Genomic DNA, 56,360 nt, shown 5'->3' on the forward strand with positions numbered 1-56,360 from the left:
AGCTTACGACCTGCGCCACCCACTTGCCGTTGACATCCTTGACCTCGGAGGGCCATTTGGCGGCAGACTCGGGTATGTAGTCGGCCACCTGACCGGCGGCGATCAGCATCGCCACGGTACCGCCGCCGTGATGTACGTCGGCCTGCAGCTTGTTGACCTTCAACTCATCATTGATCTTGAGCAGCAGATCGGCAACCTTGCCGGTTACGGCCTCGACCTTGATGTTGGGATATTTCGCCTGGAAAGCCTTGGCGATCGGCCGCACCGCTTGGTCCTCCACCAGCGATGTGTACCAGACGACCTTGCCTTCCTTGTTGGCCGCATCGATCAGTGCCTGATCCGCCGCGAACGCTGGAACGGCCGATAGCAGCAATCCCAACGCACCGAATGCGAGTTTCGCGGTCTTGAAACTTCTCATCATGTCCTCCTCCTTCAATTGTTACTTGTTTTATTCGCCGACGTAATTCGGTTTTCGCTTCTCCGCGAAGGCCAGACGCCCTTCGATCCGATCCTTGGTGTCGCGCATGATACCAAAGGTGATGCGCTCCATTTCAAGCCCCTCCGACAAGGGCAGGTTGACGCCCTGATAAACAAGCGCCTTGACCGCCCGCACCGCAAGCGGCGCATTGGCCGCAATGCCTTCGGCGATCGCAAGCGCCTCTTCCATCAAATCCGCCGGCTCCACCAATTTCGAGACAAGTCCGATGCGCAGCGCCTCCGCCGCGTCGATTCGGCCGCCGCCGAGCAAAAGCGGCATGGCATTGGTGAGTCCTACCAGACGCGGCAGGCGTTGCGTGCCGCCACCGCCGGGAATGCTGCCGACCCGCACTTCAGACAGGCCGAAGCTCGCGGTCGAAACCGCGATGCGGATGTCGCAGGCCATCGCAAGTTCGAGCCCGCCGGCCACGGCGATGCCGTTGATGGCGCAGATCACCGGCTGGGGGATTTCAAGCACTTTGGTAATGGACTCGGTGTCGCGTTTTGTGCCGGCGCCGAAAGCCTGCTGGGCAAAGCTCGTCTTGGGCGGCATGGTCTTTTTCAGATCGGAGCCGGTGCAAAAAGCCTTCTCTCCGGTCCCGGTCAAAAGAACGACGCGGATGTCATTGTTCGTTCCGATGCGGCCGAACACGTCCCGGAGGTCGCTTCTGGTTTCCGGATCGATCGAGTTCAGGGCTTCAGGACGGTTCAACGTCACGATCGCGATGTGACCTTTGATCTCAATTCCGACAGGCATTCATTCCTCCCGCAGTGACGCCGCTTGATCGGGGGCACGCAGGCAGAACCTGCTTGACCGTAGCGAACGCGTCAAACGACGAATTCTTCGTGGCGGGTTGAGTTTCAGTCGAAAGCCTTGCGAAAACAGCGCCCCCGTCCAGACTAGATCAATGCTCTTGCCTGCGCCAACCCATTGAAGAAAAAGTATATTTAGCAACAATGAGAAAAATGCCTGTGTCAAACCGTCAGAGAGTTGGAGGAATAGAACTCCTTCAAGGAAGCCGCCACCAGCGCAGGGGTCAGCGCCTGCATCACGTGCCCGCTGGGGATCACCGCAAACCGGGAATTCAAGGCGGTTTCGGCCAGTGCCTTCACCATCTCCGGTGGCCGTGTCTGATCGAAACTTCCGGCCAGGAACAGTGACGGACAGCGGAGCTTGGACAGATCCGGAGCAACATCCATGCCCGCCACCATTCGATAAAGTGCAGCAAAACTTTCCGGATCATTAGCCAGCTTCCGGCACCATACGGCATTGACGCGGGCCGCATCATCCCGAAGTTCGGGCGGAAACGACCTCTCCCAGCTTTTCTCGCTCACCGCCCGCACCCCAAGCTCCAGCAATCGTTCGGCCGCTGCCAATGTCTCCCGGCGCTTTTCCGGCGCGACACCCAAGGCGGGTGACAGTGCCGCCAAGGCCTCGAACATGGCTGGCCGGCGGACGATGGCGCGGATGGCGGTCGCAGCCCCGATTGCACAGCCCGCAATCGAAAGCCTCTTGCCCCAACCGACATGATCGAGCAGCGCCAGAAGATCCGATGCAAGCTCGTCTATAGTCACCTCGCCGCGGATCTTTTCGGAAAGCCCCGCTCCCCGCATGTCGTAGGAGAGGATGCGGTAATCCGGTGACAATCGCTCGACGACCTCCGACCAGCTCTCCAGGCTTCCCCCCATCTCATGCACGAGAACCAGGGGCCGGCTCCCACCGCCCGACAGCGAATACCGCAGCGCCACGCCGTTGACTTCGGCGAAGTGGATCATGGATTTGCCCTCTCGTCCTGAAATGCGGTATCCCGCATGGAGGCGCGCGCGCCGACCAACTCGTACCATGCAGCCAATGCCGGGTGGCCGTCGCGCCATGCGTCGCTTTCAAAGCGGAAATCCATATAGGCGAGCGCGCAAGCCGTCGCGATCTGGGCAATCTCCAGCGGCCGCTGCATCCACCCACCGCCATTGGCCTCGAGATGATCGAGCCCCCATCCGAGCTTGGTGCGATAGGCGACGAGAAAATCATTCTCCATGCCGCCGGAACGATTTCGCTCGGACAGCCGCCTGAGCAGTATATCGAGCATGCCCTGGGCCGTCGCATGCCGGGTCAAGAGTTCGATGCGGCACTGCGGCGGCCCGAACATCCAGGCAGCACCTGCCTTCAGGGCCAGGTACTCGCAGATGACCAGAGAATCATGCACCGCCGACCCGTCATCCAGCACAAGCGTCGGGATCTGGCCGAACGGGTTCGGGTTACCCTGATCCCGGTCCAGATTGCGGATCGAAACGACGACATTTCGCCGTTCGATCTCTTTGAGAAGATCCAGTTCATGCGCGGCGACGAGCACTTTCCGGGCGTAGGGAGACCTGTCGGAGGCGATCAACAGCATTGCGCGACTTTCTTGCATATTGAATTTTGACTTGAGTTTTTATCACTCGGTGCTAGTGCTCTTCCCAAGCGATCAAGGAGAATCGTGAATTTATCGTGAGACGATTTCTCACGGGGAGGAAAATCGACATGGCTTGGAGGCTTCCGCCTTTGAACGCGATCCGTTCCTTTGAGGTCGCGGCGCGTCACTCCAGTTTCACCAAGGCGGCCGACGAACTTTTCGTCACGCCCGGCGCCGTAAGTCGCCAGATCCGGTCTCTCGAAGACCATCTCGGTCGCCCGCTTTTCGACCGCAACTACCGCGAGGTAAACCTGACCGCGGCAAGCCAGGCCTATGCGCAGGAATTGTTCGACGCCTTCGCCCAGATCGACAAGGCGACCCGCACATTCGCCGCCCACACGGAACAGCGCAAGCTGAAGGTCTATGCGCCGGTGACCTTTGCGATGCGCTGGCTGCTTCCGCGCCTCGGCTCCTATCATGCACTGTTTCCCGATCAAGGCGTCAGCATCGCCAGCGTCGGCAAGGCACCGGTCGATCTCGACATGCTCGACCTCGACGTGGTGATCCGTCTGACGGGCAGCAGCCCGAGCACAATCGCCGAAAGACTGTTCGATGTGCGGCTGGTGCCTATCTGCAGCCCCAGCTTCATGGCGCAACACGGCCTCTCCCGCATCGAGGATCTCAGGAGCCTGCCGCTGCTGCATTCCACCCAGCGGCGCGACGACTGGCCGAAATGGCTGCAGATGGTCGGCATCGACCGGGATGTTTCGGCCCAAAGCGTGGTTTTCGAAAGTTCGTCGCTGGCTTATGAAGCGGCCCTCGGCGGACTTGGCGTCGCCATGGCGATGCAGACGCTGGTGGAAGACGATATTGCCGCCGGCAAGTTCGTCACCCCCTTCTCCCAGACCTATTCCGACGGCACGGCTTTCCACGTGGTCTATCCCTCCACCGCGCAAACGGATGAAGCAGTTCTAGGCTTTTCCAGCTGGATCAGGGAAGAGGCCGCCAAATCCATCATGCACGCACCGCACCCCCGCACTTGATATCGGTCAGAGCACTACTTCGATGAGGTAGGGACCGTTCATGGCGAGCCCTTCCCTCACCGCCTCGATAAACCCCTCAATATCGGTCACCTGCCTCCCCTCGACGCCCATGCCCTTGGCAAGGCTTACCCAATCGAGCGCCGGATTGCCGATATCGAGCATGCTCAGCGCCGTCGGGCCCGGATTGGGAAGACCGACATTGGACAGTTCGTCGCGCAGGATCTTGTAGGACCGGTTGGCCCAGACCAGCGTCAGCACGTTGAGTTTTTCGCGCGCCTGAGTCCACAGCGCCTGCAGCGTGTACATGCCGCTGCCGTCGGCCTGGAGGTTGATCACCTTGCGGTTCGGGCAGGCGACGGCGGCGCCTGTCGCCAGCGGAATGCCGATGCCGATCGCGCCGCCGGGCAGATGCAGCCAGTCATGCGCCGGCGCGCCGACCGTGAACTTGTAGAGGCTGCGGCCGACCGTGATCGATTCGTCGGCGACGATCGCATTTTCCGGCAGCAGCGCACCGAGCGCGGCGCCGATCGAATCGGGCGTCAGCGCACCGGTCGGCAGGGCCGGCCGAGACAGGTCCTGCAACTTCAGCGTTTCCAGCGAAGCACCGGTTTCCGCCATCAGCATATCTAGGCAGTTTTCAATGTCGTCATGGACGCTCGCCAGTGGGATGATTTCGCAGTCCTGATGGCTGGTCACGCTCGGTTCGTTGGGATGCGCGAAAAAGGCGACTGGCGCCTCTTCTCCAATCAGAATGATCTGCCGGATATCGGCCAGTGCCTTGATCTGCTGTCGCGCCGGGTTGGGCAGACGCTCGACGATGGCGGTCCCGACACCGCGCTGGACACGAGGATTGCGACCGATTGTGGCAATCCGGGCACCGGTTTTCTGCGCGACCGCCGCAGCCATCACCAATGTCCTGCGGTGGGTCGCGTCGTTGCCGGCGAGGATCATCGCATTGCCCTTGAGGAGAGCCGCGGCGGCCTGCTTGATCCGTTCGGATGAAACCTTGGCCCGTGGTGGCGGCTCGACCGTTGCCGCAACCACACCGCCCTCGCCCCATGCCGCATCAGCGGGCACGATCAGCGTCGAGACCTGGCCCATGCCGGTCTTGGCTGCGGCAAGCGCCTTGGCGCCATCGGCAGCAAGCGTCCCCGAGGATGTTGCGGTCAGCGTAGAGGCGGAGATGGCGCTGGAGATCGCCTGAATATCGGAGGTCAGCGGCGCATCGTATTTCAGATGATAAGTCGCGTGTTCGCCCACGATATTGAGGACAGGGCTATGCGCCCGCTTGGCATTGTGCAGGTTGGCAAGGCCGTTTCCGAGGCCGGGGCCGAGATGCAAGAGCGTTGCCGCCGGCTTGCCGCTCATGCGGGCATAGCCATCGGCGGCACCAGTGACACCGCCCTCGAACAGGCAGAGCACGCAGCGCATGCCGGGCACCCTGTCGAGCGCGGCCACCAGATGCAGTTCCGAGGTCCCGGGGTTGGCAAAACAGACCTCGACACCACTTTTCACCAACGTCTCGATCAAACTTTCGGCACCGTTCATATTGGACCTCCCTCGAACATTCATGCGAAAACTGACCCGACTCGACCGGGCCGACTGCTTCTGGGCATCAGCGCCAGACCTCCCCTTTTCCACACAGTTAAGACGAGGAGGTCAAACGAGTAATTCGCAAAAGCGGGTTGCGTTTAATTCCGTTGACCCCAAGCGGCCGACGACCGCCTTATGCGGCCCATCAACCGGCTGTAGAAGGAGGCTCGCGGGTGGAGAAAATCGACATTCTGTTCGCTGAACGGGACATTCACAAACAACTGATCCGTTTTTATACGGGGCTGGACGAGTGCCAGTTTGACATGATGGCATCGATCCTCACGCCGGACGGGCTCTGGCGTCGCGGCGGCGTCGACATCAAGGGACGCGAGATGTTCCTGGAGGCGATGAACAAGCGGGGTGCCGACAGGCATACGCGGCATATCCTGACGAACGTGCAGATCGACCTACAGGACGAGACGTCGGGGGTCGCGAAGTTCTACTCCACGGCCTTCGTCCATGTCGGCCCGACCGACGACAAGGGCGTCTCCCCGATGGCCCTGCCAAGCAGCATCGGCATCTACACGGCAACCTTCAAACGCACGGAAGAAGGCTGGCAGATCGCCGACCTGCGCTCCAAGCCGTCGTTCAAGAAGCAAGGGTGAGCCGGCCATGAAATTCATAAGCTTCGTGGTCGACGGTCGACCGTCCTGGGGACAAGTGGACGGCGATGTCATTACCGATTTCGGCGCAAGCCTGACCGATTGCCCGACAATGGTCGATGCGATCCGCAAGGGACTTGGCGCCGGGCTGTCTCTTCCCGGCGACGCGCCAAAGCTGCCTCTGAGCAGGGTGGCGCTGACCGTACCGATCCCCAATCCGCCAAAAATCCTCTGCGTCGGCCGCAACTATGTCGATCATGTCGCCGAAGGCAGTAACAAGGAACTGCCCAAACATCCGGGCCTGTTCGCCCGCACGGTCAAATCGCTGACGCCGCATGGCGGCCCGATCATGCGCCCGAAAGCCTCCGACAACCTCGATTTCGAAGGCGAGCTGGCGGTCATCATCGGCAAGTCGGGCCGTGCGGTGCCGAAGGAAACCGCGCTTTCCCACGTCTTCGGTTACGCCTGCTTCAACGATGCGACCTTGCGCGATTTTCAGGAGAAATATTCGGCACTGGTCGGCAAGAATTTTCCCTTCACCGGCGGTTTTGGCCCGTGGGTGGTCACCGCTGACGAAATTCCGGACCCAAATGCCGACCTGTCGCTGACCACCCGCCTCAACGGCGAGGTCATGCAGCACAGCCAGACCGGCAAGATGATCTTCGACGTCGCGACCATCATCGCCTTCGTCTCGGTTTTCACCGAGCTGGAACCGGGCGATATTCTTTTGACGGGTACGCCGGAAGGCATCGGCCGGGCGCGCAATCCGCCGGTCTGGATGAAGCCGGGGGATACGGTGGAGGTAGAGATCGACCGCATCGGCACGCTTCGCAACGTCATCACCCAGGAAGCCTGATAAAAACCGACCTGACAGCAAAAAGCGCCGGACCCAAATCCGGCGCTTTCCTTGTGGGCTCGGCGGCTTCAGAAGGCAGCGTGCGACACGAACTTGATCGTCTGGTAGGCCTCGACCGCCTCGATCCCGCCTTCGGATCCGTAACCGGAATCCTTCACGCCGCCGAACGGCGTTTCCGGCAGGCCGAGGCCATGGTGGTTGATCGACAGCATTCCCGTTTCCACGTCGTTGGAAATTCGCCGCGCCTTTTCGGCCGAGGACGTATAGGCGTAGGCCGCCAGCCCGTATTCGAGCCGGTTCGCCTCCGCGATCGCATCGTCGAGGCGGCGGAAACTCTGCATTAGCGCCATCGGCCCGAACGGTTCCTCGTTCATCGCCGCGACGTCGGAAGAGACATCTTTCAGTACCGTCGGCTCGAAGAAATTGCCCTTGTTGGCGATCCGGCGACCACCTGCCTGCACCGATGCACCATTGGCATTCGCATCCGCCACCAGCCGGTCCATGGCCTCGATGCGGCGCGGATTGGCGAGCGGGCCCATCCGCGTCTCGGCGGCCATGCCGTCGCCGACGGTGATCGCTTTCGCCTTTTCGGTGAAGCGATCGACGAAATTGTCGTAGATATCCTCCTCGATCAGAAACCGCGTCGGCGAAATGCAGACCTGGCCGGCATTGCGGTATTTTGCACCGGAAACGCGCTCCAAGGTGAGGTCGAGATTGGCATCGGCACAGATGATCACCGGCGCATGGCCGCCGAGTTCGAATGTGCCGCGCTTCATATGCTGGCCAGCCAAAGCCGCGAGCGCCTTGCCGACCGGCGTCGACCCGGTGAAGGAGACCTTACGGATCAGCGGATGCGGAATGAGATGCGCCGAGATCTGCGCCGGATTGCCGAACACCAGCGAGACGACACCGGGCGGAACGCCGGCCTCCTCGAAACATTTCACCAGTTCGACGACGGAAAGCGGCGTCTCCTCGGCCCCCTTGAGCACGAGCGTGCATCCGGCAGCCAGCGCCGCCCCGATCTTTCGCGTGCTCTGCGCCACCGGGAAATTCCACGGCGTGAACGCTGCCGTCGGCCCGACGGGTTCCTTCCGCACAGTCTGGATCACACCCGGCGCACGGCCGGGGATATCGCGGCCATAGGAGCGCCGTGCCTCTTCTCCGAACCACTCCAGGAGCCCCACGGAGTTTCCAATCTCGAGCTTGGCCTCAGACAGCGGCTTGCCCTGCTCCCGTGTCAGTACTTCCGCAATCGCATCGGCGCGTTCCGCCAACAGACGGCCCGCAGCCTTGATCAGCCGACCGCGCTCATAGGCAGACACATTGCGCCAGCTTTCAAAGGCTCGGGCAGCGGCCTGCGCCGCACGATCGAGGTCCGCCACCTGCGCCACCGCAATGGCTGCAAAATTGTCGTTGGTCGCCGGGTTCTGCAGGTCGAGAAACTGGCGTCCCTCCCCATCGCTCCAGTGCCCGTCGATGAATAGCTGTGCCGTCGTCGACATCCGCATGCCTCCCTATCTGTCTGGTTGTAGTTCAGGCCTGGGCGGATTTCGCTCCAAGCTCAGGTGTGTTTTCACTGGGCGCCTCAACGACGCCCTTGAGCAGCAGTTCGACAATCTCCGGCTCCGTGTAACCCGCGACTTCGCGCAGGATGGCGAGGCTGTGCTCGCCGAAATCTGGCGCCTCAAAAAACGGCGGCAGGCTACCGGCCAGATTAAACGGGGTTCCCTTCAGTGGCAGCCCGTCCGGCGAACGTTCGATCGAATCCGACCAAGCCTCTGCCGCCAGAACCTCCTCGCCGCGAAGCGAGACGGCCGACGCGATACCCACACGCTGAAGCCCGATCACGGCCTGCGCCGCGCTGCGCTGCCGGATCCAGACAGACAATGAAGCCGCCGGATCGGTTGTCGTTTCACCGATCAGCGACGCAAGCCTGTCGAGATCATCGAAACCGACCGAAACCGCGACCCATTTCCCGTCTGACGATTTCAGGCAATCCTGAAACGCCATGAGCGGATCGGCATTCCCTGCGCGGTGCGAAACATCGGCCGCCGCAAAATTTTCGCCGATCATGAAACTCGTCAGTTCCCGTTGCGACAGATCGAGATGCACCCCGCCGCCTTGGGCGCGGCTGGCAAGTGCGGTGCAGATCATGCCCGCTGCAAAGATCGCCACCACCTGGTCCGGATAATTGAGATCGACACCACTGACCATCGGATCGCCGCCTTCGTAACCCGTGACCCAGGCCATTCCGGCAACGCTCTCCAGCGTCGAGCCATAGGACACATCCATCGCATCGGGGCCGGTTTCGCCCTGGCTGGAGATCGAGGCCAGAACGATGTCCCGGTTGGCGGTAGAAAGGGCGCGATATCCGATACCCAGCTTGTCCAGCACGCCGCGGCGGAAATTCTCGACCACGACGTCGCTCCGTTGAACGAGCCGCAGGAAGCAGGCCCTGCCTTCCGCCATCTTCAGGTTGATGGCGAGCGCCCGCTTGCGCCGGTTGGTCGCCTTGTAATGCGGAGAAAGTTCGCTGCTGTCTTCCGGCCGCATCGACACCCAGATGCGGAACGGATCGCGATAGGTCGGCGATTCGATCTTGATCACCTCCGCACCCAGGTCCGCCAGCATCGCGGACGTCGCCGCACCGGCTGTGATGATCCCGAGATCGAGAACCCGAATACCCGAAAGCGGCCTCATGGTTCCGCTCCGATCTGTTCCGGAACAGGGCCGGGCGGAAACACCCGATCGCCCCAGCGCACCGGCACGCGTGGCATGGTGAGGGGACCATCCGCCGTCTCCACGGAATGGAAAAACGCCCGCTGGGTATATTGCGGGCTCTCGACGATCTCCTCCAAAGTCAGGACCGGGCCCAGCGGCACGCGGTTCCTCTTGGCGAAATCGACGATATCGGCCCGCGACATGGTCAGGAATTTCTGTTCGACGATATCGGCAATAAAGGCCCCGCGGCGTCGCCTGTTGGCGCGGATATCGAGTTCCGGTTCGTCCAGCCGCGGATCGTCCACGAGCCTTTTGAGGGCCGCCCAATCGCCCTCGCGATAAACCATGGCGATCCAGCCGTCGCGGCAACGCAGCACCTGCCATTCGGAATTGCGCCCCTTGCGCGATGGCGGCACCCCGCCGCCATGCGCCACGACAAGGCTCTTCCAGTTCAGCCAGATGCCGACATCGAGAAGCGACACATAAGCGCTCCCGCCGCGACCGCCGGCGAGCAGTCCGGCCATGGCCGTATAGGCGGAAAGGCCCGCCGCATAATCGAGCTGAGATCCGGCCAACTTCAGGGGCTGCCTCTTATCGTCACCGACGATATCCAGCATGCCCGATGCTGCCATGAGGGTAAAACCATTCGCCCGCTGTGGCTCCGCGCCCTCCGGCAGAAGTCCGATGCGGATAACCGCCGGACCTTTTGCAAGATCATCCGGCTCGCAGCACGCGACCACCGCATCCGCCGCCCCGATCTCCGTCTCCAGATCGACGATACTGCCAGTCCTGACACGTTTGCCAGCCATCAGGAACGCGTGGGATGCCGCATCCAGATCCTGCCTTGCGGGACCAATACACGTCACCCGCGCGCCAAGGTCGGCAGCAATCCGGCAGCAAAAATACACAGATCTAACGACGGAGATCGAGCAATCTTCGCATACGATCTGCATGATTTTTCGACCATCAAGCGGTTTTCTGGAATTAACGGGTTCCATAATTCTTTAACTCGCCTGAAACCGATGTATATCGGAAATTTTCCAAATTCGTTCTTTAATCACCATTGACATATACTTTTATTCTGCATCTATTTCCGCACAACAAACCTATCCCTGGTTATGTCTCAATCATTTCTTCTGCACAGGCGAAGTGTCAAACGACGAAAATTCACGTCGAGATTGACATCTCCGCTCGTGCGGTTGGCGTCAGGGAAAAACAGTATGCGATTGCGAGGTTTTGGCGCAGCCCGCCGGGTATTGGGCAAAGGACCATTCCGCACTTACACCACCGGAAATTTCATTTCGCTGGTCGGTACGTGGATGCAGCGGATCTCCGTCGGGTACCTCACCTGGGAACTGACCCACTCGACCGTGTGGCTCGGCCTGATGGCCCTGGCGGATCTCTGCCCGACGCTGATCATCGGCCCGTTTGCCGGCGTCATGGCCGATCGCTGGAGCAAGTACCGGCTGCTGATCTCCACCCAGGCACTGGGCCTGCTGCAGGCCTCGCTGCTGGCCCTGTTCCACCAGATCGGCATGCTCGAGGTGATCCTGCTGTTTTCGATCACGCTGATACTCGGCGTCATCAATGCGCTCGCCCAGCCGGCGCGGCTGGCGCTTATATCCAGCATGGTCAGCCGCGATCTGCTGGCCTCGGCCGTCGCCGTCAACGCCATATCCTTCAACCTGGCACGGTTTCTCGGGCCTGCCGGCGCCGGCCTCCTGATCGCCACAGCCGGCATCACCTGGAGTTTCATCGCCAACGCCCTAAGTTACGGCGTGATGATCCTCAGCTTACTTGCTATGCCGCGCGAGACACGCGACACGCCCGCGCCCACCACCCGCAAATTCGGCCATGATCTGGCCGAAGGTCTGCTTTACGTGTTTCGCGACCGGGCAACGGCAGCGGTAATGGCCGTGCTGGTTGTGACCGGCATCTGCTCGCGACCTCTGATCGAAATGTTGCCGGCCTTTTCCGGCGCGGTGTTCCATGGCGGCGGCCCGGCGCTGGCGGCATTGACCTCCTCGATCGGCATCGGCGCGGTGCTTGGCGGAAGCTGGATCAGCAGCCGGCAGAAACCCGGATCGATGACCCGCGCCATGCTCGTCACCTCGCTCATCGCGGCCCTTGGCGTCATTGCCTTTACCGCAGTCGATACGCTCTATCTCGCCCTGCCGGTTATCGTCTGCATCGGTTTCTGCTGGGTCTCCACCAGCATCTGTTCGCAGACCCTGCTGCAACTCGGCGCACCGGATGCCATGCGCGGCCGGGTGCTGGCACTTTACGGCCTGATCATCAAGGCGGCACCGGCGATCGGCGCGGTACTGGCTGGAACGCTGGCGGACTATTTCGGGCTCCGCAGCACCGTGGCCGCCGGCGCCGTGATCGTCACGCTCCACATGATCGTCCAGTTGCGGTTCGCGCACGTAATTTCAGACGGCCTCGAACCGAAACCGGCCGACGGCTGATCACGCCGGCGCCTTGTTCAGCCTGAGAAAATTCGCTGTCACCGTACGCACCTCGGCCGCATGAGCCGAGGCCTGTTCCATGATCCAGGCATGGAACTCCTCCACTTTGCGCGTCCGTTCCTTCGGCCCCCAGATGAAATTGAAGTTCTCGTTGTCCGCCACCAGGATCTTGAACGGCGTCACCAGCCGCCCTGCCTTCAGATCGTCGAGCACGAAGGCCACCTGCCCCATAGCGGCCCCCAGCCCCTGCAGCGCCGCCTGATAGGCGAGCGCCGACGTACCGTGGAAATGACCGGCCGTTGCATCGACATTCTCGACACCCGCCGTCGCCAGCCAGTCCGGCCAATGAGACGGCCGCAGCAGCGAATGCAGCAGCGGAAGCCGCGCCAAATCGGCTGGCGATCGGAGCGGCGCATGCGCCTCCAGCAGCCCCGGACTGCAGACCGGCACCAGTTCATTGGTAATCAGGTGTTCGTATTCCAGATCCGTCTGAGAGCCATCGTTGAGCTGAATGAACACATCGACGTCACCGCCGTCGATCAGCCGCGGCGGCGGAACGGCGGCCGTCATTCGCATCATCCACTCGGGATGTTTGGCATGAAAACTCGTCAACCGCGGCACCATCCAGCGCAAGGCGAATGTCATCGAGCAGGACAGGTTCAACTCACGCTCCCGGTCGAAATTGAGGAGTTTTCCGGTGGCATTCTCGACCCGCTGAAAAGCATCGGAAAGCGCCCGGGTATATTCGACGCATTTGTTGGTGGCGACCAGTGCGCCCGCTCTGCGCTCAAAAAGCGTCAGCCCGAACGTCTCCTCTATATATTTGATCTGGCGGCTAATTGCGCCAGGCGTGACATGCAGTTCCTCGGCGGCACGGGTAAAGCTCCCATGACGGCCCGCGGCCTCCAGGGCACGTAGCGCATTGAGCGGCGGCAAACGTCTCAATTTTTCCTCCTGCCTCCCTCGGCAATCCCCAAGATCTAGAGCAAAATCGGATAGTGCGAAACGCCATTTCCGTGAGAAAAACTCAAGCGACATACGAGAAACCCGCATTTGAAGATTGCGCGGCGGGAAATTACAGTGTCGGCAAACTTGGGATCACATCAAGTTTGCTCGTCTGGTCAGGAAACACTTAAATGTCGCGACATGCTGCAGCCTATATCGTCGGTGCATACGAGCACCCCTTGCGAAATGCGCCGGATACATCCGTCGCCCAGCTTCACGCCGAAGTCGCAGCCGGCGCGCTTGCGGATGCGGGGTTGACGAAGGAGGATATCGACGGCTTCTTCTGCGGCCCGGACGCGCCGGGAACAGGCCCGCTGTCGCTTGCCGACTACATGAACCTCAACCTCCGGCATGTCGACACCACCAACACCTCCGGCTCGTCCTACCTCATCCACGTTGCCCATGCCGCCCAGGCGATCGCCGCCGGCAAATGTAATGTCGCGCTGATCACCCTTGCCGGCCGGCCGCGTCAGGAAGGCAAAAGCAAGGGCGCACTTAAACGCCAGGACAATCCCAACCAGCCGGATTTCGAATGGGAAAACCCGTTCGGCATCCAGATCCTCGGCGTCTATGGCATGGTGGCGCAACGTCATATGCATCGCTACGGAACGACGGCAGAACAGATGGCCTGGGTCAAGGTCGCGGCTTCCCACCACGCCCAGTTCAACCCGCATGCCATGTTACGTGATCCGGTCACCGTGGAGGACGTCGTCAACTCGCCGCTGGTCGCCGATCCCCTCCACCGGCTCGACTGCTGCATCGTCACCGACGGCGGCGGCGCCCTGATCGTTACACGCCCCGAGATCGCCAAAAGCCTGAAACGGCCGCGGGTCAAGGTCGTCGGCTGCGGCGAGGCGCCGATGGGCCAGGCCGGCGGCTATTTCGAGATCACCGATACGGCGGCGCAGAAATCCGGTGCGGCGGCCTACGCCGAGGCCAATGTAAAACCTTCGGATATCAAATATGTCTCGCTCTACGACAGTTTCACCATCACCGCGATGCTGCAGATCGAGGATCTCGGCTTTTGCGAAAAGGGCGCGGTCGGGCGTTTCGTCGAAGACGGCAATCTGATTTCTGGACGCGGCCGCCTTCCCTTCAACACCGATGGTGGCGGACTTTGCAACAACCACCCGGTCAATCGCGGCGGCATGACAAAGGCGCTGGAGGCCGTACGCCAGATCCGCGGCGAGGCGCACCCGTCCGTGCAGGTGCCGAACTGCGACCTCGCGCTTGCCAATGCGATCGGCGGCCAGCTCGGGGTGCGGCATGCAAGTTCCACCCTGATCCTCGAAAGGGGCTGACATGAGCGATTATCTTAACCCGGAGCCGGTTCCGGCACCCGATACGACAATATTCTGGGAGGCCGCGAAACAAGGCCGGCTGCTACTCAAGCAATGCCGTAACTGCGGCAAGCCGCACTGGTATCCGCGTCAATTGTGTCCCTTCTGCTTCTCTGTCGATACCGATTGGATCGAGGCATCGGGAAAGGGCGAGATCTATTCGTTCTGCTACATGCGCAAGGCCGCCGCTCCGTATGTGCTGGCCTATGTCACCCTTGCCGAGGGGCCGACGATGATGACCAATATCGTCGATGCGGACATCGGTTCCCTCTATACCGGACAAAAGGTCGAGGTGGACTTCCGCAAGAGCGTCGGCGAATGGTCGGTGCCATTGTTTCGACCTTCCGGCCCCGGATCCCTTTGACGTTTGAGGCTGTCTCAACTGCACGGCGAGTTTTTCTACGTTGACGGTCGTGGCGGGAGATACGCCAATTCCCGAAGGGAAAAGACCGGAATGAGGAATGGCATCTGGATATGCCGGCCGGTTTTTGGCCAAGGGAGGAAATCATGTTCAACCGAATCCTGCCGGCTACAGCGCTGGCCATGGCATATCTGTGCCTGTTGCCTCAGGCTCGCGCCGCTGACGCCGATCTTGTCGCCAAGGCCGAGAGGGAAGGCAAAGTCCTGTGGTACAGCAGCCTTCTCGAGAAGGAGGCCGTCAAACCGCTGATTGACGCCTTCAGCGCCGAGTATCCGAAGATCAAGGCCGAATATATCCGCTCCACCGGTGCCGACATGGCCAAACGCATCATCGCCGACCATCAGTCCGGCAGCGCGGTCGCTGACGTCTACGACGGCTCGACCACCGTCGCCGAGATTGCCCCGGCCGGCCTGATCCAGCCCTATCTGCCGGCTGCCGCCAGGAACATTCCCCAGACCTATTGGGACCCGCAGAACCTGTGGACCGCACAGGTCGTCTATTTCACTACCGTCGGCTACAATACGGATCTCGTCAGCAAGGAAGAGGCGCCGAGTAACTATGCGGACCTGCTCGATCCGAAGTGGAAGGGCAAGATCGGCTGGGCCACCAATGGCACCGCCAGCGGGGTCGGCTTCGTCGGAAACGTGCTCGACCAGATGGGTTCGGAGGAAGGCATGGCCTACCTCAAGAAGCTCGCCACCCAGAACATTCAGTTCATCAAGGGCGGCGGCAACGAAACGCTGCAGGCCGTGGCAGATCGCCAGATCCTGATCGGCCTGTCGATCTTCAATCACCATACCCTGATCCAGAAGAAGAAGGGGGGCCGCGTGGAATGGGTGAAAATGGAACCGCTCTTGAGCTTTCCCAACCCGATTGGTCTTTTGAAGGACGCGCCCCACCCCAATGCAGGCAAACTTCTGATCGAATTCATCCTCTCGGAGGAAGGCCAGAAGATCCTGCGCGACTCCGACCACATTCCGTCAAGCGATCTCGTCGATGCGACCGACCCGAGCGTCAAGCATGGCTTCAAGGTGAACTTTCTCGGCCCACAGCGCCTGGAAAAGGAACAGGACGGTTGGAAGAAGATTGTCGTGGACGTGTTCCGTTAAAGTTTTTTGACAGACCGCGTTGCTGAACAACACTAAACGGCCGTAGCGCTTGGCGAATCAGCGCTAGGGCAGCATTCATGTATTGGTTGGGCGTCGAATGCCAAACAAGCATGTGCGACATCTTTTGAACTCGGACCTCTCTTGATGGAGCGACTTTCAACCACGGGGGGTCGTCTGGATCAGCAGCGCGGATAACCGCCATCAAGATGGAGCCGCTGCTCACTTACCCAGTGATCAGCTATCGTAAGGACGCCCTACACCCCAACGCGGGCAGATGGTTCATCGGTTTCCATCGGGAAATGACCGGCGACGCTTGCAATCTCGAGCAGGCGGCTGGAAGGACATCGTCAGCCACCTCGTAAGGCCGCGGTCCGGGAAAAAATAGAGGAGCGTGAAACTCTGCCGAAAGCAAGATATTGTCCCTCTTCGGTCAAAAGTCCGGATGGTAAGCACGATAGTCTGCGAAGGGATCAGGAGGACCATCAAATGACGAGCAGTCTGGCAACCAACCTTTCCGAAGCCCTCGGAATTTCCCACCCCACCTTGTCGATCGTCGCAGAGATGGACCCTCCGCTGGCGCGCGAATTCCTGGCCATGGCCCGGGCAGTCGGCGCGAGCAACGCGCTTTCGCCAAAGGACCAGTCGCTGATCCAGATCGCCCTGAATGCTTCGGTCGTACATCTGAATGCCGAAATGGTGCGTGCCCATATCGCATCTGCATTGAAGCAAGGCGCTACGGCGGGGGAAATTCGCGAGGTTCTCCAACTTACCTCCGTGTTGGGCATCCACGGCACAATCCCGGGCGTCCTCATCCTGACAGATGCGGAAGGCGGCCTAGACAATCTCAGGCGAACCGCCTCGCCCGAGCGTCAGGCTCGCGCCGAAGCCGCCCATCAGGCGTTCGAAAGCAAACGGGGGGCGCTGACCCCGGCCTGGCAGGCCTGCACCTATCAGGTGCCCGCGCTGGTCGAGGCCTATGCCGGCTTCTCGGGCGTGCCGTGGAGCACGTCTCGCCTGACGCCCAAGATGAAGGAACTGGTCTATATCGCGATCGACCTCATGCCGCAGCATACCCACCTGGAAGGCACCAGGGTGCATATGGCGAAAGCCCGCGCCAACGGAGCATCGGATGCCGAGATCGTATCCATCCTGCAGATGATCGCGCTTCTCGGCATCCAGACCCACATGCTGGCGCTGCCCATACTCAAGGAAGAACTTGAAAAGGCTGGCCTTCCTGCCTGATCACGGCGTCAGGGCACCCCCGTCCAGCACGCGGATCGGCGCACCGTCCATCCACGCCAGAATGTTCTCGATGCACTGGCCGTAGAACATTCCCATGCATTCGTGCGTGGCATAACCAAGATGCGGTGTGAGCAACACGTTCGGCAGGTGGCGCAGGGGATGATCGACGGGAAGCGGCTCGATGTCGAACACATCGAGAGCAGCGCGAATACGTCCTTCCCGCAGGGCTTCGATCAAGGCTACCTCATCCACAAGCGTGCCGCGGGCCGTATTCAGCAGTAGGGCGCCCGGCTTCATCAGAGCCAGCTCCCTTCGACCAACGCTTCCCTTGGTTTCCGGCGACAGAACCATGTGGATCGAGAGGACGTCCGATTTTGCAAGAACCTCGTCGAAACCGGCCCAGATCACGCCATGCGCCTCAGCGGCTTCGCGCGTCAACGACCGCCCCCAGGCAATCACCGTCATGTCCATGGCCCGCGCCATCCGGGCCAGCCGGGCACCGATCCTGCCAAAGCCCAGAATGCCCAGCGTCCGCCCGCTCAGGCGCCGGCAGAGCCCCGTTCCCTCCATGAAGCCACCGGAGGCGATGGCCGCCACGCCTTCTGCGACGCGCTTTTCGGCTGCAAGCATTAGTGCGAACGCGAATTCGGCGGTATCTTCCGGATGGTAGGCACCCGACCAGCAAAGCGTGATCTCCCGTTTGCGAACCGCGTCCATATCGAGATGCCTAGTTGTGGCTCCGGTCAGCGCGATCAAACGAAGATTCGGTAAAGACTCAAGCACGGCGGCGTCGAGATGCGTTCGCTCGCGCATCGGCAACACGACCTGGGAGCCCTTCAAGGCCTCGACGAGAGCAGGTCCCCGAAGCGCTTCGCGCTGGAAGACCACTTCCGCACGTTTTTTAAGAACGGACCAGTCGGCGCAGGCTTCCGCGATCCCGGGCCAATCGTCAAGTACAGTAGTGCGCATCACATTCTCCGTCATTTTCCGGATCTTAGGCACAAGCGATATGCGCCGGCTTGACCGGTCGTCGCCGATCTTTTGGCCTGCGCTCGAAACGGAAACATCGCCGCTGGACAGCATGCATTTCGCCGCGGAAGGGTTCGTTCAAAGATCCATCAGGAGGAAAATTTCATGCGATTTGCAGGTAAAACCGCCATCATCACCGCCGCGGCATCGGGCATCTGCCGGGCCACAGCCGTTCGAATCGCGGCGGAGGGCGCTACGGTTGCCTGCATCGACGTCTCGACTGCCGTATCGGAAACCGTCGAAGCGATCCGGGCGGCTGGCGGCAAAGCGACTTCGCGCGTTCTGGACGTCACCGACCGCGCGGCGGTCGTAGCGACGCTTGCGGAAATCGAAGCCAAGCAAGGCCCGACTTCTGTCCTGATCAATGGCGTCGGCCGGTCTTCTGCCGGAAAGGGCGGTGGTGAATTCTGCGACAGTGACCCAGCCAACTGGATGGAGGTCCTCGACATCTCGCTCGTCTCGACGATGGTGATATGCCGTCAGATCGTGCCCGGAATGCGTGAGCGCGGCACCGGAGCGGTCGTCAATATTTCTTCCGTCAGCTGGCTGATGCCCACGCCGACATTCGCCGACTATGCGGCGGCCAAGGCCGGCGTGGTCGGGTTTACCCGCGTTCTCGCCATCGAGACGGCTAAACACGGCGTGCGAGTCAACGCCGTGTCGCCCGGCCCGATCGAAACGCCCGCGACCCGCCGTCATCCGCCGGAAACCCGGGCGCGCGTGATGTCCACGATCCCCATGGGCCGCTACGGCGAACCGGAGGACGTCGCTGCAGCAATCCTTTTCCTGGCCTCGGACGAAGCGCGCTTCATCACCGCTCAAAACCTTGTGGTCGGTGGCGGCAGAGGCATCGTCTGAGATGGTGCGGCAAGCGCCAAGCCGCGGATGGGCAAGCGGCTTCGGCCTGCTGGCGCCTCGCGCCCGCCGCCCGCTCACTGCCTCGGACACTCTCATCATCATGGAGGTCACCGATGTCTTTGCCCGTTATGGCATCGCTCACGATGAGGCGGATATGGCGACGATGGAAGATCTTTTCACTGCCGACGCGACACTCGAGGTGTCGCTTGGCGGCCCGCCGTTCCAGCGGATCAGCGGCAGGCCGGAAATCCTCAAGAACTTTCTGACAGTGCTGGAAACCCAGGCCGACCAACGGCGGCACTGCATCACCAATCTCATCGTCACATCGAACGAACCCGATGCGGCGGATGCCCATGCCTATGGACTGGTTTCGGCCGCGGCGGGGCGTGAACTCCAGCTTGCGGCAGCCTGCGCCTACCAGGCGCGCCTGGCCAGAGAAAACGACGGACTTTGGCGGTTCAAGCGCCTGTGGATCGGAATGGACAATTACTGCGGTCATGCGCCGGGTACGGAGGAATAGCCATGAAACAATTCGAAGATTATCGGAGCGCCTACAAGACGCTGAAGATGGAGCGGGACGAGCAAGGTATCCTGCTGTTGACTGCCCATACCGAAGGAGGTCCGCTTCGCTGGGGAGCACTTCCGCACGAGGAGTGGCCGCACGCGTTTCACGATATCGCCATGGATCGCGCCAACCGGGTCGTCATCCTGACCGGTACCGGCGATGAATTTTCCGGCCCACGGCCTCCAGCGGCAACGCGTTATGCACGCCCCGTGGCGGATATGGACCGCATCGTCTTCGATGGGCGCCATCTTCTCGCAAACCTCCTCGAGATACAGGCCCCAGTCATCGCAGCGATCAACGGTCCGGCGATCAGGCACTCGGAAATCCCGCTGTTATCCGACATCGTGCTGGCATCGGAGACCTGTGAGATCGAAGATGCAGGCCATTTCGACAGCGGCCTTGTACCCGGCGACGGAGTGAACCTTATCTATCCGCTGCTGATGGGTTTCAACCGGGCCCGTTATTTCCTGTTCACCTCGCAACGCCTCTCGGCGCAGGAGGCTTTGAACCTCGGCCTTGTCAACGAAGTGCTTCCGAAGGACCGCCTCATGGATCGGGCATGGGAACTCGCCCGTCAACTGGCGCGTCACAACGATATGCACCTTCGTAATACCCGCCAGATCCTGACGCTAGAATTGCGACGTAAGATCCAGGAGCATCTGGGGTACACGCTGGCGCTGGAGGCGATGGCCAACCTCGGCCGAGAAAAACCGCCGGCATGAGCGTAAGGAAGGGAAGCGAGATGGCTGAAACAATTGGTATCGACGAATTCAGGCGCGCGATGCGCGCTCTGCCTGCGCAAGTATGCATTATTGCGTCTCGTTCGGACGATTTGCGTATCGCGATGACAGCGACCGCCGTCACATCGCTATCGGCCGAACCGCCGCAGCTTCTGATATGCGTGCATCACCAGTCTCGTACTGCCGCAGTCATCCGCGAGGCGCGGGCGTTCTCGGTGAATTTGGTGCCTGCCTCATTGGTCGACGCAGCGACGCAATGCGCGCTCGTAGGGCTGGAACCGGAAGAGCGGTTTCGCGTCGGTCGTTGGCAGCCATCGACCAGCCTTGAGCAGCCGCTGCTGGAAGACGCATTGGTCGGATTTGAATGCAGCCTGACCTCCGACGCCCGGCACGGCACCCACCACGTCCTGACTGGCCTTATTCATCAAGTACGGTTCAGCGAAGGTCGCCCCCTTCTTTACCACGACGCAAGCTATCGGGAGATCGGGGCGCGACTGGACGCAATTCATCTTGGATGGGACACTGCCATACAAGGGTTTTGACGGATTCGTCCAGAATCGAACTCTGGCGACTCTCAGACAGGTTTGTGGAGTGCGAAAGGCGCATCGGACGGCTTCACAATGATCAAATCTCTTGCTCCGGGTACAGCGATGAAGATAACCTGCTGTTACTGCACTCAGGGAGGAGAGCATGCATATTCTGCGTAACGGGCCAGCCCACTTGCCTGGGTGTGATAGCGCTTTCGTGGCCGAGCGGATGTTGAATACGGTGGACACTAACAGTGTGTCTCCCGGCAGCCGCCTGAGCTATTGGCGGCGCCACGTTGATGTCACGAATGGATTGAACATCGTGTGTTCCACCGAGAATTTTTTGGGGCGTATGGAGAACCGCGTGCTGGGTTCCTGTTCGATCCATGGGGTTCGTATCTCGACACCTCATCGCGCGATCCGAACGCGTACGCAGCAAGATTTGGTGTTTGCCAATATTCAGCTATGCAACGACGGGGCCCGCTTTTCCGGCAACCGGGAATTCGCGATGAATCGAGGCTCGTTGCTGCTCTATGAAGCGTCTGAAGCCTATCAACTGGATTTTGACGGTGAATCCGACAGCTTGGTCCTTGCCATGCCGAAATCTGAGCTTCAGAAACGTGTGGCGGACCTGCCAGTTCATTTAGGAGAGGCCTTCGAATATGACAGCCACAAGGTGGCCATGTTAGCTCAGATGATGCGTGGCGTTCTGGAAATGCCGACCCAGGTCCGGCAGTCGGTGACCGACTCCATTGCCGAGTCCGTCATCAACATGCTGGTGGCGACACTTTATGATTGCGAAGCCGCGTCCAATCGGACGCCGACCTATGGGACCGCTGCGATGCTGCAGCGGATCAAGGCTTATGTGAATAGCAATATCGCCGATCCGGATCTCAGTCCTGTCGTGGTGGCCGACGCGGTGGGGATCACGGTAAGCTACCTCCACAAGATTTTCTTGCTCAACAACACCACGCTCATGCAGGCGATTCTTGCTGAGCGGCTGGAGCGGTGCCGCAAGGACATTGCCAAACTTGATCGCGCGGGCGGGATAAGTCAGGTCGCTTACGCCTGGGGCTTCAATGATGCATCACACTTTTCCAGGTCATTCCGCAAGCGGTTTAGGGTAAGCCCGCGGGAGTACCGGATGCAGATCGAGCAACGCGATGCGACCTGGCGCAAGAAGCGCGACTAGCCGGCGGTGTCTCAGTCCAAATAGATCGGCATGCATCTGCGAGGTTGCCTCGCAGATGCAGCAACTATAGCAGACGCCAGAATGACAACTGTGTTTGCAACTCGCCAACATCCGGCTGACGAGCTCGCATGTCCTGAGACTTGAAGGTTCGACCAGCTAGGCACCTTCGGGAACGAAGTCGTATCCCGTCCCCGCGCGAACTACCGTACCGCAATGCGGCGCGCCGAAATGGCAGGGCATGATTAGCGTGCCGGAATCGGCAACCTCATCGAGGAATGCGGCCCTTGTGCTTCTTGCCGTCTCCTGTTCGACGCAGAACGGCGTATTGAGGTGTGGATGCAGGATCTGCAGAGGGGAATGGAAAATGTCCGCACAGAAGCTCCCTCGTTTGCCGTCGCTGGTCAGATCCACGCGCATCTGCCCTGGCGTGTGGCCATAGGCCGCCCGAGCAGTCAGTCCTGGCACGAACTCCTGCCCTTCATCATAAAACTGAAAATGCCCGGTGTCGATCAGTGGCTCGACGGCATCAACGAAAGCCTCGGTTTCGCCGACACCCTTAGCCTCGTGGTATCGGGGCAGCCACCAGTCGTAATCTTTTCGGGGCATCCAATAGGTGGCGTTGGGAAAAGTTCGCGCCCAGCCGTCACCGTCTCGAACGGTGTTCCAGCCGACATGGTCCCCATGTAGATGCGTCATGATGACCTGCGTCACCTGCGCGGGTGCGGCGCCTGCTGCGGCAAGCCACAAGGGCACTAAGGTATTCAGGCGGTCGAAGCGCGGCAGGCCGCGTGGCTTGTGATTTCCGACCCCGGTGTCGACGATCACCACGTCGGAACCGATCCGCACCACCCAGATCTGGATACCGACGATCAGCCTGTCTATCACTGCGGCATATTGCGTCGGCCCGAGCCTTGCGACAGCCGCTGCGAAAGCAGGACGAGGAAGATCCGCAAAAACGCGGGAGGGATCATGGGTGGGACCGATCAATTCGACGATGTTATAGACATCGGCCTCGCCGATGCGACGGTGATGCATCATTCCGGAAATCTCCTTTTCCCGACCATGTCCTTCCCGCGGCATCCAGTCTTGATCGCCAATGCAGGCAAACTTGCCTACTGCTCTATTTCGGCATGACGGCTGTTCCGAAGCGAAAAATTGACGTTTAAGAACAAGAAACAGTTTGAGGTTAAGCCGCATGTCCTGGATACTCTATAGCTCCCCCCGCTCCCCCTTTGTTCGCAAGGTCATGATCGCCGCACATGAGGTCGGTTTCTCCGGTCGCATCCAGCGGCAGGATGTCATGACGAACCCGATGCGTCCTTCGCTGGAAGTGCTGGAATTCAACCCGCTTGGGATGATCCCGACACTCGTCGCCGACGGAGAGATGATCTTCGACAGCCTGGTGATCCTGGAATTTCTGAATGAGCAAGCGGCCTCGCCCCTCTTCCCCGCAGCCGCAGCCGCCCGGCGCGATTGCCTGACCCGCCATGCCGTTGCCAATGGCATGATGGACAAGGCCGTTCGCATGCTGGATGAAACTTTTCGGGCGGAACAGAACAACGACACGGCCGAACATATCGCGGGCTTCAGCGACGCCCAGCTGCGCAGCGTGGAATGGATGGGCAAGCGCCTTCAGCTGGACAGGTTCGATGCGGGCGACATCGCCTTCGTCTCGGCCCTCGCCTATCTTGATTTCCGCTTCCCCAAGATCGAATGGCGTAACCATTCGCCGGCTGCGGCCGCATGGTTCGCGTCCGCATCAGAGCGCCCGTCAATGCAGAAAACGGCAATGGCGGTGCCTCCAAAACCGTAGATGCCTGAGCGTTCGGAGCTGAAAAGCCTTCACGCCAGAAGGCCTGCCACAGCTTCCGGCGACTGAAGGGCCATGAAATGGCCCGTGTCCAGCACCTGAAACCTGCCCTTGAGGCAGCGTGAGACAAGTGTTTCAATCAGAGCCGGTGGACGGGCGATGTCGTGGATGCCTGCCACCAGCATCACCGGACAAGTAAGGCTGACGAGAACGGGAACGAGATCGATCGCCGCAAGCATCCGGTAAGTGGCCGCCAGATTCCCGGGCGAGGTTCCAAGCTGAGTCGAAAGGAAGATCTCGAAACCTTCGTTGCGAACAAAACGCGGCAGAGGCCATGCCTTGGGGATGGTATCGGTTTCAAGAAATGGGCGAACGCCCTGAGCGTCGAAGCGGTCAGCTTGGGTGAGCAAGCCCGCTCTTCGTTCCGGAGGCACGCCAGTTGCGGGCGCGAGTCCGGTCAGCTGAACCACTTTCGAACCTAGTGCCGCGGCCGCCGCGATGGCGATAGCGCCGCCAACGGCACCACCCGCAAGATGCATCTCGGAAATATCCAGGTGCTCGGTGAGATGCACCACATCGGCGACGAGCGCCTCCATGGTGAGCTCGGACGTCGGCTTTTCCGACAATCCGAAGCCCCTCAGGTCCAGTCGCAGGACAGCACGGTCAGCAGCAAGATGACGCAGGACCAGATCCCAGCTTTCCAGGGCTCCCCCCATTTCATGAAGAAGGACCAGCGGCACCCCCTTGCCCGGCCGCCAGTCATATCGAAGCCGGACGCCGTTGACCGTGGCGAAATTCATTCTGCGACCACCGGGTTTTCCAGTCTGCCGACACGATCGATCTCGACGATCACGTTCCCGCCCGGCTCGAGAAGGACCGGCGGCTTGCGCGTGAAACCCACGCCTCCAGGTGTTCCGGTGACGATCACATCGCCAGGCCGCAGCTCGGCAAAGCCCGAGCAATAGGCGATCAGCGTCGGGATATCGAAAATCAGGAAGTCCAGCTTTGAGCGCTGCATGATCTGCCCATCGACGATGGTGAGCAACTCCAGCTCTTCCAGAGGACCGGTTTCATCCAGCGTCACTAGATAAGGCCCGAATGGGCCTGACGTCGGAAAATTCTTGCCCGGCCCCCACTGTTCGCCCCGCGTCTGCCAATCGCGCATCGATACGTCATTGAAGCATGCAACACCCGCCACATGCTCCAGCGCGCGCTCCTTCGGAATATAGCGTCCGCCCATTCCGATGATGACAGCCAGTTCGCCTTCATAGTCCACGACCTCGGAATTGCCGGGCTTCACGATCGGCTGGCCATGTCCCGTCAGGGACGTTGCAAACCGCATGAAGAGAACGGGATGGCTAGGATAGGCCTTGCGGTGTTCCGGGCGGGTTTCGTCCCGATGATGCTGATAGTTCAACCCGGCGCAAAAGATCTGAGCCGGATCGGGAATAACCGGCGCGAACTCCACATCGGATAGCGGAACCGGCGTACGGGCGCGCAGCTCGGCGGCCGTTGCGGCAAGATCGCCGGCAAGCCGGGAACGGAGGGTTTCTCCGGCTGCGGCGAGGTGAATGGCCTCGCCTTCCACCAACCCGAAGGTCAGCGCTCCGCGATAGGTTACGGTCGCGAATTTCATCTGGACATGTCCTTCAATTGTTCTGCGAGATCCATCCCATAGTCGCCGCCTTCAGGGATGCGCGTGATGGTGTGGACGTGAAAACGGGCCGGTTCGGCATTGGTGAGAAATACGGCCTGGTGGCAATCGTATTCGGCGATGACCACCGGCGAATGGATACGGAAATAGAAAGGAGCCCAGTCGTCCCATCCGCCCATCCAGCAGAGCCACGTCTGGTCAACGCTGGTTTCGATTTCGGCCATCCGAGCAGCCTTCGGACCCGGAGGAAGAAGGAGGAAGAAGGTCTCCAGCAGCGTCAGCAGCCGGGCTTTATCCTCCGCACGAAAATCGCGGGCGCAGACGCCTTCCAGGGGGATGATGCGGTTGTCACGGAACGCGCCGGCGAGATGCAGACTGTCAGCCCAATGACGCCGTCCTTCGGGCAGGTCAGCATTCAGGATCGAACCCAGCGTCACTGCCAGACGCCGCAAATCGTCAGGCAGATTGCGCATCAGAACCAGCGCCGCCTGCTCGTTTTCGACGAAAGCATCGACACCGGCGGCATTCCCGCCATCCACGACGGTGGGTTCGGCGGCAAGAAACGTGGGCGACAGGACGTAAGTCTCACCCACAAGCCGGCAGCTGAGGCATAGATGATGACCGTAGAGCTGCCAGCCCCAATCCGCCTCGCCGGGCGTGCCGAAGAGGCCGAACGAATAGCAGAACTCGTTCAGATATTTCTCGCGGCCAATCAACTCGCCGGAAAAGCGGTTCACTTGCATTAGCTCGACGATATGCCGATACCCCTTCTCGGAAACCGACGCGCGCACCAGTTCCAGCGTCGCGGCGCGCTCGGCTTCGTTCATTTCTTCCAGACCGATACCGTCGCGCTCCCATTGCATGGGCATGTTGTGCCAACGGCGCCACTGCGGAGCGTCGATGGCAAACCGGACTTGCGAGGCGATTTCGGGACGCAGGATCCCGAGAATCCGGCGGCCGGCGCGATCCATGGCCTCGCGGGGGGCGCCGTTCGGCGGAAGCTCCCTGCGCAACGGACGCAGGGTGCCGTCGGTGGTGACGCCGCGGAACGGCTCCGCCATCAACTCACCCCAGAGGGCATGGATCAGGGTGATCGGGCTGTCCGGCGTGCTGACTTCGCGTGTACGCTCCCGCCGCGACGTGTTGAGAGCGGCCGGAACCTTCGGCGGCACGAAGGGACGGAAGTCGCGCGGATGCGACATCGCGCCGAACGCGGCCTTCATCTTCTCGTTGCTGAGGGGCGTCAGGGTTTTCTGGTGACCGGTCATGTCTATGCCTTCCGGCTCCTGGGTTCGTTGATGAAGGCCGGCTCGTTCGAATATTCGATCTGCACCTTGTAATCGAACTGCTCGCCCGCTTCCGGCTCGGGGACGAGAATGGCGAGGTGATATTCATCCTCGTCACCTTCGTTGAGATTGGTGTGGACGCATCCTTTGGGCAGCATCACGAGGTCGCCTTTGCCTGCCACGGCACGCTCATGGCCCACCTGGATCGTCAGTTCACCGCCGAAAACGTAATAGAACTGGTCGAAGTCGTGGAAATGCAGAGCAGGACCGCCTGTCTGCGGCGCCACTTTGGCCGCATAGATCCGGACATGCTGCGATCCCATTGCGCGGTGGGCCAGATGCTGAGACGCGAAGAGCCGGCCCATCGTGTAACCCTCGGGTGTCAATCGACGGATCAGCGCGGCACTGTCGGGAACCTCAGGTGCGTCGTCCTCCCAGTAATCCAGCAGGCGATCGGCCGGCGGACGCGGAACCATCAATTCGAAATGCGTTTCGTAATGTTCGGTCTCGTTCCAGTTGCAATGTGGCGTTCCCGCGGGAAAATGCACCATCGTCATCGGCCCGACCTTGTAGATGTCGCGCCCAATCTGCACCGTCGTTTCACCCGACAGGACGAAATAGAATTGATCGACGGTGTGGGTGTGCAGTCGTGGGCCTTTATGTCCCGGCGGGCAGCGGCTCAGCAGGCAATTGCAGCTGTCGACACCCCCCGTCGGTCCGTTCATGAAGAGCGACTTAAACGTTTCTGGAAACTGGGCTTCTGGATTGCGGACGATGTTGCGCATCATGCATTCCCGGCGTCCTTGAGATCTGAAACCGTCCAGCCGTTCAGATCGTACTCGCCCAGGCATTTGTCCACGAGACCCAGCATTTGGGAAGCGGTGCCATTCTGGAAGGAGCGAAGATATTGATCGACCCGCACCTGTTCCTGACTGCCTGCATAGTTCATCTCGTAGAGTTCATGCCGCGAGCCGAATTCGGATCCGACCGTATCCCAGAGAAGTTTCAGCAGCTTGCTGCGCGTTTCCGAATCGATGCCGTTTGAACCGCGAGCGTAGGCGTCAAGCATCGGACGGACCTCCGGATTGAGATAGTCCCGCGAAGAAGACGGAAGGTAGATCAGACCTGACGCGACATGCTTCAGGATGTTCTGACGGATCGAGGAATACATGTCGGCGGCGATTACCCGATAGGCGTGCCCGTGCACCATGCTCGGCTGCAGATAGCCATCTCCCCAAGGCTGCAGGTCGCGCGCAAGAGCTTCCATGATGGCCCAGATCGTATGGCGGGCGGCAATTGCCTCACCCACGGCAGCCTGGACACCGCGAAAATCCTTGGTCCCGCCGATTTCGACCGCTTTCATGAACAAGCCGCAGATGAAATCGAGCTTTACCGCCATCCGCGTACCCGCCTGCATCAGGCCGCGTGCAGCCTGCCCTGGAACCGCCATGAACGTGTTCGCCCGCTCCGCATCATACATGAGCACGTCTTCCCAGGGCACGAACACGTTGTCGAGCACGAGGATTGAATCGTTTTCGTCACAGCGCGACGAGATCGGCGCATCGAACGGCGTGGCGCTCTGAGCTGCCACCTGCTCGTAGGAACGGCGGCAATACAGTTTTACGCCCGGGGCCTTCACCGGAACGACAAAGACCGGCGAATATTTCTTATCGGTGACGGGTATGAAGTGATGGGCGATCAGGATCTTCTGGCTGAGCACCGTGCCCGTCGCGACAACCTTGGCGCCTGAGACAAAGATGCCCGCGTCGGTCTCCTTCTCCACCCGGACCATAATATCCTTTGCAGATTGCGGTGAGCTGCGGTCGATCGGTGGGTTGACGATCGCGTGGCCCCAGAATTCGACGTTCTCACGCAGGCCTTTTGCCATACGGCGGGCGTTGGATGCGTATTCACCAAAATGGTCGGAGGATATCCAGAACGAAGGCGCGAACGAGGCGCCAATGAAGTCGGGCGAACGGCCGAGCCAACCATAGCCGATGCGCGCCCATTCCGCGTAGGCTGCCTTCTGCTGCAAGCTCTGTTCGAGCGTGCGGGGAGCCTGGAAACCGGGATGCGTCCAGCCATTTCCGTGTTCCAGACGCACGCGGAGGATGGCAGCACGAGAGTCGTCATGAAGCGCATCATAAAGGCGTGCGATCATGCGCGCTGAATTGCGGAACGCTGGATGCGACACCACGTCCTCGACGCGTTCGCCATCCAGCCAGACTTCACGACCATCGGCGCGAATACTGTCGAGATACTCTGCGCCGGTGTAGGGGCGGGTTTCATCTGCGGCGGCAGGCCGCACGCTTGCGGCGATGGTGCTATTCATGGTGGATCCTCCGAACGCGGAAATGGGTCGTTGGCAAACTTCCCAGAATAGACACCGGAGGTCTTGGCTCAGAGTCGCCAGCTTCTGGCGGGGTGCAACCTGCAAATGGCGACTCTCAGGCAATCGCGTCCGGCCGCGGTGTGGCAGTTAGTGTCCCAGCACGAACCGCACGAGAGAGTCGCATGTCCTCATCATACGCCACAGTCGCCGATCGTATCGTCGCCGCGCTGAAGCGCCACGAGATCACCTGTTTCTTTGGTCAGAGCTTGCCATCGGCACTGGTCTTGGCCTGCGAAGCAGCCGGTATCAGGCAGATTGCGTATCGCCAGGAAAATTCCGGCGGCGCGATGGCCGATGCATTTGCCCGTGTTTCCGGCAGGATCGGAATGGTGGTTGCCCAGAACGGCCCGGCAGCGACGCTGCTTGTACCTCCCTTCGCCGAAGCCATGACGGCCGGCATTCCAATGATCGCCTTCGTTCAGGAGGTCGAAACTTCCACCGTCGACCGCAACGCGTTCCAAGAACTCGATCATTTCGCGCTCTTTCATGGCGTCACCAAATTCGTCCGCCGCATCGATGATCCCGCCCGCGTGGATGACTATATCGACCGGGCGATCACCGCAGCCACGACCGGCAAGCCGGGTCCGGTGGCGTTGCTCTTGCCTGCAGACGTGCTGCGTGGACCGGATCGGCCCCAGCCCTATCGGCGCGCCGCGCGCCTCGGCCATTGGCCGCTCGATCGGCCCGCCGCTTCAGCCGCCGCCGTTGCTGAGGCTGCTTCGCTGATTGCCGGGGCGCGGGCACCGGTGGTGATTGCCGGCGGCGGCGTACTCGCCTCGGGGGCATCCGACGTGCTGATGGAGCTGATTGAAACGGCTCATATTCCAGCCTTCACCACCAACATGGGAAAGGGCTCCATCAATGAACGTCACCCACTGGCCGGGGGTGTCCAGACCGCGTTGAACGGTCCGGCGTCTATTGCTCGTGCGACGCGCTCGATTCTCGACGAGGCCGATGTCGTGTTGCTGATTGGCACCCGCACCAATCAGAACGGTACCGATAATTGGAAGCTTTATCCCGCAGGCGCCAGATTCATTCACATCGATATCGACCCGATGGAAATCGGCCGGAACTACGAGGCGCTTCGTCTCCAGGGAGATGCCCGCGAGACGGTAACGTCGCTAGTCGCCGCACTGATAGGGCATGATCTATCGCTACGCCGAGCTGCTCGTCCCGTATTGGAACGGCGTCTTGTCGAAGCTTGGGGCGAGTTCGAAACCGCCCGTACACAATATTACGCCTCAAACGAAAGCCCCTTGCGTCCCGAGCGGGTGATGGCCGAGCTGCAGAGATTGCTGACGCCTGACACCATCGTTGTCGCGGATGCATCCTATTCGTCAATGTGGGTGGTCGGACAGTTGCGCAATGCGACGGCCGGTGCTCGCTTTCTGACGCCGCGAGGGCTGGCGGGCCTCGGCTGGGGAATGCCCATGGGACTTGGTGCCGCCATTGCACGCCCCGGCGCTCCGGTGGTGGCGTTTGTAGGAGACGGCGGCTTTGCCCATAACTGGGCAGAGCTGGAAACGGCGGTTCGCTGCGACGTCCCGCTGGTGACGGTCGTGCTGAACAACGGTGTCCTCGGTTTTCAAAAAGATGCGGAAACTGTCAAGTTCGGCAAATATACCACCGCTTGCCATTTCGCGGACGTGGACCATTCCTCGGTCGCAAGATCGGTCGGGATGGACGCAGTCCGTGTCGATCAGGCAGGCGATATAGCCCCTGCGTTGCGGAAAGCTCTGGCGTCAGGCCGCCCCTGGCTAATTGAAGTGATCACCTCGCCCGACGCTCATCCGGCGCTATCGCTGTTTGCCGGCACTCTTGATCGCTGAACGGAGGCAGAGATGGCCGAAGACCCGACCGATCTGTCGTTACGCTTACGCGATCCCGCGCTGCTGGAAATGCGCGCCTATGTTGGCGGCATGTGGCGTTGGGCGGCAGATGGCGCCTGCTTCAGCGTGAGCAATCCAGCCCGCGGTGACATTATCGCAGAGGTAGCCGACCTGTCCCGGCTCGAGGTGACAGAGGCGATCGAGTTGGCCCACGCTGCGCAAAAGGAATGGGCTACCCGTACCGGCAAGGAAAGGGCAGCGGTCCTTCGGATCTGGTTTGACCTTATGGTGGAACATGCCGATGACCTGGCCACGATCCTGACGGCCGAACAGGGCAAGCCGCTGGTCGAGGCGAAGGGTGAAGTCCTCTACGGTGCCTCGTATGTTGAATGGTTCGCCGAGGAAGCCAAGCGTCTTTACGGCGAGATCATTCCAGGTCATCAGCGCGACAAGCGGTTGATGGTGATCAGGCAACCGGTGGGCGTTGTGGCATCAATCACGCCGTGGAATTTCCCAAACGCTATGATTACCCGCAAGGCCGCCCCGGCGCTCGCTGCGGGTTGCGCCTTTGTTGCACGTCCCGCGACAGAGACCCCTCTCTCGGCGCTCGCGCTCGGCGTACTGGCCGACAGGGCGGGCATTCCTAAAGGCATCCTGTCGATCCTGCCGTCTCGGAAGGCATCAGAGGTAGGCAAGGAATTCTGCGAAAACCCCAAGGTTCGAAAGTTGACCTTTACGGGCTCGACGGAAGTGGGGCGTATCCTGCTCCGACAGGCTGCCGATCAGGTGCTGAAGGTATCAATGGAGCTTGGTGGTAACGCTCCTTTTATCGTCTTTGACGATGCAGATCTCGATGCTGCGGTCGAAGGAGCTCTCATCTCGAAGTTCCGCAATAACGGCCAGACATGTGTCTGCGCCAACCGCATTTATGTACAGGCGGGGGTCTATGACGCATTCGCCAGCAAGCTGACAGCGGCATTGGCGCGTCACACCATTGGCGATGGTTTGCATGTCGGCGTGATGCTTGGCCCTCTGATCACCCCCGAAGCAGTCGCAAAGGTCGAGGAGCATATTGCCGATGCTGTCGCCAAAGGCGGTCAGGTTCTGATCGGTGGGCGCAGGAGCGACTTGGGAGGGACTTTCTTCGAGCCGACTGTCATCACCGGCGCGACACGTGACATGACGTTTGCGCAGGAGGAGACCTTCGGGCCCCTTGCCCCGCTGTTTCGATTTGACACGGTGGACGAGGTAATCGAACTGGCGAACGAGACGATCTTCGGGCTTGCCTCCTATTTCTATGCCCGGGATTTAAGCCGGGTCTGGCGCGTAGTCGAGGCGCTGGAATACGGCATGGTTGGCATAAACACCGGATTGATCTCGACCGAGGTCGCGCCTTTCGGGGGCGTCAAGCAATCGGGTCTCGGACGCGAAGGCAGCCGCCACGGGATCGAGGAATTCACCGAGCTGAAATACATCTGCCTTAGCGTATGAGACGGCCACCTACGACCGGTCATCCACCCGCTATGGACGTTTCAGTAAGCGACGGTAAAACGGGTGAAGCGATGGCGAGGTTGTTCCAATTCATCGACCAGTGCAACGGCAAAATCCTGATATGAAATGCTACTGGTGCCATCCTCAGCAAAAATTGCCTCGTCACCGCCGAGACGGAATTTTCCGGTCTTCTCCCCTTCGAAAAAGCGGATACCGGGACAAAGCATGGTCCAGTCGAGCTCGCTCTCCCGCAGCCTTTCCAGCCAAACGCCTCCCATTCGCGAATTGATGTGCACGGGCTCGGGCATATTGCGTCGTTCGTAGACCAGACCTCCCTCGGGGTGACGAAGTGACCCTGCCCCACCGACGGATACATACCTCCGGACCTTGGCTGTCCGAAGTGCGGCAAGCATGTCATCCGGTGCGAAGTCCACAAATCGAACTGAACTTACGACGACATCGTGTCCCACCAGCTCCTTTGCCAGGGTGGCAGGATCGCCCACGTCTCCTTTGGCCTGCCGAAGTCGCGGTCGCGCCGCGAGATGCTCCGGGTTTCGAGACAATGCGGTCACGTCATGCCCCCGCTTCAAGAGCTCCGTCACCACTTGTGAACCAACGTTTCCGGTTCCACCGATTACTGCTACGCGCATGTTTACTCCCTTTTCCATCCCAGTCACGCTACATGAAGGTGTTTTTTGAGCTTGTCGGAGGAAGGAAGAATTCTGTACCGCCAGCAGACTTTTGTCCCATTACGACAAGTGACGGTTTACTGGCGGTCAAGACCGATCCGCCGACGGCGCTACAATGGAGTATTCTAGATTGCATGCGCCGCCGGGCACCGTTGTTCGATCACGGTGGGGGAGTGCGGAAAACAGGAGGACCCGAATTATGGAAGTCGGAAATATGGCGGCGGCACAATCATCGCCCCCCGCGGAGGCGACTGATGATGCTTTGATCAAAGGGCTGGAACGGCTGAATGCGATTCTAGCCGCTATCGCCGAGCGAGTTGCACTTCTCGCAGTCGCCTCCGTCCTGTTGATCGGTACTTTCAACATCGGTGATATCATCCTGCGTAATACCGTGGGCTTCACCTTCTATGGTCGGAATGAAATCAACGCACTTCTCGTCGCAGTGGCTGTTTCGACCTGCCTGCCCATCGGCCTTGCCAAGGGCGCAGTACTTTCGATCGACATTTTATCTCGAGTGCTGAGCCCCACGGCGCGCCATCAAGCCGCGGGCCTCGTGGGCTTGGTGGTTACCATGTTCTTTGCCCTTCTCGGGTATCGGATTGTCGCAGTCGCCCATACGATGGCGATCAACCACCAAACCACGGTGATGACCGAGTGGCCTAAGGCGCCTTTCTTCTACATCGTAGGTGCAGCCATCATCATCGCGGCGGCTATCCAATTCCTGATCGCGCTCGAGTCGCTTGCCCGCAGCCGCTCCAAGTGGACCCTGGTTTCGGGTCTCGTTACATCGCTGTTGCTGGCGGCCATTTTCTACATCGGCCTGGCTTTCGTGGGCTTGGTGCCAGGGAAGATCTTCATGGTGCTGGTTTCCAGTAACAGGATCATTTTTTCGGCGGTGGCCTTCGCGCTGATGTGGGTTGCGATTCTTGTCGGCGTACCACTTGGCGTCGCGATGGGGATGACCGGTCTTGCGGGCGCAGTGGGACTGATGGGTCTCGGCTCCACGATGAGCGTGCTGGGATCCGAGACGACAAGCTTTGTGACCCAGGACGCGCTGTCGGTTTTACCGCTGTTCTTGCTGATGGGGGCTTTCGCCAATGTTGCTGGGATAGGGGCTGACCTATACCGGCTCTGCAATGCGTTGATTGGTCATATCCGGGGCGGTCTGGCGCATGCCTCGATTCTGGCTTGCGCGGGTTTCGGTACACTGACGGGTTCCTCGGTCGCAACCCAGATGGCCATTGGCCGGATCGGCTTGGCTGAGATGCGCCAGCGCGGCTATTCCATCGAATTGGCGAGCGGTGCGATTGCGGCAGGCGGCACGCTTGGCCAGTTGCTTCCACCCTCTTCCGCCTTGATTCTTTATGGCGTGCTGACCGAGCAATCGATCGGCCGGCTATTTATCGGTGCACTTCTGCCGGGGATTGCAGCGACCCTGCTCTACATGGCAACTGTGGCAATCTGGCTGCTGATCTGGCCCCGTCACGCCGTCAAGGGCGACAAGCCGAAACTGCGCGAGGTGGTTGATGCCTCGAAGGGGGCCTGGTCCGTGCTTCTGCTCTTGGGGCTCATTCTGAGCGGCATCTACTTCGGTTTCTTTACTGAGCTGGAGGGCGGCTCGGTGGGAGCCATCGGCGCATTCTTGATTGCGGCCGCACGCGGCAAGATTAATCGGGCAACATTCTGGTGCACAATGGGAGAGACAACCTCTTCGCTGGCCATGATGTATCTGCTGATGTTCGGTACCATCATGCTTTCATTCTTCTTTGGAGTAGCGGGACTTCCGCAGTCCTTTGTGAGCTTTATGGGCAGCTTCGACCTCACACCGATGCAGGTTATTCTCTGCCTGATTGCCTGCTATCTGGTACTCGGCACCGCGATGGATTCGTTCGCGATGATGGTCATCACCATTCCGATCTTCGTGCCGATGGTCGAACATCTGGGCTACGATCCAATCTGGTGGGCGATCATGACGGTGATCTGCATGGAGGCTGGACAGATATCTCCGCCCTTCGGGCTCAATATGTTCGTTATATCTTCGCTCGCTCCCGACATCCCGATCACCAAGGTATTTAAGGGATGCTGGCCGTTCTTCGCGTCAACTATAGCCAAGATCATACTATTGTTGCTCGTGCCGGGTCTGGCGACGTGGTTGCCGTCCACGATGTAGCATTGGTGTAAAATGGAAAAGGCGTCGCGGCCAATCGCGACGCCTTTTTGATTCTTGCAACGTCTATTCAGGCTCGCTTGGCCAATTCTTCTTTCAAGATCGGCAAGGCCATCATATGGGTCTGGAAACCGAACATACCTATGATCTCAAGGACTTCCATTATCTCATCAAGGGTCGCGCCATAGCGGTCCATCGCCTGCTCAAGATGAAAATACGCACCACCGGCATCGCCATGGGTCGGAGACAAATCAATGGTGACGTAGATGAATTCCTTCATCTTTGGGGATAATGCCTTCGTCTGCCAAGGTACGCCCGAGTAGCTGGCATAAGCCGTCACGAAATCCGGGCCAAGCCAGCAATTGGCCTCCCATATGTCGCCCATGTAACCTCTTTTTGCGAGAAATGCCGCCTTCGCCTTTTCCATCCTTTCCTCAGCACCGTCGCGAAGATGGGTCTTGGCATTTTCCAGGCCGCCCAACTTCTTGAGCACAAGTTGCACACCCGGGATGAATCCATGGATACCCAACACTGAGGCCAGTTCCAGAACTTCGCAGATCTCTTCCTTTGAAGCGCCCCGATCCAGTGCGTCCGCGATGTGAAGCCGTGTTAGTCCCGCCTTGAGATGTGTTGGCGAAGCGGTCAGGGCAATCTGAATAAGCGCGCGATCTTTTAGCGACAGTGCACCCCGTGTATCAATGGCCTTAGATATCTCGACAATGCCATCGGCAATTGCAGGATCCAGCTCGGCAATCGCGGCAAACGACGCGTGAGGCTGGCCGTAGACACGTTCCAACGCATCTATCAGTTCGCCGGCATGGGAACTACTTTTCTCTGGCATCATGCTCCTCCTTTTGGTGTCACCACCAACCTAACATTTTGACCAGGGTGCCTTTGCCTAAGGGTGCACCAATTCTTGTTGATCTGAACGTTAGGGTGAACGAGCCCATTCTCATTGCACTCAGGTGCAAGACTTTTCCGATCCTTTGCATAAACTGTCGGACGGACTACGGTCGCGTGGAAGGAGCCACGCGGCACGGGGAGCTTCGGTCAAAGGAGGACGACCAATGAAATATCTCAAACTGTTAGCTACAGGCGTGCTTGCGATGGGCCTCTGCACCGCCGCCGTGGCCGATGAGCCTATTCATTTACGGATTGCCGTGGACAGCCCTAGTAGAGGGAATGTGTGCGTCGGCTATATGGACGTCTGGGCCAAAAAGATCGAGGCTGAGTCGCAGGGCCGTATTAAGACCGAGTTGGTCTGCGATGGGCTTCTGGGCAAAGTTGGAAATAGCATTGATCGCGTTGCCGCAGGCGTTGCGGACATCGCCTGGGACCTGCCACTCGCCTATGGCGCCCGTTTTGCTCCTCTGGGTGTGGTCGGAGTGCCGGGGCTTTATGATGATCCCGAGATCGCAGCGGGTGCGCTGTGGAATCTCTACGCTAACGGCAAGATACGCCTAGATGTGGGCAGTGGCATCAAGCTCCTCTGGGTGCAGGGCGTGCCAAATACCGCCTTTTATTTCGTGAAGGCACCATCATCGCTTACGTCTCTGGCCGGCCACAAGATAGCGATGGGATCGAAGCAGCGCGCAATGACTATCAGCGCGATGGGCGGAACGCCTATTCAGCTTGCGCCGCCGGAATACTATCAGGCGATCCAGAAAGGCGCTGCTGATGGTGTCCAGTCCACGACAGGTGCGATCGGATCCTACAAGCTCGAAGAGCTGCTTCATCATTACGTATACGGCCCGTTCGGCGGCGGTTTTACCATCATGGTCATGAACCAGGCAAAATATGACGCGCTTTCTGCCGACCTGAAGAAGATCATCGATGACAACTCGGGCTACGCCATGTCCCGCTGGTCAGCAGCTTTTTTGCGCGACTGGGAAGACAATTATCTGAAGACGAACATGCTGTCGAAGCCTGAGAACAAACAAGTCATCCTGACTCAAGAGCAGCTCAAGGCGTGGCAACCGGCCTTCGATGGGGTCGCCAAATCCTGGGCGGAAAGCGTTCCGGACGGCGCCAAGACCATTGAATTGTTCAAAGCCGAATATGCGGCGGAAGCCAAGAAGGCGGGCCGCTAACGGCTTGCCTCACGGGATGGTGCAGATGCGCCATCCCGAACTTCGCGGGAGAAACCATGCCAAGTTTGCGCCGTCTCGAACCAGACGAATTTCCTCCTGAGGTGCAGGATCTTGTGGCGCAGGTCCTCAAGGTTTCCGCCGACGGTGTTGGGGGTCCATTCAATCTGATGCTTCGGTCGCCCGAAATGGGGCGCCGGCTGATGGCGCTGCTGTCCTATTTCAACGACGAGACGCAAATCCTAGATCCGCAGGTAAGGCGCCTGGCGGTCCTCATGCTCGCTCGCCGTTCTTCCGTCCGTTATGCTTGGTGGACCCATCGTCGGCGCGCACTGTCGGCGAGACAGTTTACAGCTGCTCAGATCGATTCCCTGAATCAAGGAGCGCGTCCCGGGGGTCTCGATCCCAAGCTGAAGGCCACCTTCGATTTCGTGCTCTCGCTCATGACGGGCGGGCCATCCGATGCCGCGACCTCCGATGCGCTGCGCCAATTGGGCGAAGTGCAACTCGTTGAGCTGGTGGCCCTGTGCGGCACCTACACGACAGTGGCCTATCTCCTGAAAACCGGAGACGTTGATCTTCCCGAAGGTGAGAGCGACACGTTGCTGCCTCTGGCCGCTCCCTTCTCTGAGTTGCTTTCGTGACCGAATACGATGACCTCTTGGAGGCTGCGCGAATCGAGGGCCAGGTCGTCTGGTACACAGGATTGCTTTATGAGGAGGTCGCTCAACCGATGTGCCGAGCGTTCGAGCGGCGATATCCAGGCATTCATGCGATCTGCGACCGAAGCTGGCCGATCGATGCCGTTGGCAAGGTGATCGCTGAACGCGCGCGGGGAGAGGCCCGTTGTGACGTATTCGATGGCGTGGGCTCACCAACCTTGGCGGATGCCGAAGGACTTGACCAAGCATGCAACCTCCCCGAATTCGCAGCGATAGCCTCAGAGCGTCTCGACTCGTCCGGCCGCTGGGCGGCGCAGATCCTGTATCATGCCACCCATGCCTGGAATGCGGATATCATACCTCCCGAAGACGCGCCGAGAACACTTGAGGCCTTGTTGGACCCGCGGTGGAAAGGTCAAATGTGCTGGTCCCGTAGAACCCTGTCCGGTCGGCCGGGTTTCGTTGCGTTGGCACTCCTGCATTTCGGTGAACCGGATGGAATGGCCTACCTCCGCCACCTCGCGGCGCAAGAGGTCGCGCCGCTGGAGGGCCTCGGCCGGGATACCATGCAAACCCTGGGCCGAAGCGAATATGCAGTGGCACTGCAGATCTTCGCACATCACGCGATGATCGAGCGCGAGGCCGGCGGCAATATAGGATGGGCGGTTGAAAGCCCGGTTCTGACATTTCCGAACCCGATCAGCGTGTGCCGGACGGCTCCCCACTCGGCCGCGGCGCGGCTCTTCGTGAACTTCGTGCTGTCCGCCGAAGGGCAGGAAGTCATTCGGCAAGGGCGTCACCTGCCATCTCGGACGGATGTTATTCCACTCGACCCCGATCTGACCAAAGTCCGTGGCTATTTCCTTTCGCCGCATGTGGTCGCCCACAGTCTACCGGAATGGGAAAGGATTGGACTGGAGCTTTTCGAATAGGCTGGCGTCCCGGATCAGGCTTTTCCCTGAGCACGAGACCCGCAGTCCAAAGATAACAGTTTCTCAGCGCAGAAGATATTCGCTAGCCAGCCTAAGATCGGTGTGATCGAACTAGGAGATTCGAAAATGCTGACTTTGATATCGAGACGTTTCGCCTTAGTTGCCACGGTTGCCGCAATGACATCTTTGCTTTTAACCCCATCTCCCATACGTGCGGGCCAACTGGATTTCGCCGTGGTCAGAGTGCCTGAACAGGTTCCGGCCAAATCAGGCACGATCGATATGGATGGATTCAAGCTCGCCTATTGGGATACGGGGGGTGAAGGTAGACCCGTCGTGCTTCTGCATCCGGCGTCGGTGGGGCATGACGCATGGGTATATCAGCAGCCTGCGTTATCGAAAGCCGGCTTCCGCGTTATTGCTTTCGCCCGTCGCGGATATAAAGGGTCGGATGCCGGGCCAGAGGATCATGGCTCTGCCTCTGGAGACCTTCGCACTCTCGTCCAGGCTCTCAATCTGGGTAAGGTACATCTCATTGGAGTTGCGGCTGGCGGAATCTATGCGGCCGATTATGCCATCACTTATCCGGACGCAGTTGCGAGCCTCGTCATCGCCAACAGCCTGGTGACTATCGGCGACGCGGCCTACATGGCGGCAAGCGCTGCTCTCCGGCCCAAGGGATTCGAGGAGATGCCGGCCGATTTCAAGGAGCTCGGACCGACCTATAGATCCGGCAATCCGGAGGGTACGGCTCGATGGCTTGAGATCAACAGGAATGCTGTCCACACCCGCTTCCGCCAGGATCCTCAGTCGAAGATGACGTTGGACAATCTTGCAACGATATCCGTACCGACCCTGATGCTGACGGGCACCGCAGATCTTTACACGCCGCCGCCAATGCTGAAGAAGATGGCCGACAAGATCAAGAATGTGTCAGCAACGATCGTCGACGGAGCCGGCCACGCGGCTTTCTGGGAACAGCCTGATGCCTTCAATGCCGCGGTGATCGAATTTCTTAAGAAATCGAATTGAGCACTTATTAATCTGTACGGGGCGGTGCAATGGTCTTGAGAGGAGACGAACTGTCGACCCGCTATTTTGCGGGCCCAACCGCCTAAGAATATAATAATAATTTCCTCCGTCACTCGTCTCGGCGTCGGATGGGGAACATATCTTCGCCGTGGTGGTGTAGAGGGGTATCAAGTAGCGGGCATAGCCAACTTACCTTTAGGGGCTCGTCAAAATACTTGATCGCTGCCGGAACGACAAAGCGCTACTTCGATGAGAAAGCCGCGATTGTCGCCTCGCACGACTCCCTGAACCGTCGGCTCGATCCTTCAGGCCCACTTGTCTGGACGCTGACGCGAGCGCCTTCAAGCAGAAGGGATAACGTGTCCGCCAGCAGCTGTGGGTCCGACGAACCTGCTGCCTCGCACACCGCCGCGAGTCGGTCGCGCTGGGCGTTCTTGAATTCCTGAACAACTGCGTGGGCTGGATGATCGCTGTCACGCAGCTCGACCGCAGCGTTCGCCAGATCACAACCGCCGGGTTCCTGCTCCAGACGCTCCACCTGGAATTCGACCCATCGCTTCAATTGCGCGGCAGCGTCTTCTGAGAAATCTCTCTCCAGCTCGTCCCAGAGGGCCCCCGCCCGTTGCGTCACCTGGCGCAGAGTCGCACAAAGAAGCTCGTCCTTTGAACCGAATTTTCGGTAGAGCGTCATCTTGTTCGTCTGCGCCGCCTCCGCAATGGCTTCGACGCCGATCCCTCGAATTCCGTGTTTCCGAAAAAGGTCCGCCGCTGAAGACACGATGCGCTCACGGGGAGGAATGGCCGCCGGTGAAGAAAGATCGGCGGCTTTATCTGGAAATTCCGAACTTGACATGGGTGTGACCGGTCGGTAACGTTCATCTGTTACTTACCGGTAACACCCCTCAGTCGCTCGGTCAAGGATCATGAGAGGATTGGAAATGGCACGGCATGACGATCTGACGCTCAACGAAATTCTCTCTGACCCGATGATCCTATTATTGGCTCGCGCGGACGGATGGTCGACGGCCGAGTTTCGAGACGAGATGATCTGGGCATCACAAGAGCTGAAGCGAGGGCTTGGCGGCCCCGCTGCCCCGGGAGCCCAAGGATCGACGCGAAACGGCCGTCCCCTTGAAGCAGCGTGCTGCGTCATTTAGGGGTCATAACAAGATTAGTAGGAATCCTACATTCAGCTGAAGATGTGAACCGCAGGATCGATATTCAGTCCTACACTGGACGTTAAATTGCATTTCGCCCTAAAACTTCATATTCAGCGCCGGCGGCAAACTACGAATAAGACTGACGGATTCGGCTAAACGTACGATTTCGCACTAATCTTGTTCTGCCCCCAATTTGTCTTTTACCGACAAAGACACGCTCAAAAATGAGGCCTTCGGTGCCTGACGAGCATAGACTCATCAACCGGGCCGGGATGACGAGCAGCACTCAAACCGGCGATGTTCAAGGGAAATCGACCAGACCCACCCGTAGGTCATTGATGACCGTGGCGAGCCCTGGTGCGCCTATCAGCAGCACGACCCGGACCGGCGCCAGCTTGGGGACGGCACGCCCAAAGACAGCGACATTCGTGTGGCCGTTCAGGCGAGATGGATAGATGTTGCCGTCGGGAAGCGACTGATGCTCGCGGAATGCCAGCGCCCAGGAACGCGCCGGGCCCTGACGCGATGATTTCGCTACGTCAGTTGGAACCCCCATCCTGATGGCGTGATCGTCGCGCAGGTCAACAAGGCGGAGCTCTGCGACCGTCTCGACCTCAGCATAGCGCCGCGCATAGATCTCTCTTTCCTCAATCGGAAGATCGCCGATAAGACCGTCGCGGCGATCACGCAGAACCGCCTCAAGGAAGCAGACCTTGAGTGTTTCACCCAGATAAAGAACGCCGAAACGCTTCGTTGCATCATGTCGGCGCGGGTCGCTGAAACGGCTCGCAGTCTTTCCAAATCCCAACGGATCCGGAAAGGCGCTTGCGTAGATCCGGCCAAAGCGACGCCTGAAGGAATCGTTTCGATATCGAGCGGCTGACGCTCGAAACCGGCAGGCGGTTTGATACCCGCCATCTAGCGGAAGTCACCGTGGGCAATGCCCTCAGCTGCGGCAATCACGTCGGTATCCTGGCGCCGCTTCAGGGCGTCGAGCCTGGTACGACCTTCAAGAGCGCCGTGGGGCAAAACAAGAAAGCGGTAAACGGCCCAGGCACCCGCCAGGATCTCGTGCAATTTTGGAAGCGCCGTATAGGGCCGACCGTCCTGATCGAGCTGCCAGGCCGGAAAACGGAACCCTCGCTTGGCGCCATCCAGGCCGAGCACCTGGCCGTTTTGACGCTTTGGATTGACCGTGACCCGCGAAACGCCAAGAAGATCTGAAAGGCGTCGGCGCTCAGCATGTTCGAGGATAAGGCATCTGGCGTGAAGACTGACCGGCCCGGATTGGCCGAGGCGATCCGCTACGTTCGCGACGGCGATACGCTCACACTCTGGAAGCTCGACCGCCTCGGCCGGTCGATGAAGCACCTCATCGAGATCATCACCGAACTGGAGGCCAAAGGCGTCGGCTTCCGATCCATCACCGAAAACATCGACACCACGACATCCGGCGGTCACCTGGTATTCCACCTGTTCGGCGCGCTGGCACAGTTCGAGCGCGATCTGATCCGGGAACGAACACGTGCCGGTCTGCAAGCCGCAGAGGAACGCGGCCGACGCGGTGGCCGACAAGTCGTCGTAACCCCGGAGAAACTTGCCAAAGCCCGCCAGCATCTGGCGGCCGGTTTGAACGTCCGGGAAGCCGCCGCCCGCGTGAAAATCGGGAAAACCGCCCTCTACGAAGCTCTCAGGGCCGAAAAAGCAACGACATCCACGGGTAAACCAACTTGAGTTCCGGATACGTTCTTAAAAGTCGGACAGATTCGCCACTTTCGTGTCGTGACGCCTATAGTCAGGCTTCCCTAGCCTTGTTGCTTTCAGTCATCCTCCACAAATACTTGGTCGCGCTTTGAACGTATCGAGGGCAAAAGGGCGAGGACGACACAGAGCAGACCCACACAAAGCAGTGAGGCGGCAATCGGGTTTGTGACGAATACCGTCGCGTCACCACGAGAGATGATCATCGCCCGCCGGAGATGTTCCTCAAGCAGGGGCCCCAGAACGAAGCCCAGCAGAAGGGGGGCTGGTTCGCAGCCCACCCGGATCAGGACATAGCCGAGTATGCCCGAGACGATGATCGCATAGACGTCAAAGGGGTTGTTGTTGATGGAATAACACCCGATGGAGGCAAAAATGACGATGGCTGGAAACAGCATTCGGTAGGGTATGCTCAGCATCTTCACCCAAAGGCCGATCAGCGGCAGGTTGAGGATCACCAGCAACAGGTTGCCGATCCACATCGATGCGATGATGCCCCAGAACAGCGCCGGCTGGCTGGTAATGACGTCCGGCCCCGGCGTGATCCCCTGTAGGATGAAGGCGCCGACGATGAGGGCCATGACCGGATGCGCCGGGATCCCGAGGGTAAGCAACGGAATGAAGGATGTCTGGGCCGCGGCGTTGTTGGCGCTCTCGGGTCCTGCCACGCCCTCGATCGCGCCATGGCCAAACTCTGACGGATTTTTCGACAGGTTCTTCTCGACCGAATAGCTGGCAAAGGATGCCAGTACGTGGCCGCCGCCGGGCAATACGCCAAGAAGCGAGCCAAGCGCCGTTCCCCGCAGGACAGGGCCGATAACCCGCCGGAAATCCTCCCTCGTCAGCCAAAGGTGCGTGACGTGCTTCACGCCGACTTCGCGCGTGTGCTCGTTCTGAAGATTGCGGAAGATCTCGGAGACCCCGAAGATACCAACGGCAATCGAGACGAAGTTGATCCCTTGCGACAACTCCAGGCGGCCGAACGTGAAGCGCTCCTCGCCAGTATAGATGTCCTGTCCCACCGTCCCCAGCAGCAAGCCGATAACGATCATGCCCAGCGCCTTGAGAACGGAGCCGTGGGCAAGCGAGATCGAAACGAGCAGCCCGAGAACGATCAGGGCAAAATATTCCGGGGCACCGAATTCAAGCGCGATGGAGGCTAGCGGCGGAGCGGCTATCGCCAGCAAAAGGGTTGCGACGCAGCCTGCGAAGAATGATCCGAGCGCCGCGGTTGCCAATGCCTGGCCGGCACGCCCCTTCCGGGCCATCTGATAGCCATCAATCGCGGTCACGGCAGACGAACTCTCCCCCGGCAGATTAATGAGGATGGCTGTTGTGGACCCGCCGTATTGGGCGCCGTAGTAGATGCCCGACAGCATGATGAGCGAGGTTACTGGGGAGAATGTAAAAGTGATCGGCAGAAGCATCGCGATCGTCGCCGTCGGCCCGATGCCGGGCAACACGCCAACGAGCGTGCCCAGCAGCACGCCAACGAAACACCAGACGATGTTTATCGGCGTGAGAGCCGTTTCGAAGCCAAGGGCAAGATTCGAGATCAGATCCATCATGGCGAGCACCTCATAGTCCGAAAACCGGTCCGAAAGTCGGAATGGCAACTGCCAGCCCGACCTTGAAGACCAGATAGCAAAGAGTGGCGATGACGGCGGCCATCATAGCCGCCGATACCAGCGAATTTCGGCGGGACGCGAGTGCCGTCATGAACGTGCAAAACAGGACGACGGGTACGAGCCCAAGATCGCGCGCTCCGGCTGCAAAGATGGCAAGTGCGAGACAGATGAGGACGAGTCCGCGCCAGGGGACGGAACCATCGGTCGGCTCCGGCTCACTGCGCAAACCATCAAGGCCGATGACGACGCCCAGTGCACCCAGTACGAAAGCAAGAACCACCGGTAAAAAGCCTGGTCCCATCTGTGTCGCGGTCCCGAACTCGTACCGTAGACCCTGCACAGCGAAACAGGCCGCGATGGCGATGAATATGCCACCGGCGATCAGGTTTTTCCGGGTGTTCTTTTCGAGTGTAGCCATGGTCTCCTCCCCTCTGGCCTCCTCTGACGGTGTTCCCGTTCAGATGATATTCGACCCTGTGATGGCGTCGCAGACGGCATCGGTGACCTGCTTCGTGTTGGCGGTGCCGCCGACGTCCGGCGTTAGGATGCCTGCTTCGGTGACACGCTCGACGGCGCTCATCAGCCGCGCAGCGGCCTCGCGTTCACCGAGATGCTCGAGCATCTGCGCGGCCGTCCAGAAGGTCGCGATCGGATTGGCAATGCCCTTGCCCGTGATATCGAAGGCGGACCCGTGGATCGGCTCGAACATCGACGGGAAACGGCGCTCCGGGTCGATGTTGGCGGTCGGCGCGACCCCGAGCGAGCCGGCAAGCGCACCGGCCAGATCCGACAGGATGTCGGCATGCAGGTTGGTCGCCACGATCGTGTCGAGCGTCTCCGGCTTCAGCGTCATGCGCACCGTCATCGCATCGACCAGCATCTTGTCCCAGGTGACGTCCGGGAATTCCTTCGACACTTCGGCCGCGATCTCGTCCCACATGACCATGCCATGACGCTGGGCGTTCGACTTGGTGACGACGGTCAGCAGCTTGCGCGGACGCGCCTGGGCCAGCTTGAAGGCATAGCGCATGATGCGGGTGACCCCGACGCGGGTGAAGATCGCCACTTCCGTGCCGACCTCTTCCGGAAGGCCGCGATGGGCGCGGCCGCCATGGCCGGAATATTCGCCTTCGGAGTTCTCCCGCACGATCACCCAGTCGAGGTCGCCCGGACCGCAATTGCGCAAGGGCGGCGTGATGCCGGGCAGGATCTTCGTCGGGCGCACATTGGCGTACTGGTCGAACCCCTGGCAGATCGGCAGGCGCAGGCCCCACAGCGTGATGTGGTCGGGAACGTCCGGAGCGCCGACCGCACCGAAAAAGATCGCGTCGAACTTCTTCAGCTTCTCCAGCCCATCGGCCGGCATCATCACGCCATGCTTCTTATAATAGTCCGAACCCCAGTCGAAGGTCTCGGAGTGGATTTTGAAGTCGCCGCTGCGCTGTTCCAGCGCCTCCAGAACCTGAAGTCCGGCGGCAATCACTTCCGGGCCGATCCCATCCGCGGGGATCGCTGCAATCTTGTATTCACGCATGGGAAGTTCGCTCCGATTCGAGGATATCGCGCTCCGTATCAAGCGCCGGGTTCATGGCTCGTTGCCATGACGAGTGACGGGTCGGCGGCGCAGCCGCCGACCCGACTGAGCTTACTTGCCGCTCTCGCTGATCAGCTTCGTCAGTCGCTCGACTTCAGACGCGAACTTCTGGTCAAGTGCTGCCGGTGTCGCCAGATCTTCCGAAACCGGCGCGGTTCCGAGGCTTGCAAAACGCTCGATCACAACCGGATCCTTGAGTGCGGCGCGGAGCGCTTCTGCAAGCTTGTTGCGGATGGCTTCAGGCGTTTCCTTGGGCGCCCACAGCGCATGCCAGGCGCTGAGTTCGAACCCTTGCAGGCCGCTCTCCGCGACGGTCGGAAGATCCGGCAGCACGCCGATCCGCGCCTTCGTCGTGATGCCATAGGGATGAACCTCGCCGGCCTTGATCTGGGTCATGGTATTGGTCGTCTGGTCGCAGGCGAGATCGATGCGGCCGCCGATGAGATCGGTCATCGCAGGGCCCATGCCCTTGTAAGGCACCAGCGTGATCTTGGTGTCGAGGGCATCCTGCAACAACCTGCCGCAGAGATCGGAAACAGCACCCGTGCCGGCGGTACCGAAGGTGACGGCAGGCCCGTTCGCCTTCACATGGGAAACGAGATCGGTGAACGTCTTCGGCTCGAAATCCTTCCTGCCGACGACCGTCATCGGAACTTCGGTAATCAGCCCGACGCTGGAGAAGTCTTCGATCGGCTTGTAGGTCAGGTTCGGGTAGAGCGCGGCAAAGGTTGCTACGCCGATATGATAGAGCAGCAGCCGATAGCCATCGGGGTCCGCCTGCGCCACTGTCGCGGCACCAAGGGAGCCGCCCGCACCGCCCATGTTTTCGATCAGCACCTGCTTACCCAGTGTCTTGGACATCGACTGGGCCACCAGGCGCGCCACAGTATCACTCGGCCCACCGGCTGCGGCGGGCACCACGATTGTAATGGGCCGATCAGGATAGTTCTCCTGCGCCAGCGCCAGATGGCTGGACATGGCAAACAGGACACCCGTGAGGGACAACTGTACCTTTTTCATCGCGCTTTCCTCCCTGAGATCGCGAAGGATGCCTCCACATCCTTTTCCATGCCATCTTGCATGCAAGCTTACATTCATTGATGCACGCCCGTTTGTCAAGTGCCTTCAGAGTCGCTATAACAACGGCACGGAAACAACGTCGGGCAGTTCATGATCAAGACGATCGACATTCCCGGAGCCGCACCGCGCGATCCGGTCGCAGAACAGAATTCAGCAAACGCCGACAGCAACGGTTCTGGTCGGGTTTCGGCCGCCTATCTCGCCATTAAGGAGGCGATACGCTCCAACGCATTTCCGCCCGGATACCAGGCCGCGGAAATTGAAATTGCGCGTCAGCTCGGCATGAGCCGGACGCCGGTGCACGAAGCCATGGCCCGCCTGCAGGAAGACGGGCTGGTCCGGATTCTTCCCAAGAAGGGCATCATCATCTGTGCCCTGTCTCCCGCGGATATCGAGGAAATTTACGAAGTCATTACCGCGCTGGAGGGGGCAGCGGCGGCACGACTTGCCCGGCTCCCGATGGAAGAGCGCGGGCCTGTCATCCAACTCCTGAAGGCCGCCACCACGGGGATGGTGGATGCACTGGCTGACAACGACCTTCCACGATGGGCCGTCGCGGACGAGGATTTTCATCACACCCTCGTAACGGAGAGCGGGAACAGCCGCCTCATGCGGATGGCCGGCACTGTCGCCGATCAGTTGCATCGCGCCCGCATGTTCACCCTCAACCTACGCCCCTTACCGCTGCACTCGGCCGGCGAGCATGCGGAAATCATAGATGCAATCGAGCGAGGTGATGCCGATGCGGCAAGCCGCTCGGCACGGCTGCACCGCAAACATGCCCATGATGCGCTGATCCCCCTTATCGCTCGATACAATCTACGCAATCTCTAGATTCTCGGTTGCGGCAATCTGCACAACACGGAGATTGTTGGTGCTGCCCCGTTGCGCAAACGGAAATCCAGCCACGATGACGATGTGGTCGGACGGGTATGCCAGCTTGGTAGCCAATGCCGCCTGCTGCGCATGAAGCAATGAGGCTTCATAGGTGTGGACATCGTGTGATCGCACACCGACCACGCCCCAGTACAGGTTGAGTCGGCGCGCAACCTGTTCGGACGGAGTGAGGGCAAGAATGGGTAAGGCCGGCCTCGCACGCGAAATCCTGGCCGCGGTTGTTCCGCTCGATGTGTAGGCAACCACAACCGGCGAGCCCAGGGCCACGGCAACGTTGGCGGCCGCGGTGGCAACCGCGTGCGGCGGTGAGTGAGCGACATCGGGCTCCGTTGCCTCAAGGATTGGCCGGTAGTGCTTGTGCTTCTCCGTCTTCTCGATGATCCGGTTCATCATTTCGACCGCCTCCACCGGATAGGCGCCTGTTGCGGACTCAGCGGAAAGCATGACGGCATCTGCCCCATCATAGATGGCACCGGCAACGTCCGAGGCCTCAGCACGCGTCGGCGTTGGCGAACTCACCATGGAGTCGAGCATCTGTGTGGCGACGATCACAGGCTTGGCAGCGACCCGGCATGCACGGATGATTTCCTTCTGCTTGCCCGGAACGTCCTCCGGCGGGATCTCGACGCCGAGATCACCTCTGGCAACCATGACGCCGTCCGAAAGCCTGACGATATCCTCGATGTCATCAAGGGCAGACGGCTTCTCGATCTTGGCAATAAGGCCAGCCCTGTCCCCAACGAGGGATCGGGCTTCGATCATGTCGCGTGCCCGCTGAACGAAAGAGAGTGCGACCCAGTCGACGCCAAGCTCGAGGCCGAATTCCAGGTCCTCACGATCCTTCGCCGTGAGCGGAGAGATGTCGAGCACCGCGCCGGGCACGTTGACCCCCTTGCGGTTAGACAGGGTTCCTCCATTGAGGACCTCGCAAACAAGCCGCCCGTCCATCACTTCCATGATTCGGACCTTTACTCTGCCGTCATCGATCAGGAGGTCCATCCCGGGCACCGCCACCTCGAAAATCTCCCGATGAGGTAGCGGAATGTCGTTCATTCCTTCGCCACCCTCCTGGCCGAAGACAAATCCAATTGTGGATCCGCGCGCCAGATCAAGCCTGCCATGCGCCAGCACTCCGATTCTGATCTTTGGACCCTGAAGATCCTGCAGGACGGCAATGGCTGCATCCTGTTCTTGCTCAAAAACCCTGATACTACGGTAAATCTCGGCGTGATCGGCCCGGGTGCCATGACTGAAGTTCAGGCGGAACGTGTCGACGCCGGCGAGAAATAGCGACCGAAGCATGTCGGGCGAATTTGAAGCCGGACCTACCGTCGCGACGATCTTCGACCGCCGGTTGTTGCGGATGAACATGTGCAAACCTAACCTATGAGAATTGCGCGGATGTCATTGACATTCGTGAGCGTTGGGCCGGTGACCACCAGGTCGCCAACGGCCTTGAAGGCCGTGTAGCTGTCATGGGCGGCCAAGGTCGCGCGTGGATCGATGCCAGCGTCGCGCATCCGAGTGATGCTGTCCGGCGCTACCAGCGCCCCGGCTGCATCCTCTACTCCGTCGATGCCATCGGTATCGCCGGCGATCGCCCAGATGCCCACGGCGCCCCTGAGGGCGACAGCAAGACTGAGAAGGAATTCCGTGTTTCGCCCACCACGGCCTTCGGTCGTGGCGCCGAGCGAAACGGTGCCCTCACCGCCGGACAGGATAACGGCAGGTCCCGCTACAGGCAGGCCCTTGTCACGAGCCGACAGCGCAATGCCTGCCATGACACGTCCCATTTCCCGCGCTTCGCCTTCCAGGGCGTCGCCGAGGATCAGTGGACGCAGTCCGGCCTTCCGCGCGGCGGACGCCGCCGCGTCGAGCGCTATCGAGGGGGCGGCAATCAGACGAATTTCGCCGTCAACTTCCCCAGCCTTGGGCGTCTCGTTGCCTTGCGTCAGCACTGAACGCGCAGACTCGGGCAAATCAATGCCGTAGCGGGCGACGATCGCGCAGGCGTCCGCCAAAGTGGTGGGATCCGCGACCGTTGGGCCGGAGGCGATCTCCGATGGATCATCGCCCGGGACATCCGAGATGACCAGTGTCAGCAGTCTTGCCGGCCGTACAGCGCGCGCCAGGTGTCCACCCTTGATGGCGGAAAGATGCTTGCGGACGGTGTTCATCTCGGAAATCGTGGCGCCGCTGGAGAGCAGCGCCTGGTTGACCGCCTTCTTGTCGGCCAAATTCATCTTGCCGGCCGGCGAGACGAGCAATGACGATCCCCCGCCGGAGATGAGAGCCACCACGAGATCGTCCGGGCCAAGGCCCTGGACGGCAGCGAATATCTTCTCTGCAGCCTTGATGCTCATTTCATCCGGGACGGGATGGGAGGCTTCGAGGATTTCGATGCGCCCGGCCGGAACGGCGTGGCCATAGCGAGTCACCACGATGCCCGAGAGATCGACATCATGCCAGGCGGCGTCGATCGCGGCCGCCATCGCGGCCGACGCCTTGCCCGCACCCACAACGACGCAGCGACCTCTTGGGCGTTCTGGGAGATTGTTGATAACCGCAGTCTGCGGATCCGCGCTGGCAACGGCTGCGTCGAAGATTCCACGCAGCACCTGGCGAGCGGACACATCGTTCCAGGTCATTCGGCAGCAGCCATCTTCAGGATATTCGACCCTGTGATGGCGTCGCAGACGGCATCGGTGACCTGCTTCGTGTTGGCGGTGCCGCCGACGTCCGGCGTTAGGATGCCTGCTTCGGTGACACGCTCGACGGCGCTCATCAGCCGCGCAGCGGCCTCGCGTTCACCGAGATGCTCGAGCATCTGCGCGGCCGTCCAGAAGGTCGCGATCGGATTGGCAATGCCCTTGCCCGTGATATCGAAGGCGGACCCGTGGATCGGCTCGAACATCGACGGGAAACGGCGCTCCGGGTCGATGTTGGCGGTCGGCGCGACCCCGAGCGAGCCGGCAAGCGCACCGGCCAGATCCGACAGGATGTCGGCATGCAGGTTGGTCGCCACGATCGTGTCGAGCGTCTCCGGCTTCAGCGTCATGCGCACCGTCATCGCATCGACCAGCATCTTGTCCCAGGTGACGTCCGGGAATTCCTTCGACACTTCGGCCGCGATCTCGTCCCACATGACCATGCCATGACGCTGGGCGTTCGACTTGGTGACGACGGTCAGCAGCTTGCGCGGACGCGCCTGGGCCAGCTTGAAGGCATAGCGCATGATGCGGGTGACCCCGACGCGGGTGAAGATCGCCACTTCCGTGCCGACCTCTTCCGGAAGGCCGCGATGGGCGCGGCCGCCATGGCCGGAATATTCGCCTTCGGAGTTCTCCCGCACGATCACCCAGTCGAGGTCGCCCGGACCGCAATTGCGCAAGGGCGGCGTGATGCCGGGCAGGATCTTCGTCGGGCGCACATTGGCGTACTGGTCGAACCCCTGGCAGATCGGCAGGCGCAGGCCCCACAGCGTGATGTGGTCGGGAACGTCCGGAGCGCCGACCGCACCGAAAAAGATCGCGTCGAACTTCTTCAGCTTCTCCAGCCCATCGGCCGGCATCATCACGCCATGCTTCTTATAATAGTCCGAACCCCAGTCGAAGGTCTCGGAGTGGATTTTGAAGTCGCCGCTGCGCTGTTCCAGCGCCTCCAGAACCTGAAGTCCGGCGGCAATCACTTCCGGGCCGATCCCATCCGCGGGGATCGCTGCAATCTTGTATTCACGCATGTTTTTTCTCCACTTTGAGATTAACGAGTTTGGACCGGGGCAGCCTTGGCCCCGTCTTCCGGCGCGGTGCGCGACAGCACGAGCGTCACGATCGCGGATACGACCAGCAATGCGGCGACGAAGTAGAGGCCGCCCGCGAAGCTGCCGGTGACGTCCTTGATCCAGCCGATCATCGAGGGGCCAACGAAGCCACCGAGGTTGCCGATCGAATTGATGGTGGCGATACCGGCTGCGGCCGCGGGCCCGGACAGGAACAGGGTTGGCATGCTCCAGAGCGGCGGCTTTGAGCAACTGATGCCGATATTGACCAGCGTCAGCGCGACAAGCACAGTGAGGACACTTGTCGCACCCGTGGCAAATGCAAGCCCGGCGGCGGCAAGCAGACAGGCGCCGACGACATGCCAGGTCCGTTCACCGGTCTTGTCGGAATGACGTGCCCAGAGGACCATTGCAACGACCGCGAAGATGCCCGGTACCGCGTTGATGAAGCCAACCTGCAGGGATGACAGACCGAACTCCTTGATGATCTGCGGCGCCCAGATGCCGAGGGTGTAGAGGCCGGCGGATGTGCCGAAGTATACAAGTGCGAGCGCAATGACACGAATGTCGGCAAGCCCTGCCAGTATACTGTGGCTGGCCTTGCCCTTCGCGGCCTGCTCTGCGTTCATCGTCTTCACAAGCCAGTTGCGCTCATCTTCCGAGAGCCACTTGGCCTTTTCCGGACGGTCGGTCAGGTAGAAGAGGACGACGACGCCGAGGATGACCGCAGGCGTTGCTTCGATCAGGAACATCCACTGCCAGCCGGCAAGACCGAGGAAACCGTGCATTTCCATGAGCGCTCCGGAGATCGGCGAACCGAGGACGGTCGAGAGCGGTGCCGCCGCCATGAAAATTGCAGTCACGGCAGCACGCCTGCGCGCCGGAAACCAGAAGCTGAGGTAGAGAATAATGCCGGGAAAAAAGCCCGCCTCGGCGACGCCGAGAAGGAAACGCAACGCATAGAAACTGGTCGTTCCCTGTACGAACGCCATGAGACCGGACACGATCCCCCAGGTGATCATGACGCGGGCGATCCAGATGCGCGCACCCACCTTGTTGAGAATGAGATTGGACGGCACTTCGAACAGGAAGTAGCCAACGAAGAAGATGCCTGCACCGATACCGAAGACGGTCGCTGAGAAGCCGAGGTCCTGGTTCATGGTCAATGCGGCAAAACCGATGTTCACGCGATCAAGGAACGCGATGAAATAGAGCAGCATGATGAATGGCACGATGCGCAGAGTAATTTTGCGCAGGACGCGCGTCTCTAGGTCGCTGTTCATAGCGAACTCCTCCCGATGATCAGTTCGACGCACCTCCTGCGTCATCAGGAGGAAGCTATTTCGCCCTTTCCTTCCAGGCCATACTGCTCTAATTATATAATTAAATGATACAATGAGGCGCCATGGAACTGGAACAATTGAGATGCTTCGTCGCTGTTGCAGAAGAACTGCATTTCGGCCGAGCGGCGCAGAAGATGGGTCTGCTCCCGGCATCCCTGGGACGGCACGTAAGACTGCTCGAGGAATCGTTGGGCACTCGCCTTATGTCTCGGACGACGCGCAGCGTCTCTCTGACGGAAGACGGCGCTGCCCTGCTTGAGGAGGTGAGACCCCTTCTCCATCGCCTGCAGACACTCGCGGAGGAGTTCCGATCCAGGAAAACCCAGCAGTCGACCGTGCTGCGCATCGGCGCGATCGACAGTGCTGCCGCCGGTCTCATACCGGCATTGCTGCACGATTTCCGTGAGCGATGTCCAGGCATTGTCACTCAACTGGTCGAGGACAAATCCATCCGTCTCATTCCAAAATTGATTGCCGGGCGGCTGGATGTCGTCTTCATTCGGCCCCGCGACGGACTAAGTCGCAATCTGGCTGTTCGCATCCTGATCCACGAAACACCCGTGATTGCCCTGCCCGTCACGCATCCACTGGCCGCCTGCGACCGTGTCTCCGTGGATGAACTGGGAGACGAGCCCCTCATCGTGCCCGAGCGTCGCTCTCGCCCGCACAGCTACGATCTGACGATGAAACTCTTTAAGGACGCGGGGCTGCACCCGCGCATTGCGCAGATTGCCGACGAGAAGCAAACGATCGTAAACCTCGTTGCAGCAGGCATCGGGTCTGCCATCGTTCCCCGCTGGACCGCCAAACTCGCAGTATCGGGGGTGACCTTCGTTCCTCTGGCGAGCGCCGAAAATGCACCATTGCAAAAACTGCCGCTTGCTGTCGCCTGGACCAAAGCTGTTCGCGATTCCGGTCGGGACCAGTTGCTGGAACTGCTCGATAAAAACATCGCTCGCTATGCGGAGCAGGCTTAGGTATGCCCACAACCCATCGCGGCGGTAGTCTACAACCGTCAGAGACGTATAGCTCGCCTTGAAGGGATACAAACTCCCGACACCTAGATGCACACTGTCGTTATCGGGACCAGGGATTGATTACTTTCAACCCAGCAGCCTCGAACGGGCCTGTGTCGCGCGTTGCGACCGCGAGGCCGTTCGCTGCCGCTGTGGCTGCAATGTAGCCATCAGCTGTGCCGATCGCTTTCCCAGATCCTCGAGCGCGTGCCATCAGTTCGGAATAGAACTGAGAAGTCGCCAGATCGAAGGACAAGATGCGCTCGGAAAAGTGGGGCAGCACTTCGCCCTCAAGGCGGTCGCGAAGGATGGTTTGCCGTTTCCCTGAAGGCATAGCAGCGATCCCGAAGCGAAGTTCAGCAATCGTTATTGCGGAGAGGAACAGCGTTTCGATAGCTTGGGCGTCCAACCAGGCGATGACTGCCTCATCAGGAACCGGTTTCCAAGGCTCGGATATAAGGTTGGTGTCCAGCAAGATCATTCGAAGGTCATCGGTTCAGCAGGAGTCTCGTCGCGACTTTTCTGCAGGGCTTCAACGTCGCTGTCTGAAAGCTCGGCGTCGCGACCAATGGCCGTCAGCAAGGAACCGAGCTTAACACGGCCAGGAGGATGAACAGCGGCTTCGATAATGTCACGAATCTCGGCCTCGGTGCTCCGGCCGTGATGAGCCGCTCGCACCCGCAAGGCACGATGTGTTTCATCAGAAAGGTTTCGAATGGTGACTGCCGGCATTGATATCACATCCATAAAAATGATGGCTTTGATATCAAAATACACAGGATGACGCCAAATTTCAAGGAGGTTCATTAACGAGGACGAACATCCTGTCTGTTTAGATATCCCGCCTAGAAGGATTCGAACAAGCGACCTGTGCATTGGATCCACTAAACCTTTGAAACACTGGCATGCGGCATACGTCGTAATGCGATACTCAGATGATAGTGAGTAACATCGCTAATTCGAGGTTTTCTCCAGAGTATCGGTAAATTGGAAGTCCGAGCGACCGCTGTTGTCGATAAATCGTGTTCTCGCTTCGACAGAAAGAGTATTTTCGTTGAGCAGCCGGAGAATGAACCGCCTGTTGGCATAGCTCTCCACCAGCTCTGCTTCGACGGCGCGCACCTCATCCACCGCTCTCGCTTGCACGCTAGCACCGTAAACGTGGCCCTTTAATTCCGGGATCTCGCAATCTGTGGGACGGCAACTGCCCCAGATCTTCACGAGCACATCAGGACCTTCTTCCCGAACAGTCACCCGTGTAATTCCTAGAGTTTGTTCCTGGTTTTGCCACGTGCCCAGGTATGCCGCGATTGGATATGGCTTTTGCGGCCAGAACGGCCACTTCTGCTGCCAGATCCACACTGCCATCAAGGCCGCCAGCAACATGGCGAGATATTTGACCTTAAAGATTGATAAGAGAACCAGGATCGACGATGGTCGCTCAGGTTTTTCGGAACTTTCAACGACGGTCCCATCTCGTAAGAATGGTATCCAGAACTTTCTGCAAAATTTGCGATTTAAGAAGTAGCCGTGTTTGGCACGATTGTGCCAACGATCACGAATAAGCGGTTTTCGAAAGCCATAGGTCCCAGCGGACCCGTAACCGACTGTTACGCTTTCAGCTATTGCTGGCCATATGTCACGTGTACCGACCTCGTTCAAAATCGGTTTGGTAAACTGGTTTTGAAGTCTCTTGAAAGGGTAACGATAGCGGATGACGCTTCCGCAAAAGATCACTCGGTGAAAAACGGCATCGAAGTTTTGCAGAATGAGCCGGGCTATCACATATGTTCCAAAGCTGTGTGCGATGACCGAAATATCGGCATCGCGGTGGTTCTGCCGAATTGTTTTAATGTCCTCCCAAACCTCGGAGATAGCTTGCCGCCTGAAG

The 56,360-nt window shown here is 59.9% G+C and carries 54 protein-coding genes and 2 pseudogenes (2 of these 56 running past the window's edge); 24 read left to right on the forward strand and 32 right to left on the reverse strand.

Translation table 11 applies throughout. The annotated features are described in order from the left end of the window. The 4 genes from PMI07_RS16165 to PMI07_RS16180 form a co-directional block, all read right to left on the reverse strand. Window positions 1–421, reverse strand: partial view of an extracellular solute-binding protein gene (locus PMI07_RS16165; protein WP_007768589.1) — the 5' end (the start) only. It extends 602 nt beyond the left edge of the window; the window shows 421 of its 1,023 coding nt (coding positions 1–421); it begins with the start codon at window positions 419–421; its stop codon lies beyond the left edge, outside the window. A gap of 27 nt (window positions 422–448) precedes the next feature. Next, a complete protein-coding gene (locus tag PMI07_RS16170; RefSeq protein ID WP_007768586.1) occupies window positions 449–1,234 on the reverse strand; it encodes an enoyl-CoA hydratase-related protein in 786 nt (261 codons plus the stop codon). A 218-nt stretch (window positions 1,235–1,452) separates the two neighbouring features. Further along, window positions 1,453–2,253, reverse strand: coding sequence for an alpha/beta hydrolase (locus tag PMI07_RS16175; RefSeq protein ID WP_007768583.1), 801 nt, complete (start codon window positions 2,251–2,253; stop codon window positions 1,453–1,455). Next, window positions 2,250–2,870: a glutathione S-transferase N-terminal domain-containing protein gene (locus PMI07_RS16180; protein WP_007768580.1), complete on the reverse strand. Its 621-nt coding sequence runs from the start codon at window positions 2,868–2,870 to the stop codon at window positions 2,250–2,252. The genes PMI07_RS16175 and PMI07_RS16180 overlap by 4 nt, the downstream gene beginning before the upstream one ends. Before the next feature lie 128 nt (window positions 2,871–2,998). Between PMI07_RS16180 and gcvA the strand changes: the two genes are divergently transcribed. Next, a complete protein-coding gene (gene gcvA / locus PMI07_RS16185; RefSeq protein ID WP_007768577.1) occupies window positions 2,999–3,913 on the forward strand; it encodes a transcriptional regulator GcvA in 915 nt (304 codons plus the stop codon). Between the two features lie 6 nt (window positions 3,914–3,919). Here the strand turns inward: gcvA and PMI07_RS16190 are convergent, their stop codons facing one another. Continuing rightward, window positions 3,920–5,461 (reverse strand): acetolactate synthase large subunit, encoded by a 1,542-nt coding sequence (locus tag PMI07_RS16190; protein WP_007768574.1) that lies wholly within the window; start codon window positions 5,459–5,461, stop codon window positions 3,920–3,922. A 218-nt stretch (window positions 5,462–5,679) separates the two neighbouring features. On the opposite strand from PMI07_RS16190, the gene PMI07_RS33660 reads away from it, so the two are divergent. Both PMI07_RS33660 and PMI07_RS16200 read left to right on the forward strand, forming a co-directional pair. Next, window positions 5,680–6,111 (forward strand): nuclear transport factor 2 family protein, encoded by a 432-nt coding sequence (locus PMI07_RS33660; RefSeq protein ID WP_007768572.1) that lies wholly within the window; start codon window positions 5,680–5,682, stop codon window positions 6,109–6,111. 7 nt (window positions 6,112–6,118) lie between these two features. Next, entirely contained in the window at window positions 6,119–6,964 is an 846-nt protein-coding gene (locus PMI07_RS16200; RefSeq protein ID WP_007768565.1) for a fumarylacetoacetate hydrolase family protein, read from the forward strand. Window positions 6,965–7,032: 68 nt separating this feature from the next. On the opposite strand, the gene PMI07_RS16205 is transcribed toward PMI07_RS16200, so the two are convergent. Genes PMI07_RS16205 through PMI07_RS16215 form a run of 3 tightly spaced genes read right to left on the reverse strand, consistent with a single transcriptional unit; the run spans window position 7,033 to window position 10,494 of the window. After that, a complete protein-coding gene (locus PMI07_RS16205) occupies window positions 7,033–8,466 on the reverse strand; it encodes an NAD-dependent succinate-semialdehyde dehydrogenase (protein WP_007768563.1) in 1,434 nt (477 codons plus the stop codon). Between the two features lie 31 nt (window positions 8,467–8,497). Further along, complete coding sequence (locus PMI07_RS33665) at window positions 8,498–9,664, reverse strand: CaiB/BaiF CoA-transferase family protein (protein WP_007768561.1); 1,167 nt, start codon at window positions 9,662–9,664, stop codon at window positions 8,498–8,500. After that, window positions 9,661–10,494: a CoA transferase gene (locus PMI07_RS16215; RefSeq protein ID WP_037087185.1), complete on the reverse strand. Its 834-nt coding sequence runs from the start codon at window positions 10,492–10,494 to the stop codon at window positions 9,661–9,663. The genes PMI07_RS33665 and PMI07_RS16215 overlap by 4 nt, the downstream gene beginning before the upstream one ends. 411 nt (window positions 10,495–10,905) lie before the next feature. Here PMI07_RS16215 and PMI07_RS16220 point away from each other — a divergent pair, with 411 nt between their 5' ends. Then, a complete protein-coding gene (locus PMI07_RS16220) occupies window positions 10,906–12,153 on the forward strand; it encodes an MFS transporter (RefSeq protein WP_007768556.1) in 1,248 nt (415 codons plus the stop codon). Here the strand turns inward: PMI07_RS16220 and PMI07_RS16225 are convergent, their stop codons facing one another. Beyond that, complete coding sequence (locus tag PMI07_RS16225; protein ID WP_024163858.1) at window positions 12,154–13,098, reverse strand: LysR substrate-binding domain-containing protein; 945 nt, start codon at window positions 13,096–13,098, stop codon at window positions 12,154–12,156. A 191-nt stretch (window positions 13,099–13,289) separates the two neighbouring features. Here PMI07_RS16225 and PMI07_RS16230 point away from each other — a divergent pair, with 191 nt between their 5' ends. From PMI07_RS16230 to PMI07_RS16245, 4 genes are all read left to right on the forward strand, one after another. Further along, on the forward strand, window positions 13,290–14,459 hold the full coding sequence (locus PMI07_RS16230) for a thiolase domain-containing protein (protein WP_007758376.1): 1,170 nt from the start codon (window positions 13,290–13,292) through the stop codon (window positions 14,457–14,459). A 1-nt stretch (window position 14,460) separates the two neighbouring features. Then, window positions 14,461–14,862 (forward strand): Zn-ribbon domain-containing OB-fold protein, encoded by a 402-nt coding sequence (locus tag PMI07_RS16235; RefSeq protein WP_007758375.1) that lies wholly within the window; start codon window positions 14,461–14,463, stop codon window positions 14,860–14,862. Window positions 14,863–15,005: 143 nt separating this feature from the next. Next, the gene (locus PMI07_RS16240; protein WP_007758374.1) at window positions 15,006–16,028 is read left to right on the forward strand and encodes an extracellular solute-binding protein; all 1,023 of its coding nucleotides are present in this window, start codon (window positions 15,006–15,008) and stop codon (window positions 16,026–16,028) included. Between the two features lie 486 nt (window positions 16,029–16,514). Beyond that, the gene (locus PMI07_RS16245; protein WP_007758373.1) at window positions 16,515–17,270 is read left to right on the forward strand and encodes a carboxymuconolactone decarboxylase family protein; all 756 of its coding nucleotides are present in this window, start codon (window positions 16,515–16,517) and stop codon (window positions 17,268–17,270) included. Here PMI07_RS16245 and PMI07_RS16250 read toward each other — a convergent pair whose 3' ends face one another. Then, window positions 17,271–18,353 carry a D-2-hydroxyacid dehydrogenase family protein gene (locus tag PMI07_RS16250; protein WP_197032529.1) on the reverse strand — a complete coding sequence of 361 codons (1,083 nt, stop codon included), beginning with the start codon at window positions 18,351–18,353 and terminating at the stop codon, window positions 17,271–17,273. A 51-nt stretch (window positions 18,354–18,404) separates the two neighbouring features. On the opposite strand from PMI07_RS16250, the gene PMI07_RS16255 reads away from it, so the two are divergent. From PMI07_RS16255 to PMI07_RS16275, 5 genes are all read left to right on the forward strand, one after another. Beyond that, the gene (locus tag PMI07_RS16255; protein WP_007758369.1) at window positions 18,405–19,157 is read left to right on the forward strand and encodes an SDR family NAD(P)-dependent oxidoreductase; all 753 of its coding nucleotides are present in this window, start codon (window positions 18,405–18,407) and stop codon (window positions 19,155–19,157) included. Between the two features lies 1 nt (window position 19,158). After that, window positions 19,159–19,677, forward strand: a complete 519-nt coding sequence (locus tag PMI07_RS16260; protein ID WP_024163859.1) for a nuclear transport factor 2 family protein — start codon at window positions 19,159–19,161, stop codon at window positions 19,675–19,677. A 2-nt stretch (window positions 19,678–19,679) separates the two neighbouring features. Then, complete coding sequence (locus PMI07_RS16265; RefSeq protein ID WP_007762984.1) at window positions 19,680–20,444, forward strand: enoyl-CoA hydratase/isomerase family protein; 765 nt, start codon at window positions 19,680–19,682, stop codon at window positions 20,442–20,444. Window positions 20,445–20,464: 20 nt separating this feature from the next. Beyond that, window positions 20,465–21,004 carry a flavin reductase family protein gene (locus PMI07_RS16270; protein WP_024163860.1) on the forward strand — a complete coding sequence of 180 codons (540 nt, stop codon included), beginning with the start codon at window positions 20,465–20,467 and terminating at the stop codon, window positions 21,002–21,004. 148 nt (window positions 21,005–21,152) lie between these two features. Continuing rightward, window positions 21,153–22,181: a helix-turn-helix domain-containing protein gene (locus PMI07_RS16275; RefSeq protein WP_007762977.1), complete on the forward strand. Its 1,029-nt coding sequence runs from the start codon at window positions 21,153–21,155 to the stop codon at window positions 22,179–22,181. A gap of 156 nt (window positions 22,182–22,337) precedes the next feature. Here PMI07_RS16275 and PMI07_RS16280 read toward each other — a convergent pair whose 3' ends face one another. Beyond that, window positions 22,338–23,378: an MBL fold metallo-hydrolase gene (locus PMI07_RS16280; RefSeq protein ID WP_081760829.1), complete on the reverse strand. Its 1,041-nt coding sequence runs from the start codon at window positions 23,376–23,378 to the stop codon at window positions 22,338–22,340. On the opposite strand from PMI07_RS16280, the gene PMI07_RS16285 reads away from it, so the two are divergent. Further along, a complete protein-coding gene (locus PMI07_RS16285) occupies window positions 23,377–23,994 on the forward strand; it encodes a glutathione S-transferase (RefSeq protein WP_007762973.1) in 618 nt (205 codons plus the stop codon). The genes PMI07_RS16280 and PMI07_RS16285 overlap by 2 nt on opposite strands. A 29-nt stretch (window positions 23,995–24,023) precedes the next feature. Here PMI07_RS16285 and PMI07_RS16290 read toward each other — a convergent pair whose 3' ends face one another. The 5 genes from PMI07_RS16290 to PMI07_RS16310 are packed head-to-tail and all read right to left on the reverse strand — an operon-like array spanning window position 24,024 to window position 29,368. After that, complete coding sequence (locus PMI07_RS16290) at window positions 24,024–24,791, reverse strand: alpha/beta hydrolase (protein WP_007762971.1); 768 nt, start codon at window positions 24,789–24,791, stop codon at window positions 24,024–24,026. After that, the gene (locus PMI07_RS16295; protein WP_007762968.1) at window positions 24,788–25,627 is read right to left on the reverse strand and encodes a fumarylacetoacetate hydrolase family protein; all 840 of its coding nucleotides are present in this window, start codon (window positions 25,625–25,627) and stop codon (window positions 24,788–24,790) included. Before PMI07_RS16295 ends, PMI07_RS16290 begins: the two co-directional genes overlap by 4 nt. Beyond that, window positions 25,624–26,913 carry a DUF3500 domain-containing protein gene (locus PMI07_RS16300; protein WP_007762966.1) on the reverse strand — a complete coding sequence of 430 codons (1,290 nt, stop codon included), beginning with the start codon at window positions 26,911–26,913 and terminating at the stop codon, window positions 25,624–25,626. The genes PMI07_RS16295 and PMI07_RS16300 overlap by 4 nt, the downstream gene beginning before the upstream one ends. A gap of 2 nt (window positions 26,914–26,915) precedes the next feature. After that, a complete protein-coding gene (locus PMI07_RS16305) occupies window positions 26,916–27,716 on the reverse strand; it encodes a cupin domain-containing protein (RefSeq protein ID WP_007762964.1) in 801 nt (266 codons plus the stop codon). Beyond that, window positions 27,716–29,368: a 4-hydroxyphenylacetate 3-hydroxylase N-terminal domain-containing protein gene (locus tag PMI07_RS16310; protein ID WP_245277174.1), complete on the reverse strand. Its 1,653-nt coding sequence runs from the start codon at window positions 29,366–29,368 to the stop codon at window positions 27,716–27,718. The genes PMI07_RS16305 and PMI07_RS16310 overlap by 1 nt, the downstream gene beginning before the upstream one ends. 77 nt (window positions 29,369–29,445) lie before the next feature. Between PMI07_RS16310 and PMI07_RS16315 the strand changes: the two genes are divergently transcribed. Together PMI07_RS16315 and PMI07_RS16320 are read left to right on the forward strand one after the other, a co-directional pair. Next, entirely contained in the window at window positions 29,446–31,152 is a 1,707-nt protein-coding gene (locus PMI07_RS16315; RefSeq protein WP_007762959.1) for an acetolactate synthase catalytic subunit, read from the forward strand. 12 nt (window positions 31,153–31,164) lie between these two features. Then, window positions 31,165–32,643, forward strand: coding sequence for an NAD-dependent succinate-semialdehyde dehydrogenase (locus tag PMI07_RS16320; RefSeq protein WP_007762957.1), 1,479 nt, complete (start codon window positions 31,165–31,167; stop codon window positions 32,641–32,643). Window positions 32,644–32,684: 41 nt separating this feature from the next. Here PMI07_RS16320 and PMI07_RS16325 read toward each other — a convergent pair whose 3' ends face one another. Beyond that, a complete protein-coding gene (locus PMI07_RS16325; protein ID WP_007762954.1) occupies window positions 32,685–33,293 on the reverse strand; it encodes an NAD(P)H-binding protein in 609 nt (202 codons plus the stop codon). A gap of 238 nt (window positions 33,294–33,531) precedes the next feature. Here PMI07_RS16325 and PMI07_RS16330 point away from each other — a divergent pair, with 238 nt between their 5' ends. Continuing rightward, a complete protein-coding gene (locus PMI07_RS16330) occupies window positions 33,532–35,502 on the forward strand; it encodes a TRAP transporter large permease subunit (protein WP_007762952.1) in 1,971 nt (656 codons plus the stop codon). Between the two features lie 67 nt (window positions 35,503–35,569). Here PMI07_RS16330 and PMI07_RS16335 read toward each other — a convergent pair whose 3' ends face one another. Continuing rightward, window positions 35,570–36,340: a carboxymuconolactone decarboxylase family protein gene (locus PMI07_RS16335; protein ID WP_007762947.1), complete on the reverse strand. Its 771-nt coding sequence runs from the start codon at window positions 36,338–36,340 to the stop codon at window positions 35,570–35,572. Between the two features lie 226 nt (window positions 36,341–36,566). Between PMI07_RS16335 and dctP the strand changes: the two genes are divergently transcribed. From dctP to PMI07_RS16355, 4 genes are all read left to right on the forward strand, one after another. Further along, window positions 36,567–37,589: a TRAP transporter substrate-binding protein DctP gene (dctP, locus tag PMI07_RS16340; protein WP_007762939.1), complete on the forward strand. Its 1,023-nt coding sequence runs from the start codon at window positions 36,567–36,569 to the stop codon at window positions 37,587–37,589. A gap of 56 nt (window positions 37,590–37,645) precedes the next feature. Further along, window positions 37,646–38,230 (forward strand): hypothetical protein, encoded by a 585-nt coding sequence (locus PMI07_RS16345; RefSeq protein ID WP_007771308.1) that lies wholly within the window; start codon window positions 37,646–37,648, stop codon window positions 38,228–38,230. Continuing rightward, a complete protein-coding gene (locus PMI07_RS16350) occupies window positions 38,227–39,180 on the forward strand; it encodes an ABC transporter substrate-binding protein (RefSeq protein ID WP_007771310.1) in 954 nt (317 codons plus the stop codon). Before PMI07_RS16345 ends, PMI07_RS16350 begins: the two co-directional genes overlap by 4 nt. Before the next feature lie 126 nt (window positions 39,181–39,306). Then, window positions 39,307–40,212 (forward strand): alpha/beta hydrolase, encoded by a 906-nt coding sequence (locus PMI07_RS16355; RefSeq protein ID WP_007771312.1) that lies wholly within the window; start codon window positions 39,307–39,309, stop codon window positions 40,210–40,212. A gap of 241 nt (window positions 40,213–40,453) precedes the next feature. Here PMI07_RS16355 and PMI07_RS16360 read toward each other — a convergent pair whose 3' ends face one another. The 3 genes and pseudogenes from PMI07_RS16360 to PMI07_RS35695 all read right to left on the reverse strand — a co-directional run. Further along, window positions 40,454–41,065, reverse strand: a complete 612-nt coding sequence (locus PMI07_RS16360) for a TetR/AcrR family transcriptional regulator (protein ID WP_007771314.1) — start codon at window positions 41,063–41,065, stop codon at window positions 40,454–40,456. A gap of 608 nt (window positions 41,066–41,673) precedes the next feature. Then, window positions 41,674–42,180, reverse strand: a complete 507-nt coding sequence (locus PMI07_RS16370; RefSeq protein ID WP_007771317.1) for an RES family NAD+ phosphorylase — start codon at window positions 42,178–42,180, stop codon at window positions 41,674–41,676. 110 nt (window positions 42,181–42,290) lie between these two features. Continuing rightward, a pseudogene (locus PMI07_RS35695) lies at window positions 42,291–42,596 on the reverse strand (XRE family transcriptional regulator); the annotation flags it as partial. An 18-nt stretch (window positions 42,597–42,614) separates the two neighbouring features. On the opposite strand from PMI07_RS35695, the pseudogene PMI07_RS16380 reads away from it, so the two are divergent. Beyond that, window positions 42,615–43,106 (forward strand): annotated as a pseudogene (locus PMI07_RS16380) (recombinase family protein); the annotation flags it as partial. 86 nt (window positions 43,107–43,192) lie between these two features. On the opposite strand, the gene PMI07_RS16385 reads toward PMI07_RS16380, so the two are convergent. The 4 genes from PMI07_RS16385 to PMI07_RS16400 form a co-directional block, all read right to left on the reverse strand. Continuing rightward, on the reverse strand, window positions 43,193–44,698 hold the full coding sequence (locus PMI07_RS16385) for a tripartite tricarboxylate transporter permease (RefSeq protein ID WP_037087320.1): 1,506 nt from the start codon (window positions 44,696–44,698) through the stop codon (window positions 43,193–43,195). A gap of 13 nt (window positions 44,699–44,711) precedes the next feature. After that, the gene (locus PMI07_RS16390; protein WP_024163862.1) at window positions 44,712–45,179 is read right to left on the reverse strand and encodes a tripartite tricarboxylate transporter TctB family protein; all 468 of its coding nucleotides are present in this window, start codon (window positions 45,177–45,179) and stop codon (window positions 44,712–44,714) included. 39 nt (window positions 45,180–45,218) lie between these two features. Beyond that, window positions 45,219–46,295, reverse strand: coding sequence for a tartrate dehydrogenase (locus PMI07_RS16395; protein ID WP_007756661.1), 1,077 nt, complete (start codon window positions 46,293–46,295; stop codon window positions 45,219–45,221). 111 nt (window positions 46,296–46,406) lie between these two features. Beyond that, a complete protein-coding gene (locus PMI07_RS16400; protein WP_007772331.1) occupies window positions 46,407–47,375 on the reverse strand; it encodes a tripartite tricarboxylate transporter substrate-binding protein in 969 nt (322 codons plus the stop codon). 150 nt (window positions 47,376–47,525) lie between these two features. Here PMI07_RS16400 and PMI07_RS16405 point away from each other — a divergent pair, with 150 nt between their 5' ends. Next, window positions 47,526–48,269: a GntR family transcriptional regulator gene (locus PMI07_RS16405; RefSeq protein ID WP_007772329.1), complete on the forward strand. Its 744-nt coding sequence runs from the start codon at window positions 47,526–47,528 to the stop codon at window positions 48,267–48,269. Here the strand turns inward: PMI07_RS16405 and pyk are convergent. Genes pyk through PMI07_RS16425 form a run of 4 tightly spaced genes read right to left on the reverse strand, consistent with a single transcriptional unit; the run spans window position 48,255 to window position 53,393 of the window. Continuing rightward, entirely contained in the window at window positions 48,255–49,703 is a 1,449-nt protein-coding gene (gene pyk, locus PMI07_RS16410) for a pyruvate kinase (RefSeq protein WP_007772327.1), read from the reverse strand. The two genes, PMI07_RS16405 and pyk, sit on opposite strands and share 15 nt — an antisense overlap. A gap of 8 nt (window positions 49,704–49,711) precedes the next feature. Continuing rightward, entirely contained in the window at window positions 49,712–50,980 is a 1,269-nt protein-coding gene (locus PMI07_RS16415; RefSeq protein WP_007772326.1) for a glycerate kinase, read from the reverse strand. After that, window positions 50,977–52,071 (reverse strand): tartrate dehydrogenase, encoded by a 1,095-nt coding sequence (locus PMI07_RS16420; RefSeq protein WP_007772323.1) that lies wholly within the window; start codon window positions 52,069–52,071, stop codon window positions 50,977–50,979. Before PMI07_RS16420 ends, PMI07_RS16415 begins: the two co-directional genes overlap by 4 nt. A 20-nt stretch (window positions 52,072–52,091) precedes the next feature. After that, window positions 52,092–53,393 (reverse strand): MFS transporter, encoded by a 1,302-nt coding sequence (locus tag PMI07_RS16425; RefSeq protein WP_007756667.1) that lies wholly within the window; start codon window positions 53,391–53,393, stop codon window positions 52,092–52,094. Window positions 53,394–53,515: 122 nt separating this feature from the next. Between PMI07_RS16425 and PMI07_RS16430 the strand changes: the two genes are divergently transcribed. Beyond that, entirely contained in the window at window positions 53,516–54,430 is a 915-nt protein-coding gene (locus PMI07_RS16430; RefSeq protein ID WP_007756668.1) for a LysR family transcriptional regulator, read from the forward strand. 100 nt (window positions 54,431–54,530) lie between these two features. Here the strand turns inward: PMI07_RS16430 and PMI07_RS16435 are convergent, their stop codons facing one another. The 3 genes from PMI07_RS16435 to PMI07_RS16445 all read right to left on the reverse strand — a co-directional run. Beyond that, on the reverse strand, window positions 54,531–54,950 hold the full coding sequence (locus PMI07_RS16435; RefSeq protein WP_037087198.1) for a type II toxin-antitoxin system VapC family toxin: 420 nt from the start codon (window positions 54,948–54,950) through the stop codon (window positions 54,531–54,533). Further along, entirely contained in the window at window positions 54,947–55,201 is a 255-nt protein-coding gene (locus PMI07_RS16440; RefSeq protein ID WP_037087321.1) for a plasmid stabilization protein, read from the reverse strand. Before PMI07_RS16440 ends, PMI07_RS16435 begins: the two co-directional genes overlap by 4 nt. A 222-nt stretch (window positions 55,202–55,423) precedes the next feature. Then, window positions 55,424–56,360: the 3' portion of an alpha/beta hydrolase gene (locus PMI07_RS16445; RefSeq protein ID WP_007756671.1), read on the reverse strand. Its footprint extends 203 nt past the window's final position; the window shows 937 of its 1,140 coding nt (coding positions 204–1,140); its start codon lies off the right edge, out of view; the stop codon is at window positions 55,424–55,426.

Source organism: Rhizobium sp. CF080, from assembly GCF_000282095.2.
GTDB lineage: Bacteria > Pseudomonadota > Alphaproteobacteria > Rhizobiales > Rhizobiaceae > Neorhizobium.

Coding starts and splice junctions, on each gene's coding strand:
- PMI07_RS16170 (WP_007768586.1), bottom strand. CDS start 1,234: ATGCCTGTCGGAATTGAGATCAAAGGTCACATCGCGATCGTGACGTTG.
- PMI07_RS16175 (WP_007768583.1), bottom strand. CDS start 2,253: ATGATCCACTTCGCCGAAGTCAACGGCGTGGCGCTGCGGTATTCGCTG.
- PMI07_RS16180 (WP_007768580.1), bottom strand. CDS start 2,870: ATGCTGTTGATCGCCTCCGACAGGTCTCCCTACGCCCGGAAAGTGCTC.
- gcvA (WP_007768577.1), top strand. CDS start 2,999: ATGGCTTGGAGGCTTCCGCCTTTGAACGCGATCCGTTCCTTTGAGGTC.
- PMI07_RS16190 (WP_007768574.1), bottom strand. CDS start 5,461: ATGAACGGTGCCGAAAGTTTGATCGAGACGTTGGTGAAAAGTGGTGTC.
- PMI07_RS16200 (WP_007768565.1), top strand. CDS start 6,119: ATGAAATTCATAAGCTTCGTGGTCGACGGTCGACCGTCCTGGGGACAA.
- PMI07_RS16205 (WP_007768563.1), bottom strand. CDS start 8,466: ATGTCGACGACGGCACAGCTATTCATCGACGGGCACTGGAGCGATGGG.
- PMI07_RS33665 (WP_007768561.1), bottom strand. CDS start 9,664: ATGAGGCCGCTTTCGGGTATTCGGGTTCTCGATCTCGGGATCATCACA.
- PMI07_RS16215 (WP_037087185.1), bottom strand. CDS start 10,494: ATGGCTGGCAAACGTGTCAGGACTGGCAGTATCGTCGATCTGGAGACG.
- PMI07_RS16220 (WP_007768556.1), top strand. CDS start 10,906: ATGCGATTGCGAGGTTTTGGCGCAGCCCGCCGGGTATTGGGCAAAGGA.
- PMI07_RS16230 (WP_007758376.1), top strand. CDS start 13,290: ATGTCGCGACATGCTGCAGCCTATATCGTCGGTGCATACGAGCACCCC.
- PMI07_RS16235 (WP_007758375.1), top strand. CDS start 14,461: ATGAGCGATTATCTTAACCCGGAGCCGGTTCCGGCACCCGATACGACA.
- PMI07_RS16240 (WP_007758374.1), top strand. CDS start 15,006: ATGTTCAACCGAATCCTGCCGGCTACAGCGCTGGCCATGGCATATCTG.
- PMI07_RS16245 (WP_007758373.1), top strand. CDS start 16,515: ATGACGAGCAGTCTGGCAACCAACCTTTCCGAAGCCCTCGGAATTTCC.
- PMI07_RS16250 (WP_197032529.1), bottom strand. CDS start 18,353: ATGCTGTCCAGCGGCGATGTTTCCGTTTCGAGCGCAGGCCAAAAGATC.
- PMI07_RS16255 (WP_007758369.1), top strand. CDS start 18,405: ATGCGATTTGCAGGTAAAACCGCCATCATCACCGCCGCGGCATCGGGC.
- PMI07_RS16260 (WP_024163859.1), top strand. CDS start 19,159: ATGGTGCGGCAAGCGCCAAGCCGCGGATGGGCAAGCGGCTTCGGCCTG.
- PMI07_RS16265 (WP_007762984.1), top strand. CDS start 19,680: ATGAAACAATTCGAAGATTATCGGAGCGCCTACAAGACGCTGAAGATG.
- PMI07_RS16270 (WP_024163860.1), top strand. CDS start 20,465: ATGGCTGAAACAATTGGTATCGACGAATTCAGGCGCGCGATGCGCGCT.
- PMI07_RS16275 (WP_007762977.1), top strand. CDS start 21,153: ATGCATATTCTGCGTAACGGGCCAGCCCACTTGCCTGGGTGTGATAGC.
- PMI07_RS16285 (WP_007762973.1), top strand. CDS start 23,377: ATGTCCTGGATACTCTATAGCTCCCCCCGCTCCCCCTTTGTTCGCAAG.
- PMI07_RS16280 (WP_081760829.1), bottom strand. CDS start 23,378: ATGCGGCTTAACCTCAAACTGTTTCTTGTTCTTAAACGTCAATTTTTC.
- PMI07_RS16290 (WP_007762971.1), bottom strand. CDS start 24,791: ATGAATTTCGCCACGGTCAACGGCGTCCGGCTTCGATATGACTGGCGG.
- PMI07_RS16295 (WP_007762968.1), bottom strand. CDS start 25,627: ATGAAATTCGCGACCGTAACCTATCGCGGAGCGCTGACCTTCGGGTTG.
- PMI07_RS16300 (WP_007762966.1), bottom strand. CDS start 26,913: ATGACCGGTCACCAGAAAACCCTGACGCCCCTCAGCAACGAGAAGATG.
- PMI07_RS16305 (WP_007762964.1), bottom strand. CDS start 27,716: ATGCGCAACATCGTCCGCAATCCAGAAGCCCAGTTTCCAGAAACGTTT.
- PMI07_RS16315 (WP_007762959.1), top strand. CDS start 29,446: ATGTCCTCATCATACGCCACAGTCGCCGATCGTATCGTCGCCGCGCTG.
- PMI07_RS16320 (WP_007762957.1), top strand. CDS start 31,165: ATGGCCGAAGACCCGACCGATCTGTCGTTACGCTTACGCGATCCCGCG.
- PMI07_RS16325 (WP_007762954.1), bottom strand. CDS start 33,293: ATGCGCGTAGCAGTAATCGGTGGAACCGGAAACGTTGGTTCACAAGTG.
- PMI07_RS16330 (WP_007762952.1), top strand. CDS start 33,532: ATGGAAGTCGGAAATATGGCGGCGGCACAATCATCGCCCCCCGCGGAG.
- PMI07_RS16335 (WP_007762947.1), bottom strand. CDS start 36,340: ATGCCAGAGAAAAGTAGTTCCCATGCCGGCGAACTGATAGATGCGTTG.
- dctP (WP_007762939.1), top strand. CDS start 36,567: ATGAAATATCTCAAACTGTTAGCTACAGGCGTGCTTGCGATGGGCCTC.
- PMI07_RS16345 (WP_007771308.1), top strand. CDS start 37,646: ATGCCAAGTTTGCGCCGTCTCGAACCAGACGAATTTCCTCCTGAGGTG.
- PMI07_RS16355 (WP_007771312.1), top strand. CDS start 39,307: ATGCTGACTTTGATATCGAGACGTTTCGCCTTAGTTGCCACGGTTGCC.
- PMI07_RS16360 (WP_007771314.1), bottom strand. CDS start 41,065: ATGTCAAGTTCGGAATTTCCAGATAAAGCCGCCGATCTTTCTTCACCG.
- PMI07_RS16385 (WP_037087320.1), bottom strand. CDS start 44,698: ATGGATCTGATCTCGAATCTTGCCCTTGGCTTCGAAACGGCTCTCACG.
- PMI07_RS16390 (WP_024163862.1), bottom strand. CDS start 45,179: ATGGCTACACTCGAAAAGAACACCCGGAAAAACCTGATCGCCGGTGGC.
- PMI07_RS16395 (WP_007756661.1), bottom strand. CDS start 46,295: ATGCGTGAATACAAGATTGCAGCGATCCCCGCGGATGGGATCGGCCCG.
- PMI07_RS16400 (WP_007772331.1), bottom strand. CDS start 47,375: ATGAAAAAGGTACAGTTGTCCCTCACGGGTGTCCTGTTTGCCATGTCC.
- PMI07_RS16405 (WP_007772329.1), top strand. CDS start 47,526: ATGATCAAGACGATCGACATTCCCGGAGCCGCACCGCGCGATCCGGTC.
- pyk (WP_007772327.1), bottom strand. CDS start 49,703: ATGTTCATCCGCAACAACCGGCGGTCGAAGATCGTCGCGACGGTAGGT.
- PMI07_RS16415 (WP_007772326.1), bottom strand. CDS start 50,980: ATGACCTGGAACGATGTGTCCGCTCGCCAGGTGCTGCGTGGAATCTTC.
- PMI07_RS16420 (WP_007772323.1), bottom strand. CDS start 52,071: ATGCGTGAATACAAGATTGCAGCGATCCCCGCGGATGGGATCGGCCCG.
- PMI07_RS16425 (WP_007756667.1), bottom strand. CDS start 53,393: ATGAACAGCGACCTAGAGACGCGCGTCCTGCGCAAAATTACTCTGCGC.
- PMI07_RS16430 (WP_007756668.1), top strand. CDS start 53,516: ATGGAACTGGAACAATTGAGATGCTTCGTCGCTGTTGCAGAAGAACTG.
- PMI07_RS16435 (WP_037087198.1), bottom strand. CDS start 54,950: ATGATCTTGCTGGACACCAACCTTATATCCGAGCCTTGGAAACCGGTT.
- PMI07_RS16440 (WP_037087321.1), bottom strand. CDS start 55,201: ATGCCGGCAGTCACCATTCGAAACCTTTCTGATGAAACACATCGTGCC.